The organism is Humiphilus diazotrophicus (assembly GCF_059726315.1).
In genome coordinates, this window is sequence record NZ_AP040870.1 from 6,152,642 (window position 1) to 6,210,312 (window position 57,671).

Genomic DNA, 57,671 nt, shown 5'->3' on the forward strand with positions numbered 1-57,671 from the left:
CAGAGTCCCGAAAGAAAGGACATCGGCAGATAGAGCATATTAACGATGGACGGAGCTGAATTGGGCTTTGCCAGATATCCGATGATCAAGCCCAGGCCGCAAAAAGGAATAGAGCCCAAGACTTGAGTCAGCATAAGCTGAACGGCTTCGGATGCGGTCAATTTGACGCCTCCGAAGATTGTGCCGAGTAGAAAAAGGGAAGTGAAGACGAGCAAGCTGAACAGCAGGCATGTTCCAATTCTTCCGATAAAGTGCGCAGCGGGCGGCATGGGTGTTGCACGCTTCACTTCCAGCCAACCTTGTCCCCGCTCCACTGCAATGCCGACTCCGAAGGCAAAGAGAGCCACGCCTAACACTCCGTAACAGCCCATGGTCGCCATCAGATAAGTTGCCGCAAAGGCACGGCCACTTGCATCTTTGTTCAGGATGAGGCCGAAGAGCGTATAGAACATTGCGGGAAAAAGGAGAACGGATAATGAGTAGATCGGCATTCTCCAGCGCTTAAGAAATTCGTACTTTGTCTCTTTCCAATAAATGATGAGGGTTTTGCTAAGGGGCAGACTCTGCTTCGGGGCAATAGATATTGTGTTCATATTTGCTCCTATTCGATTCTGAAATGTTCGGTAACTTATATGGCATTGAAGAGCGGCCAGCGGCTTACTCTGTCTCTGACCGGGTCAGCGCCAAAAAGGCTTCTTCAATTCCTGCATTACTTACTTCGAGACCGGTCAGGCCGTTATCGAGTGAGAGTAGTGTGCGCAGGGTGTCTTCTGCTGCGGAGGTCTGGAGCTCTACTCCAACGTCTACGTGATTGACAGCGAGTACACAGGGAAGGGATGAGAGCTTTTCGTCGGGCAGAGTGGTGATACACCGAATCCGTTTCCCTCCGGTTTTGGCCTTAATCTCACGAGGTGAGCCTTCAGCAACGATTTTGCCCTCGTGAATAACCGCAATGCGGTTGGCCAAAGCATCAGCCTCTTCAAGGTAATGAGTCGTGAGGAGGATCGTCTTCCCTTGAGCCACTAGTTTGCGAATCTGCTGCCATAGGCTGCGTCGTGATTCAATATCGAGGCCAACCGTTGGTTCATCCAGAAAGATCAGATCTGGATTTCCGCAGATAGCCAGTGCAAACAGGACTCGCTGTTTTTGTCCTCCGGATAGTTCTCCGAACTGTCGCTTTTGAAGTGCTTCCAAATCTGCTACTGCAAGGATCTCGTCGAGTGGAAGCGGGTTCGGATAGTAGGAAGAAAACAGATCGATATGCTCTCTTACTCGCATCGTTTCCGGCACACGTCCGGTCTGTAGCATGGCGCCAACGCGCATACGGCAGGATCTTTGTTGCGGATCTTCCCCGAAAAGATGGAGCGTGCCGCGGCTAGGCTTGGCGAGTCCAAGAAGCAAACGGATCAGGGTTGTTTTGCCTGCTCCGTTCGGGCCCAATAAGGCAAGAACCTCTCCTGCATGTAAATTGAGGTCTACGCCTTTCAATGCGTGTGTTGTCTTATAGTTTTTCTCTACTCCCTTGGCCTGAGCAATGATTGGTAGGAGTGGAGACGTTGGTTGCTTAGTTATCGGTGTGGATTGTGCTGTTGCCACGGATGTCCTCCAGGGGCTTTCCGTTCATCTGGAGTAAGCATCGCTCGGGAGGAGATTGGAAAAAAGTGCTAACTGTCAGATTAGGCAGATGACAAATGTCATTCGCATGAAAACAGGCGCCGGAACGGTGCGAAGCCGGAAACGTCTCGAGCCCGTATCTTGTACCGGATTAGGGGAGGAATCAGGAGAGAGATTTTGGTCCCAATATCGATAGCCGGACTGACATTGGCTCTTCTATTTGTCCGGCTACCGATATCGAGATTTCATTTCTTCTGCCTTAGCAAAGCAGGGATGTTCGGAGTCTTGTTTGTAACCTGTTATTGGATTTTTTATGGCCTCTATCTCCATCCATTTGCCATTCCATAAATACTTACCGTGCAGTTTGGACATGCCTGCTGGGGTTGGTTACGAGTGCTGGACGCTATCTGTTCTGCTACTCTTCTAGCTTCGACATCATGGTGTGCGTCGGTTAGACATAATTGATATTTCTTGCGAGATTCAATGAGCGTAGGACTGCTATCCGCCATGTTCTTTTGAAAGATATCAATCGCTTGGCGCATGAATTCTCCGCCTTTTTCCGGGTTACCCGATTTCCATAGAGAGAATCCCTGGGCGAATAAAACTTCACCTTTTAGAAATGAATCTGGCCGAGGTGAGGCATCAACAACTGCACGCGCTCGCTCGATATCCTCGAGCGCCTCCGGACATTTCTTTGTGTAGCATTTGGAGTAAGCCTTGGTGAGCAATGTGATAGCTACATCGCTGGTATCCGATCCACCTGAAGCTTGCATTTCTTCATAAGCTAACGTTGCATATTTCTCTGCATTCTTAAATTTAGATTTATTGAGATAGGTCAGGGCTCTCGCTTCGTAACTACGGGCAATGCCTAGTCTGTCTCCTAGATTTTTACGTATCTCTATTGCGGCATTGAGGCAATTTGTTGCTTCCTGTTCTCGTCCCATGAAGTAATAAAGCAGACCGAGATCGTCCAAAGCTATCGCGTAATTCTTATTGGTTCCTGATGAGTTTTTGATTAATTGCAGACCCTTAATATAAGCCTTTTCAGCCATATCCAGATTCATATCTGAGGCATAGTCGGAACCGAGCATAACCCAGAAGATACCGATTTGCTCCGACGGTAGGTTGGTTTGTTCTCCTTTATGGATGAGGTTGAGCATGTTCTGAATGTGTTTGTGAAGGTCGGTTGCTGGGGAAGAGGTTTGGGCGCGAAGCAATATAGCCGGGCTTAGAAGCAAAAGCACCAAGATAAGCCACAACGCTTTGTGCGCAGGAATCCGGTCTTTGCCGGAGCTGAAGGGTAGGGAAGAGACCATAGGGTCACCTCAGCGCAGGATGGAGAGCAGTACGTCTGGTGTTTGTCGTCCGTTCCCTGAATTATGTAAATTTTCTTGAAGTTTGCGATTTTTTATTCGGCGTCTCATTGTGAATCGGCATGGTTGTCCATTTGTGAACAATCGACAGGAACACCGCAGCGCTCTTCAATGGACCATTACTAAAACCTAAAATGCTCTGGAGCTGTTTGTGCTCAGCGTGATTCAATAGGTGCTATGTCTGACGTACAGAAGTTTTCACCTATTCGTTTTTCTGAACCCGCGGTGGCTAATCCTGAGCCGGGACTTTCCCGTCGGGTGCTTTCCTGGAGTCCGGAGTTGATGCTTGTCCACAATACGATGGAGGAGGGATGGGTAGGTGCTCGTCACAGCCATCCTCATCAACAAGCCATCTATATCTTGAAGGGCAAGATCCGTTTTACCGTCGAACAGACAACATTTGATCTAGGTGTTGGGGATAGCTTCCTCTGTCCTGGAGGGAATGAACACCAGGCTTCGGCATTGGAGCCATCAGAGGTCCTCGATGTCTTTACGCCCTATCGTGAAGACTACGCGTAAAAAGCTATCTCTTAGCTACCAGGCTCCCCAGGAGATCGGGAGGCTGTTTGGTTCGAGTTGCTGCGTTCGCCGAACCAACAAAAAGCTCGAGGCAAAGACCTGGTAGCTAAAGGTAGCCTTTCGTCAGGTATGCTTACTGCAAACACCTTGTAAGGAGCATCAATGACGACACGGCGGGAGTTTCTTTCGAAAAGCGCGCTCGCGGCGGCAACGCTAGGCGGAATTTCTCATGTAGCTGAGGCTGCAGAGAGTACTGCCGAAAGCGTGAAAAGGCTACAGCCTCCGAAGAAGCCTGTGATCGTTACCCGTGTGACGGGAGATCAGACGGTTGAAGCCGCCTATCAGATGTTGTTGGACGGAGCGGATACCCTGGACGCTTGCCACCACGTCTGCCTTGGGCGGGAGAACGATCCGACAGACCATAGCGTTGGGTATGGCGGTCTGCCAAATGAAGAAGGCGTCGTAGAATTGGACGCCAGCTGTATGCACGGACCAACACGGAGAGCCGGATCTGTGGGTGGTGTGCGAAATATACGCAATGTCTGTCTGGTATCACGAAAAGTGATGGAGCGGACCGGACAGCTAATGCTGGTCGGTGAAGGCGCAGAAAGATTTGCTGTTGCCGAGGGCTTCAAACGGGAAGACATGCTCACCGAAGATGCAAGAAAGATCTGGCTGCTTTGGAAAGAGAATCATTCCAGAGAAGACTGGTGGGGGCCGGGATTATCAAGCCCGGATTGGACTGAGCCGACTCCGGATCCAGCAAAGAAATCGTCACTGCTTCTTCCACGGCGACCCGGACCGGAGTGGATTCCTGAAATCCAGCGCCGAACCAAGACCCTGACAGAGATGGCTGCCGACCTGGGTATTGCTCCCGAACGGAGGCTCTTTGCGGCAGAGCAGGTTCTTTGGCCGACTACCGGAACCATCCATGTTTCCGCCGTAAATCCAAAGGGCGAAATTTCAGGAGCTACTACCACCTCAGGGTTGGCCTTCAAGATTCCTGGACGTTTAGGCGATTCTCCCGTTATTGGTGCCGGCTGCTATACCGATCAGGACGTAGGTTCGGCCGGTGCAACCGGATCAGGTGAAGAAAACATTAAGGTTGCCGGGGCGCATACGATTGTGGAATTGATGCGTCAGGGGAGAACTCCCAAGGAAGCCGGGGTGGAAGCTCTGCGCCGAATCGTTCGTAACTACAATAGCGACATTAGGAAGCTGCGTTATGTGGACATGATCTACTACATCGTCCGCAAGGACGGAGCCTATGCTGGGTGCTCCCTATGGGGATCCGGACCAACCGGAAAACCTCGTTACTTTGTTGTCCACGATGGCACAAAGAGAGTAGAACAGTGTGTCGCATTGCTGGAGGAAGGATCGAGTATCGTACCGCCTCTCTAGTCCGAGGCTGGTGCTTATACTCCAACAACTTTTACGGCAATTGTCCTAGCTCTCCAAAGTTTCTTTTTTCAAGACAGGGGAGACTGGGATAGAACAAAGATCGAGAACGATAGGTTGCAACATCCTTTGCTTTCCGGCGAAGGGTGTTCCTTCAGGACCTAACCAGAGAAGGGAAGAAGACAGGACCGTGATACTTCAGAAGACAGCTTGCCGATTCTTGCTTGGCGCTACCGCCTTGGCATGTTTGTGCTCCGGAACAGTTCAAATGAGTGCTCAAACCTTAAAGGACTCAACTCTAGCATTGATGCCCATACCTCGTTCCCTGGAACGGGGAAGTGGTCAGATCGTACTCAACACCTCTTTCAGTTTCGGATACGCCGGTTTCCATGACGATCGATTGGAGCGTGCCGTACGTCGCGCTCTCGACAGGCTGGAATTCGAATCTGGAATCCAGTTGAAGAAGCAGCCTCTTGCCAGTGCCGAGCAGGCAATCCTGGTTCTCGATGTGAAGGGAGCAGGCCAGGCTATTCAATCTGTAGATGAGGACGAGTCTTATACCTTAAAGGCTACTCCGCAACAGATTCGTATTCAGGCTGCAACAGTAGTCGGCGCTATGCGTGGACTGACAACGTTAACGCAACTGCTTGAGGTCAAAAATGGTGCGGCATCGATTCCGGTTATCGACATTAACGATGCTCCACGGTTTCGTTGGCGTGGCCTGATGATCGACAGCGGCCGTCATTTTGAGCCAATTCCTGTAATCCTCCGTACGTTGGATGGAATGGCTGCGGTTAAGTTGAACGTATTTCATTGGCATCTGACTGAAGATCAGGGCTTCCGCATCGAGAGCAAGAGATATCCAAAGCTGCAGGGCATGGGCTCGGATGGCCTCTACTATACGCAGGATGAGGTTAAGCAGGTTGTCGCTTATGCCCGTGATCGTGGCATTCGTGTAATTCCCGAGTTCGATATGCCCGGCCATGTGACCAGTTGGTTTGTGGGCTATCCGGAACTGTCCAGTGGCCCCGGGCCTTATCAGGTGCAGCGAGTTTTCGGTGTTCACGATCCCGCCATGGATCCTACTCGCGATAGCACTTATACCTTCTTGAATGGTTTTGTGGAAGAGATGGGAAAACTCTTTCCCGATCCCTACATGCATATTGGCGGGGACGAGAGCAACGGAAAGCAGTGGAAGTCAAACGATCACATCGTTGCCTTCATGAAAGAGAAGAACATCAAGGATACGGAGGCTCTGCAGACCTACTTCAATCAGAAGCTACTGAAGATTCTTACCAAGAATGGCAAGCACATGGTGGGTTGGGATGAGATCTTCCATCCGGATCTTCCCAAGGATGTTGTTGTGCAATCCTGGCGTGGAGAGGCTTCTCTAGCTCAGGGCGCAAAGCAGGGATATCAGGGGATTCTTTCTGCGCCGTATTATCTCGATGGCATGCGTTCTTCAGCTCAACACTATTTAGCCGATCCGGTTCCAGCAGATACTTCGCTTACTCCAGATCAGTCTGCCTTGATCCTTGGAGGCGAAGTCTGCATGTGGGGCGAGCAGATCAACGAACGGACAATCGACTCACGAATTTGGCCGAGGACTGCGGCGATTGCAGAACGTTTTTGGTCTCAGGCTGGTGTTCGCGATGTGGCCGATATGTATCGCCGTCTCGATGTGGAGGTATTGCGTCTGGAAGAAGCTGGATTGACGCATCTTACCGGGCCGGAGAGCATGATTCGTGACTTGGCCGGAGCGCAGAAGTCGGATTCCGAAAAGGCTCTTTCGGTTTTGGCTTCAGTCATTGAACCGGTTAGCTTCGGAGAGAGATACGATAACCAGAAGACCAATCAATTGACACCTCTTGATCGTCTTGTGGATGCAGTCGTTCCCGATCCTCCATCCCGGCACACACTGGGCACGCTAGTCGATCAATTCCTCGCAGATACTTCGCATCATGAAGCAGGTCGCGCACAGCTGGAAGCAGAATTCCATAGCTGGCAGGAGGCGGCTCCAGCATTGAGTGAACTGGTAGCACGTTCTCCACGGTTGAACGATGCTGGCCCAATAGTAGAGCGGCTTACCGCGATGAGCTCGATCGGACAACAGGCCTTAACCTATTTGGCTAATGGAACTCAGCCTCCAGTTGAATGGAAGGACAAGAGCCTGGAGATACTAAAGAATCCAGAAAAGCCGGTAGCTTTGGTTCGCTTTGCCGTGACCTCTTCGCTGCAGAAATTAGTCGAAGCCGCAGCAAAGTAAAACAGCAGTAGCTGGAGCATTTCTCGCATAAACAAAGGATTAGGTGCAATGTGCGGGAAATGCTCTGGCGGAACAGATGGGACATGATCGCCGGATCAAGTCCCTATAGATTTACTCTTCCACTCTTTACGCGATAATCACTTCGATATTCTTAGCACGCAAAGCCGCGAGTAGATCGGCGGAGATACCGTCGTCCGTAACTACCGTGTCAATCTTGGTAATCGGACAAATCAGCGCCGGGCTGATCATGCCTATCTTGCTGGAGTCTGCCACTACAATGACCTGCTTGGCATGTTCCGCCATAGTCCGAAAGATTAGCGACTCATCTGCTTCAATCACCGTAGCCCCGTGTGCTGCATCGATTCCGCACACACCCAGAAAAGCGCGATCGAAGAAGATTCGCTGCAAAGACTCAAGTGCCGTGGGGCCAACCATGGAAAAGGCTCCGGGCCATTGAACGGTTCCACCCGTCAAGGTGACCTTCAGGCTCTGTTGGCTGGACAATTCCATGCCGATATTTACGGCATTCGTTACGATGTGAAGATTCGATCTGTGGCGGATGCTGCGAGCCAACTGCGTCGTTGTAGTTCCTGCAGCTAGAGCAATAGTTTCCTTTTCCTGAATCAGCTCGGCTGCGGCAATTGCAATTCGCCTTTTCTCTTCGGCAAATCTGTCTTCACGGATTTGAAAGGAGGCGTCAAAGCGAAAGGGCTCATAGGTCATCTGCCCAGCCAAGGTGGCTCCACCATGCGTGCGGTGAACCAGTCCGCGATTCTCCAATCTGGTCAAGTCACGGCGAATGCTGGCGGCAGAGGTCTCTAGCTGGCTGACAAGCTCGTCAACCGAAGTGTTCCCATGCTGGAGCAGGATCTTGAGTATTTGTTTAGCCCGGTTATCTGTCTTAAGAGACATGTTTGCAAATCCAAAGAAACAAAGCAGTGTCCAGGCCAAAGCCTGGTGAATAATTTAGGCACAGCTTATGTATTTCGTTTTCATCGACTTCCATAAGCCAAGGAACTGTTCCCGTAATGCTCGCACATCCTCCTCAGGTATCACAATGCTGGATTGTATATACCGGTGAATTTCTATGGTAAATAGAGGCTTATGTACGAAACGGGGACAACCTCGAAAATGACAACGTTGGTACCCGATTTGTACCCCCTGTGGTTTGTTCTTCGAAGACATCAATTACAACTCCGAAATATTAAAACCAAAATGATCAAATGAGCAAAATATAAATTCATCACCAAAGTATCCAAAACTAAAAAGATTTTTGCTCCATCCGCCGGACGGGCAGCCATTGCGAGTGGAAATCTGTCCTCTGCTGAATGAAAGTATCCATGTAAATGGCGGACTACGCAGGATAAGCCGGTAGGCCTAGTCATATTCCGGAGGCAGAAACAGACGTAGCAGAGAAGGGATGACTCATATTTCTCCTGATTCCTTTTTACTTTATTTGTCAGATTGAATCATTTTTTATTGACAATTCTGATTGATTCGTCATAGTGTGACGAACATCACGAAGGGACCATGAAGCCTATCTCCCAGTTCACCTGGTTTACATCACAGCATTGATAACAAACCGAGGACAATCACTATGAAACGGCTGCTTCTGTGTTTGTTTAGTTTTCTGTTGGAGGCACTACTGTGCGCATCGCTAGCTCATGCTCAAACGGTGACAGGCTCTATAACCGGAATTGTTACCGATCCTTCCGGAGCTGTTGTTCCGGGGGCGCGAGTTGTGGCGCACAATCTGGATACGGGTGTTGATACAGCAGCAACAACCAATACTACTGGCCTTTATCGTATCGATTTCTTACCCATTGGCCATTATCAAATAACAATCGAGGCGAGTGGGTTTAGCCCAGCAACAGTTCCAGCCTTTACGCTGGAGATCCTTCAGACTGCTACTTTCCATGTGAAGTTGAGTGTCGGGAACACTGCGACAACTGTCAGTGTTTCGGCAGCAGCTCCAATTTTAAACACCGAAAATGCGACGTTAGGCACTACCTTTACTGCAAATACGATTTCGAATATTCCGTTAAACGGCCTCGATTTTTCAGCTGTAACTCTGTATGTGCCAGGTTCTGTTAGCACCGCCGGCACCGCGGGTGCAACGAATATCGAGAGAAATAATTACTACACCGATATTCCAAACATGAATGGTAATCGTGCTCAGTCGAACAACTATACGTTGGACGGCATTGACATGAACGAAACCTTCAACAACCTGATTGCCTACAGCCCTGCGCCGGAAGCCTTGCAGGAGATGAAGGTAATCACCTCGAATTCTCCGGCGGATTATGGAAACGTGAATGGTGGCGGAATTGTGAGTGTGCTTAAGAGCGGGACCAATCGTTTCCATGGTTCTGCTTATGGATATGTCCAGGATTACAAGATGAACGCCAATTCCTGGTTCAATAATCATCAAAACCCGAAGATCAAAAATAATCCGTACTCTCAGGCTCAGTTTGGCGGAACACTTGGTGGTCCGATCATGAGAGACAAGCTATTCTTTTTTGTCGATTACCTTGGCTCACGTTGGCATAAAGGCGGAACAAGTACTGCAAGCGTGTTTACCCAGGCCATGCGGAACGGAGATTTTTCTGCCATCCTTCCGGTTCAGCTCTATGACTCACAGAATGGATTTACTCCATATCCAAATAATCAGGGGCTTCCAATCTCAAATCCGGTAGCCAAGTATCTCTTTGCGCATCCGGAGCTATATCCATTACCGAACTCCACACCCAGCAACGGAATCGCGTCAAATAACTTCCAGGGCTCTTCCCGGAGTTACAAAGCGAACAACCAGGGAGACATCAAGCTTGAGTACCATCCGACTGGAAAGGATCTGGTCACCGGGTTCTACTCGATGTCGACTGCTTATGACGGTTCAACGTCTCCCCTCGTGATTACTTTCCCTGGCGTGAATCTCTTTCCGACAAAGATCGTAGGTGCAAATTGGGTACATACCTTTTCGCCAACTCTCGTTAATTCCGCGAGAGTCGGTTTTACGCGTGTTGTTTGGAACCAGGGCATACCAAGCGATCCGAGCGGTCTGTTCGGACTCACGGGGAATGCGAAAGTGGGTATTCCTTTTGGGTCACAACCGTATGTTGGCTTTTCCGATCAATCAATCGGCAATGGGATCGATGGTGTTGGCACTCCGGGATACAACTTCGGGCTCATCGACAACACGTATAGCTACATCGATAACCTTACCTGGCAACGCGGACTTCATATGTTGAGCATGGGAATTCAGGCAATCCGTTACCAGAATAACTACCCAACAAGTAATAATTATGGATTCCTTGGCATCTTGAGTTACAACGGGAAATTCACCAGTAATCCTGCAGTGAACGATGCTGTCGGATATCAGGGGGCAGATTTTGTACTGGATCGTGTGTCTTCAGCTCAGGCCACTTTGGGCAGTGTAAATGTCGGGCAGAGACAGTGGCGCATTGCCGGTTTTGTTCAGGATGATTTCAAGATGCTTCCTAACCTTACGCTGAATTTCGGCATTCGTTACGAAGTCGATCAGCCATGGCTTGAGGTGAACAACAAAACCGGAAACGTCGATATCGCCACGGGACAGGTGATCTATGCGGACCACATTCCTACAGGAGCTCCGGCGGGATCGGGGCTTTGCAAGAATCGAGGTTGCTACAACTGGAATTTTCATCAAATCATGCCGCGCGTTGGATTTGCCTATCAGGCAAACAATCGTCTAGTTGTTCGTGGCGGGTATGGTGCAACCAGCTTTTTCGAGGGAAACTCCTCAAACCAGCGTCTTACGTCGATCACGCCCTTTATTCAAGCAGTAAATATCAATGCTGTGGTTCCTAGCCTCAATACCAATAAGGACAATACCTGCCAGAATCCTCCTTGTCCTGTTGCTGGAAGCCCTCGCAAAGTAGAGCAGGGCTTTAGCTCTTCTGTTTCGAGTGTGACGTATGGTGGAAGCTTTAACATCTATCCCAAAAATATTCAGCCAGCCTATGTGCAGGAGTGGAGTCTTACCGCCGAGTATGCCATCACGCACACGCTATCGTTGCAGGTTGGCTATATCGGGGAGCAAGGACAGCACATCGAAGACTATGGCAATATCAACCAGTACAGAGTTGCAGGAGATCCCACATCAGCTCCCTACTACAACAACCAGTATCTCGGCATAAACAGTCCGCTTGGTATAGGAGGTGAGTCTCTACTCGTTACCGAGTCTCGAGCCATGATGAACTTCAATGCCATGGAAGCAACACTGCGTCAGCGTTTGAATCATGGGCTGGAGTTTACCCTGAACTACACCTATGGCAAGGCAATGACGAACAGTCTGGGTAACTATTCGCTGAATGTGAATGGCTACAGCGGCGCTTTCCAGAACTACTACGACAGTGCTGCCGACTATGGTCCGGCAGGGTACGATGTCCGGCACAATATCTCATGGACCGGCGTCTATGCACTGCCTGTGGGACAGGGGAAGGAATATTTCGCCAATGCTAATCGGTTGGTGGACGAAGCTCTCGGCGGTTGGAAGATTGCTGTGGCAGGTGTCAGCTACTCCGGATTTCCTCAATCCGTCTATGGTCTTGCTAATAACTTCAACAGCTACGGGAATATTCGTGCGAATCAATATCGCAAGCTGAAGACTACCCATCGCAGTCTCGATAATTGGTTCGGTACCGATGCTTCTGCAACACCTTGTACGGCGGCTGGAGTCGACAACGGCGTGTGTGCTTTTGGCGCACCTGTCTCTTCCGCCTTCGGTACGTCGAGAAATGGTGCGGTACGCGGTCCCGGATTTCTCAATGTGGATCTCTCTGCCTATAAGGACTTCCGTATCGTGGAATCGCACACCTTGGGCTTCCATTTCGACGCCTTCAACGCCTTCAACATTGCAAGCTACGGCAATCCGGATACGAACATGACGGACACGACCTTTGGCAATATAGCAAGCCAAAGTTCTCCTACACGTTCGACGGAACGTCACCTGCAATTCTCACTTCGATACACCTTCTAGAGAACGGGGCTGCCGTAAACCTTGCGGCAGCCCGTTCTTTGCACCTTCTGCGTTCCGCGGTAGGTGGAGTCTGTTCGACGAAGAAATAGAGTTTATGAAAATGGGACCCGGTAAACATGGAACTCGAAATATGCGTAGACTCCGTAGAGTCGGCAATTGCCGCTGAGGCTGGCGGTGCCCAAAGAATAGAGTTGTGCTCAAGTCTTGTTGATGGTGGGCTTACTCCCAGTGCTGGCCTTATTCGCGCAGTTCGCTCGAAGGTTTCTATCGGGCTCTGGGTGATGATCCGGCCTCGTGGAGGTGACTTCTCCTATAGCGATGAAGAAATTGAGACGATGCGCCGGGACATCGTAACCGCCGGTGAATACGGTGCGAATGGCATTGTTCTCGGTTTGCTCACTGTAGACGGGGAAGTAGATGTGCCCCGCACTCGCAGTCTGGTTCAATTAGCTACGCCGATGCAAGTGACCTTTCACCGCGCAATCGATAAATCGCGCAGTCCGAAAGAGTCCATCACTGCAGTCATTGATACCGGAGCAGATCGCATTCTCACCTCCGGAGGCATGCAAACAGCACAGCAGGGAATCGTGCAATTAGCCGAGATGGTGCAGTTTGCGGAAGAACGTGTACGCGTGATGATTTGTGGAGGAATTCGCCCGAGCAATGTTGGCGAAATTATGCGAAGGACACGAGCAACTGCAGTGCATTCCGGTTTGCGCACGCGAGTGGAGAGTCCTGTTCGTTTTCGCAAGAGTGCGCCTGTTCTTAGTTCTCTTCCTTCAGAGGAATATGCGCGTTACGTGATTCGCAAGGAGGATGTACAGGAACTCTACTGGGCCATGGAAGCAATAGCGAAGGAGCAACCAGTCTCGGAATAGCTAAGGAAAGTAGCCATAGCTATTCACGTAGATCAAGGGCGGAAATGCCGGTTTATCCAACCTCTACAAGCTGATCCAGCTGTTCACGCAGGGCTCGTACGTCTTCCTCAAGAACGACGATGCGGGAGTGCTCATGTTGCTGGATTTCATTCTGACTGGCACTCTTTCCAAGGAATACCGCTTCTTTTCGGAAGCGGACTGGGCTGGATACACGTGTTTTCAGCCCGGCATGAAATTCGCTTGCGCCTGTTCCGGAGGCTACCTCCAGGATGTTCTGAGCATTGACTGCTCCGCCCGGCATGATGATGACACGATCCTTCGCCCTGATACAGAGCTGCTTTAGTGCGTCGAGACTTTCGAGTGCACTTGCCCCTCCGCCGGAGGTAAGAATGCGATCGACGCCGCAAGCGATGCATTGCTCCAAAGCTTTGAATGGATCCGGCGTCATATCGAAGGCCCGGTGAAAAGTCACCTTCATGGGGCGTGCCAGTTCTACGAGTTTCGAAGTTCTCTTGATGTCGATACCACCGTCTGCATCGAGAATGCCGAGCGCGATGCTTTCTATTCCCACCTGCTTGGTGTGAAGAACATCCTGGCGCATGGTTTCGAATTCACTGTCGGTGTAGACAAAATCTCCGGCTCGCGGCCGGATGAGAACAGATATCGCGATGGGTGACTGCTGACGGATCGCCAGAATAAGGCCCGTGCTCGGGGTAACCCCTCCCAAAGAGAGGGCACTGCATAGTTCGAGGCGCTGAGCTCCACCCCGTACCGCAGCCATTGCGGATTCCATCGAATCCACGCAAATCTCAAGAAGCATTTTGTTTTCCCAAAAGAGTTCCCTGTTTTTATCGGATTTTGATCAGATCTCTTCACAATTTCCAGGGATTTTTGATTGAGAAATGTTTAAATAAACATTTCTCGGACGGAAAAGCAGACCCTCTGACCCTTTATTTCTCTATATTATTGAAAATAAAAGGTTAATTTTCTTCTTTATTCCTCGCCCTTGCCTGTCTTAAAAGAGGAAACCAGGACGTTCTACTCCCCCATAATGCACAAATTATATGCATAAATAATCAAAAATAGCCATATAATGTGATTAATTTTGATTGACAGAGCAACTCTCGGACAGCTATATCTGCTGCGAAGAGTTGTCGAGCTTTCAAATACCTCAGCTATCGAGTTCCAGCGGCGAGACCTCCCCACCTTTTCGCTGAATTCAGTTGGTTGCGGTGCAAATTTAAAGGAGTAGCCATTGATGAAACCCTTCTTTGCTCGCATTCATCCATTGCTGCGTCTGGGGCTGGCCGTGCTGATACTTATTGCGGCTCAGGCTGTAGTTCAGGCGCAGAATGCCACGGGCACGATTCTGGGACACATTGCGGATCCAACTGGCGCAATTGTTCCAGGGGCAGAAGTAACTGTTCGCAATGTCGACACAGGCATTACGCAAACTATGAAAACCAACGATGCCGGTGACTATGTGTTCGTCAACCTGCATCCTGGTCAGTACGAACTTTCAGTAACGGCGTCTGGCTTCAAGAACGCTCAGGCCCCGGGACTCAAGGTTGACGTTGATGCAACTCTGCGCCAGAACTTCAAGCTGGAAATTGGTTCTGCACAGGAGCAGATCACGGTTCAGGCAGATGCGCAGATGCTGCAGAGCGACAACGCCTCTCTCGGTACCGTCATTGAAAGCAAGTTGATCGATAGTCTTCCTGTCATCGGACGTGACTTCACTAACCTTCTGCGGCTTCAGGCAGGGGCTACTCAAGTTAAGGGCAGTTCGCAGTTGTATTGGGCTCAACATGGTGTGAACAGTGACTTCACTTCTGTCAGCATCAATGGAGCCCGCACCGAATCAGTTAGCTACCTGGTCGACGGTATTATGGACAACGACCAGTTCTTCTCGACAGCAAACAACATCCCTAACTCAGAAGCGATTGCAGAGTTCAAGGTTCAGAACGGTATGTACGGTGCCGAGTATGGACAGGGATCTGCTCAAGTCAACGTTGCACTAAAGGCCGGTGGTAATGCTTACCACGGCTCGGTCTACGATTATTTGCAGAACGACGTTTTCCAACCGCACAACCCCTACTATCAGTATCAACGCGACGTTCTTGGTGACACTTCTGTTTCTACAAAGAAGGAAGCGCTAAAGCTGAATCAGTACGGCTTTTCTTTGAGTGGACCTGTCTCGATTCCGAAGTACTACAGCGGTAAGAACAGAACCTTCTTTTTCTATTCCTATGAAGCGGCACGTAAGCGTCAAAACAAGCAGGGACAAGCTCGTGTTCCGAGTGAACAGGAGCGTACGGGTGATTTCTCCGATTGGAAAGATGCTTCTGGTAATCTAATTCCGATCTTTGATCCCAGCACTCAAACCGGTGATAATCCTGCAACTCGTACAGCTTTTGCCGGAAACAAGATCACCAATCTGAGCACCATTGCCAAGAACTTCCTGGCACTTTATCCGAAGCCAAACAGTCCTCGGGCCAATATGGCCTCTTGCGTAAGCTTGGGATGCTGGAACTATCTCACAACTTTGAGCCGTCCTACTGACACGGACAACAATACCTTCCGTGTCGATCACACTCTCACAGATAAAGATCACCTCTATTTCTCCTCTATTCTTGCAGAACAGACCTACAGAAACCCCAGTGCAATGCCCTTGACCGGTGAGATCAAGTGGCAGAAGAATCGCCTGTTTGCCTTTAACTGGGAGCGTGCGATTACCCCCAACATGTTCAACGAAATTCGTGTTGGTTATAACTGGCAGTATTGGCAGAATGGTCCTGATTCCGCCAACGTTGATTACGCAAAGCAGTTAGGATTTGCCAACACCCTTACCAATTCAAACTTATGGCAGGTTCCGGTGTTGAGTATGAGCGGTTTCAACACCCTCGGCAACGGCAACGCGAACTGGCATCAAAAAGAAAACATCTATCAGCTGGTTGAAAACCTGAAGTATATCCATGGCCGTCATACCATGACCTTCGGTTTCGATATCCGCCGCATGCTGCTCGATATGACCGCAGCTTATTCGGCAGAGGGCTCGTTGGACTTCAACGGTGCCTATACCAGCAGCGATCCAAACAACTCCAAGAATCCTGGAACCGTGGGTGCAGGTAGTGCGGTTGCCGATCTTTTGTTGGGTAACCCCATTGGCCTTGGAGCTCCAACTCCTGGAGGCTCGGACCTTTTCAATGTTCGCGCTACCTCCTGGAACTTCTTTGCTCAGGATGACTGGCGTATTACTCCTCGCCTGACCATTAATGCTGGAATTCGTTATGAGATTCCGCCAGCCTTCCATAGCGTCAATGGCAGCGGTGTGGCTCTCAACCTGGACAACGGTGGAAGCTTCTCTTGGGCAAATAAGAACACCGCAACTACATTGCGTGCTCTTGCTGGCGTTGATCCATATCTCATCGGATATACCTCAAATGACAAGCTGGTTCAGTCGAACAAGCTGAACTTTGCACCTCGCGTCGGTTTTGCATGGCGTCCGTTGACCACTGACCGCTTTGTTGTTCGTGGCGGTTACGGCATCTTCTACGATTTGCAGAACCAGTGGTACTCCTTAACTACCTTCGACGACATCAGCACCTACATCGGACAGGCAAGCTTCCCGACTTCCACCGGTTACACCCGTGTGGCTCCGACCAAGCTTGACGGTCTGTGGCCTTCCGTCGGAAACGACTACTCCTGGTTCCAAAATGCCTATTGGAAGATGGGACCACAGGTTATCTGGCCGAAGAACAAGTCGCCCTACAACCAGCAATGGACACTCGACACTCAGTTCGCCCTCTCTCCAACAGTCATGATGGATTTGGCGTATGTCGGTTCGCATGCTCTTCATCAGCCTGGTTACTGGTACTACAACGCTGGCCGCATGCCTGCAGTTGACGATTCTTGTAACCGCTTCCGTTCTCGGGAAGAGGCTTCTCAGTCACAGTCCTCTTGTTTGAACGATCCGAACTTCGTACCCGTGCTGGATCGTGCAAACTTCAGCCACATCCGGTCGAATGCGTACGCACTTGCCAACGTCTTCAGCGCCAACTACAACGCTCTGCAGGCTCGCTTAACACAGCGTTTATCTCAGGGCCTCAACTATCAGATGAATTACACCTACTCCCGGACGTTGGATGAAGTCAGCGCCATCAACAACATTGAAGGTTCCCAGCTGACCCTCCAAAACAACAATTGCACTGGCTGCGACAGAGGTCCGTCCAGCTCCGATCAGACCCACCGTTTCGTTACGAGCGGCTCCTATCAGTTGCCGGTTGGCAAGGGACGCAAATGGTCTGCCGGTAGAATTGGCGATTGGGTTGTCGGCGGCTGGAATGTAACTGGTGACTACACTATTGCATCCGGAAACCCGTTCACAATTACCAATACCGGAGACTCAACTCTCGGACAAGATGGTGTTCGTGGAGACCTTCGTCGTCCAAATCAGGTCGGTAATCCTCATGGTCAGGTCTATGGGGCTTTGGACTCTACAAAGTACAAGGTAGCTCAGTTTAAGAGCGATCTCTATCACTGGTTTAATCCTGCAGCGTATGCAGTAGGTGCAGGAAACACGTACGGTAATGTGACGCGCAATAGCTTGCGTGGACCTTACTATACACGCGGCGATATGACCTTCGAGAAGAACTTCCCGATCATTGAGAAGAACAACTTGATGTATCGCTTCGAAATCTTCAACCTTTTCTCAACGTGGCACTCTAGCAATCCGAATCCGAAGGGAACCCTCTCGGATGGATCCGTTTCGTCGTTGGTCGATCTCGATACCGACAAGAACGGTACCCCGTTGGCCGAAGCTCTGCAAGGTGGAACTCGTCACTTGTGGCAGCCTCGTATCATCCAAATGACGTTGAAATATACGTTCTAACCTAAACTGAAGTCTTTGTCCCAGCCCGGTTTTCATTCAACTACCGATCAGGTAGCTGAATGGAAGTCGGGCTTTTCCTTGTGCTCCTCTCCTCGTGGATTCTTGTTCAGCTTCCGGCAGGAGAACTTCTGCCCGTCGACCAGCCCTTTGTGGCAGAATTCTCAGCCGCCGAGACCGGACTGATGTGCTTAGAAACCCCATTCAATCCGCAGCCATGCCGTGAATGGGAGGCACGTATTGATGGCCGTCCGACGGCAGGGGCTCAGTTCAGCGAAGCCCGCCTGCGTGAGCGGCGCTGAGCCGTAATAATTCCAGAAGTCCCGAAGCAGAATCCTGGTAAGCAAAAATCTAATTGCAGAAGACAAGTTGTAGCTGTGTAAGATGTGTGGTGAAGCTGCGCTGATGGTAACTATGTTTTCTCGTCTCCGTATAATTGTGAGACAGGCCTTTCCTTTATTGGAGATGCTTCACGAGCCTCTCTTCCTGGCTAAACCGAGTCTTCAAGTTGGACAATGAAAAGCCCGATGAGAAGGATGCTCATCGGGCTTTTTGCGTTCGAGTGCAGCGGAGAAGTATGTCTAGTTTGTGATCACGACCGTAAGCTGTGGCGTTTGATTTGCCACGCCGCTCACGGTGCTGGAAACCGTAACGGTTACGGTGTTTGTTCCTGTAGGGGTGATTGTGGTTGTAGTACTTCCGCCACCACCAGTAGAAGATCCACCACCTGTTGAGGAGCCGCTTCCACCGCCGCCACAAGCTGTTAGACCCATGGTGCCAAATACCATTATGACTAGGACGAGAACCGTCCAGTATTTAGCAGCCGATTGCTTTCTCCGCAACAATACCAGGCATCCGAGCAGACCTCCCGGTACCCAGAACATCGCAGCAGCAAGAACCGGTGAGCTGCTTATTCCACGTCTGGTATCTTCCAGCGCGGAAGTGGTCGTTTTGTTGGTAGTGATGGTCAGGTTCCCAGTAAGCACCGTATTTTTCCCGTCAGCTGTCAAGGTTGAGGGAGAGAAGGTGCAGGTGCTATAGGAGGGAAGTCCTGTGCAGCTAAGAGCGAATGTTCCGGTGAAGCCTCCTACCGGCGTGATCGTTACAGTAGCTGTTCCGCTTGCTCCTTGCTTGATGGTGAGAGTTGTGGGTGCCACCGTTACCGAGTAACCTGCAGGTATCGCGTTGACGATAATTTGCAGCGCAGGAGAGCTTGCGGCTGCGAAGTTGGAGTCTCCACTGTATTGGGCCGTGATTGAGTGTGTGCCCACCGCAAGGTTGTTTGTGGTTAAGGTTGCAGTGCCAGAACTCAATGTGCCGCTGCCAAGATTCGTGGCTCCATCAAAGAAGGTGACCGTTCCAGAAGGAGTATCCCCTGATCCGGAGACAGCGGCGCTGATTGTGATAGATGTACCAGCAGTTATTACCGTGGTTGACGTACTGAGCGTTATGGTGCTCGCTGATTTTTCTACAGTCAAAGTGAGCTGTGCCGAGGTTGAACTTTCAGAGTTTCCATCACCAGCATATTGTGCCGTGATCGCATGAGATCCAATAACAAGATTGCTGGCAGTGAAGGTTGCCTTTCCCTGGGCGTCTAAACTGCTGGTTCCCAGTGTCGTCGCGCCGTCAAGGAAAATGAGGTTGCCCGAAGGTACTACTCCGGGAGACGAAATCACGGCCGTAATTGTTACGGAGGAACCTCTAGTTACTGTCGTTGTCGAACTGCTCAGGTTGAGAGTCGTCGGAGCTTTTTCCACGAAGATGGGAAGTGTTCCTGTCGCACCGCTGGAGCTGGTTGTTTTAAGTGTGTATGAACCTATGGACGGTAATGCTGGTAAGTTAAAGGTTCCAATCCCATTTGTCAGTGTAGTCGTGAGACTAGTGCTGGTTGGTCCCGTGATTTCTATTGTCAGCGATCCATTGAATCCCACGTCCGTAGCTTTTCCACTATCCAATGCTGTGATCGTGTAGGTGTTGGAGCTGGTGCTTACATATACATTCGCAGGACCGGTGATGCTGAAAGAGTCTTCAGCCGCTAGCCCCTTCCCTTTTAACGTTACCGTATGGGTGTTTGCCAGATTCAGTGAGTTATCGCTAATTGTGGCTGAATCCGTAAAATCTGCAACCGTTTGTGGGGTAAAAGATGCTTCATAGTTGCAGCTCGACCCTGGGCTTGCCAGATTGCTTGATAAGCAAGGATTATTTCCGCTGTTTCGAAGAGAGAAATTGGTGTTGCTACTATTCAGGGTAATTCCATTGAGCCTTAGCGATTGATTCCCAATATTCTCAACCGTGATGATTTTCGGACTATCGCTACTTGTCATCCCCTGATTGGTCTGTAGGAATGATAGCGTTGGTGGAGTTGCATAATCTATCTTGAGAATTCGGTCTTGTCCTGCGTCGGCGATGTATAGGTTCCCTGTGGAATCCAGGGAAACGCCTGTAGGAGCGGAAAGAGTGAAATCGTTCGCTCCTTGTAAAGCTAATTCTGAAGCTGTTCTTTGTTGAGCAATCTTGACAATTCGATTGTTGGTGCTATCTGCGATGTAGATTGAACCGGCTGGGTCGACAGCTATGCCTTGAGGATCTTTCAGCGTCAAGGAACCTGTGCTTACGGGAGTAATAGTGCCTGAAGAAGTGACTTCGATAACGCGGTTATTCTTCGTATCCGCGATATAGAGGTTGCCTGCAGAGTCGAGTGCCACATCGCTTGGCGTGTTCAAATCGCCGGTATTAATAATGGAGGCGATTCCTTCAGCTGTTATCTTAACGATGCGATTATTGGGAGCATCCGCGACATAGAGGTTTCCCTCTCCGTCCACTGTCAGTCCGGATGGTGTTAGCTGGCTGCTGATGGTTGCGTCACTGATGTTTACGATCGATGTATTGCCCTGTGGTGTGACTTCGACAATACGCTTGTTGCCTGTATCGGAGATAAAGAGGTTGCCGGCTCCGTCCACAACTACAGCCGCGGGTTGATTCAAACTGCTTCCCACGTTTACCTGTGTCGTTGTTCCGGAAGTAGATAGCTTGAGAATCTGATTGTGAAGTGTATCTGCAATGTAGAGATTTCCTGCTCCATCGGTTGCAATGCGTGCCGGGTGGCTCAGAACCTGAGTTCCTGTTGTCTGAAGCGAGGTGGCTCCAGGGCGAAAGACCAATTGTGGTCCTGCTCCTATGCCGTGAATGTATTGGCTAGCAAGCACCGTGTTTGAATTGTCGAGTAGAGTAACGGCGCCTGTGCGCAGGCCCGCCACTGAAGGTGTGAATGTTACTTCAATGGTGCAAGTCTGGTTGGCGGCATATGCGCTGAGGCTGCATGTACCGCCTGTCATCGCAAAATCCTTAGACGACGCGCCTTGAGTCAATACCTGGATACTGCCCAATGTGACGGAACTGCTGAAACTGTAGGTGAGTGTTGCTACAAGCGGAGTTTGAACATCAACGATACCGAGGTCCGGTGAATTGAATTGCAGACTTTCAATGCGACTCTTGCCAGTATCACTGATGTAGAGATTTTTCTGTGAATCAATAGCGAGATTGGCTGTGCTAGCCGAATTCAGGTCAAGACCCGTTGCTCCGAGATAGTAACTATTCCCCGATGAAGTTCTCTTTACAATGTGACTATTGCCGCTATTGTCGTAATCGGAGATATAGAGGTTTCCACTTCCGTCGAAGACTAGCCCGACGGGGTGGGTCACTAGACCTGCAGTATTCAGTATCTGGGCACTGCCACCTCCCGGTTGTACGTCAAGGACATCATTGGCCTCGGCCACGAAAAGATGACCATTTGCGTCTACCACCACGCTTACTGGGTTACTTGAGATAATCGCACCTGTTGTGTAGATCCGAGCGGTATCACTCGCGGGAACATTGTTCTTGGCCGGTACTTCAACGATGCGCCGGTTGTTTGTATCAGCAATGAAGAGATTACCCTCAGAATCGAAAGCTAGTCCGGACGGTCTGCTGAGGGAGGATACGCCACTTGTATCAAGTGTAGATACAGTCCCTCCTGCGCTGACCTTAATGATGCTCGAGGTGTCGGTGACATAGAGATTCTTCTGAGAGTCTATGGCCAAGCCCCTGGGGGAATTTAGTTCGGATATCCCCACGACAAAGACCTCCCCGCTTGGCGCCCGGCGAATGATCTGTTTGTTGCCAGTGTCGGCGATATATAGGGTTCCATCGGAGCTGAGGGCCAATCCTGAGGGAGCGCTCAAATGACCGCTCGACTGATCGCTCAGCGAATATCCTGCAAGCACTGTCGTTTGGACGCCGCTAAATGCGACCGCGGGTTGGGAGGCATTGGCATCTTGTTCTCCAACTGTAATGCCACCTATCAAGGCTAATCCGGCAACGAGAGTGTGCGTCAGAGAGGTGAAGCGACGTAAGGCAGACAAAACTTGCATAATTTTGACCTCAACGGCATAAACCGAATGAGTCCTAAGAATGCAAGTCTCATGCCATAATTTCATGTCACTGGAAGTCTCTAATCTAGAAGTGGATATCGGGAAATTGGCGAAGAAATGGGGAAACACTTGAGGCTGTCCATCATGAGGGTGTAAGTAGTTTCCCTAATTGTGCAAACAATTGCACATCGACTGAGTCTGGCTGTAGGTAATTGCTCAGTAAGAAGATGCAAGCGACTTCACCGATACCCAAATGCCTTCCGGGGTGAACTGGCGCAGAAACCAAGTGTTGGATTTGCTCTCAGGTAGCTTTCAGTTAACTCTGTGGAGGAGGTGCATCTCATCTGAGTAACGAGGTGCAGTGAATGCTTTTTCGCCCTCTTTCAATGCAGTTTGGTTCTCAGGAAGAGCTTCGGATGGAGCCCTGGACGGCACCGCAGGCCTTCTTGCACACCCAAAAGTATAGTGTCCCGCCAGTTGCCCTCATCTCCCAATCTGCTCATGCCCAACTCTCTGGAGACATTGCGGATTCGCTGTGTGCCGATCTCTTCGGAGAACTCTCGTTCGATGTGAGAGAAGCTATTCGTCAGCACGACAGCGGCTGGGTGAAGAGCGATGAACGCCAGCTGTCAATTCTAGGTTCTCGTGATCCGAAGCCGTTTCCCGAGATCGCGATTGAGGAAGCTATTCAGGCCTGGGAACAGTCCATCCGGAACGCAGAAGCGATCTCGCCACTCGCTATGGTTCTGATCGGCCGGCATTTTGAGTTGTTGGCCACGGACGATCTTTTACATAGGGAATTTACGGAGAGGGAATCGAAGCGAAGAAAAATTATTGAGACAAGCCTGAGTGTCTCTTCTGAAGATTTAATTCGTTGGACGGGCGCCTTAGGTTTTTGCGACCTTCTGTCTCTGTATCTATGCTGTGGATCCAGGGTTCCAGCGATCTTTCCTCTTTGCCATCCAGCGGATCCTGATGCCGATTCTGCAACCAAGGTAGTTGCGTCCTGGTGGCAAACGAAGGTTTGCTTTTCTTCGCCAGTGGTTAAGGCTGGTACCCATCTCTCTTTACAAGCGGTTCTTTATCGAGGGAGAGAGCGGGAAACGGAGCCTTTATTGCTGGAATGGACGCTATAGGCTGTCTTGTGCCGCGAGTATTCCTGTGCATTTTCCTTAGATACAGCGGTGTTGTTATTGCAATTGGATCTCTCGTTCCTCCAACTTATGAAGGCTAAGCTTATTCGGACATAAAGAGAATGGCCTAACATTAGTGATAAGCTTGGTAGCGTGTTGTAAGCAGGCACACGTACTCTTTCGCCTCATGGAGCGAGACAAATATCTCTAATTGTTTCAATGGACTAATCGCTGTGACTGCTGTCACAGCCTTAAGCCCGTTGTTGAATTGAGTCTAGGGTCCTCGCGGTAAGTGGAGGACTCTGATGAGTACTTTGCGCAAATGCTGTGCAGTGGGTATTACAGTCCTTGCAGTGCTGCTTCTTGCGGGCTGCTCGAAATCAGTTACCAATTCTTCTACTAGCAACCAGCCTGAAGAGGGCACTAAAGCCGCAGGTGTTCCTGTCACCGCCAGAACGGCCTTTTCTCAGATGTATCCGGCTGCGCGCAGTTGGACTACCGACATTGTCTTACTGAAGATCTCACAAAAAGATATTCCAGGTTTTAAGAACGAGGTTGGTAAGGCGGTAATGTGGGAAGGCTGGTTTGGTTCTCCTAGCCAGCATTCCTATAGGATCTACACATATTCGGCTGTTGCTGTTCCTCCGACTATTCACAAGGGTGTGAGTGCCGGACTTAAGATGTCCTGGGCGGGCGTTCGGCAGGACGATATGCCTATCGATCTTCCCATGTTCAATACCGATTCGGATGCTGCCTATCAGGCAGCTGTGGCTGATGCTTCGGCTTGGCTAAAGAAGAATTCCGGGAAGTCGGTAACAGCGTTCGAAATAGGAAAGACCTATAAATTCCAGGCTCCTGTTTGGATGGTGATGTGGGGAGATAAGAAATCTGGATTCGTATCACTCATTGATGCAAACTCCGGAAAAGTACTAAAGCACAAATAGCGGTTAATCGTAGGACACCGTCATAGATTCTTTCACGAGCTCTGACTTGGACACTCGGTCCGAGTCGGAGCTCTTTTCTTTGCTTCAGATCTGACGTCGAGATTCAAGACCCAGTACTTGACTATGGTTGTTGTCATTGTGAGTGGATCTAGAAGTGTGCTCTTACCCATGAAGCTAGTAGTCGGAAAAGTTCTGCGCACCCTGATGTGGGCAAATTCGTAGGATGAGGGTTATCGCTGAGTCTTTAAGAAATAATACTGCACGGTCGAGTTAAAACGTATTATTCGTCAAGAATTTGGTAGTGAGTCAGTCAATTGAGTCGGTTGCTTCCCATTCGGAAATTGCTTGAAGAATGGCTACTTTTTCCTGCTTTCTCATGGAACTAATTTCTCTCAGCTTTTCGTAAGAATTTGCATTGTTTTTTTCGGTACGGTGATGAATATGAAGATCATAAAGTTTATCTCCGGACACCCAACGTATTTCGAGTCCATATTGCGCGGAAGTCGCGATGATGTACCATCCCCATTCGTCGTCAGTATTCATCTGGCGGGAGCCAGTGATCTTGTAGCCATTGATATTTACGACGCGATTCAATGGCTCACTTGGTTGTTCGGGTTGACTTTCCATTACATACCTCCAGCCCTGAACATCGTACACCGACCTTGTCGGAATTTGGGCTTTATCCATCTCGGTTTTTGGGTTACCGATGCTGATTTCTGTCTAGCTTACGTGAATGACCGGTCTCCGCTGGGGCTCTTTGATTGCGCGGCGAAGGACCTCATGGGTAATTGGGGCGGCGTCTCCTTCTCCCAGAAGGAGAAAGCTAATCAAATTGGCGATGGGATTACCATCTGTCCAGTGGAAATAGGCATGCGGAGGATTGCCTGTCGATTGTTCCAGATAGATCAGTAATGCAGCAATAGCATTGGCTACCACCGGGCTTCGTGCCTGCAAGATCCTATGTTTTCCTGTCCTCTTGCCTCTGACTCGGAGTTTATCTTCAAATTCCGAAGCATCGCTGCGTTCGATCTGGCAGAAATAAAGGCACTCTTGTGGATCTAGCTTATAGATGCCACGGATCTTGGCATCTATCATGTTCAGATCCTGTTCATTATTTCGTTGGGGATGAATGGCTACTACATGAATGACCTGGTCCCGATCCTCAGCAAGCAGACGTTCAGCTTCCCGATCTAGCCGAACACTGGTGATACGCAGTTCGGTAGAACGTAGAGCCCGCGATGTTAGAGAGGTCAAGATCATTGTGACGATAAAGAATGAGGCGATCTTGATGCCCTCGGGACGTTCTCCCATGTTGAGTGTCGTTGTGTATACGAAAAGGCAGACTATTAAAAGATAGGGCCAGCGCAGCGGCTTCTTTCGAACGGCAATAAAGACAGCGAGGGCTGCAGAGGTAATCAGAACAAGCACTCCGGTGGCATAGGCCCCGCCTTGGGCATCAACATCTGCATGGAAAAGTAGCGTGACCGTGATCGCTACGGCTGCAAATACCAGGACAAGGGGACGCGAAGCGAGTGCCCATTCCGGGGCCATTCCGTATCTTGGAAGGTATCGCGGAATCAGATTCAGAAGCCCAGCCATTGCTGATGCTCCCGCGAAGGCGAGAATCAGGATTGTGCTTAAGTCGTAGACAGAACCGAAGATATTTCCCAGGTATTGATGCGCTAGATACGACATTGCGCGTCCATTTGCCGCACCTCCGGCCTGAAAGAGCTTCGGCGGAATCAGCAAGGTGGTGACCATGCTGGTCGCAAGCAAGAAGATACTCATAATAACGGCAGCAGTGGTCAGGAGCTTTTGGGTATTGAGAATCCTGGCATTCAGATCTTTTCCCTTGATCAGCGGCATCACCGCAACACCTGTTTCAAAACCGGAGAGGCCTAAGGCCAACTTTGGGAAAAGAATCAAGGCGAGTCCAAGGATTGCAAGCGGGTTGGGATGTTGTGTGATGAGGCTCTGTTTCCAATTCAGGAGCAAATGCGGTTGTTGAAGAACATGCCAGAGAGCGACAACGGTTACGACTCCATTCATCGCCAGATAGATGGCGACCAGGGCTACGGCAATTTGGATTGCCTCCTTGAAGCCTTTGAGAAAGATGACACACAGAATAGCTAAAAGTACCAGTGTTACGCCCATCTGATCTTTCATCCATGACGGAGTAAAGGGATTATGGGTCACGTGCGCAGCGGCATCGGCAGCTGAGAGTGTCATGGTGATGGTGAAGTCCGTCGTGGCAAAGCCGAGTAGAACGAGAACCAGTGTTTTCCCTCGCCATCCGGGAAGAAGTTTTTCCAGCATGGCAATGCTGCCTTGTCCATTGGGACTGGCGGCAGCGACACGCCGGTAAACAGGTAAAGCCGCAAAGAGTGTGACCGCAACTAAAACTAAAGTTGCGAAAGGAGAAAGGATGCCCGCTGCGAGATAAGCAATCCCCGGCTGATAACCGAGAGTGGAAAAGTAGTCTACTCCGGTCAAGCACATGACTCGCCACCAGGCATGCTGTGCTTCTTCCGAGGTATGCATGATCTTTGGAATGGGTAGATCTGAAAGTAGCCACCCGACGAAGCGTTTCTTTGCGGTGATTTTGGTCTTGACCGGGATTTCGACTTTGCTCATGGTTTCGAAGAGAAGCTCATCCTCAGCTTAGAGAGACGGAGTTCCTCGCCGAAAAGATGGCTGCCCAAAGGTTGCTTGTCCGTTAATAGAAAGGGCGTGACGAGAGAAGGGGGATGCCTTAGTCTGATTTGTCACCTCAACCGCAGTATTTTTGAATGGATACCCCCTGTTAAGGTTGATTGCCGTCTTTGCTCTAGTCTGCAGTAAACCTCCATTTGTGCATCTAGTGCAGACTCCGTGAAGAAGAGTTCCACCCTAAACCAGATGGTTAGCATCGCTGGGCTAATCTTGCTTATTTATGATCCGGCTTCTGCCTGGTATGAAAATCGCGCTATTCGGAGCCCTCCTTAGTCGGGCGATAGCTTAAGTCTGAGCGAGAACGGCCGGTTTCCGTGCGGAAGTGGTTAATCAGCGGGGACCCATTCGCAGCTTCTGTGATTGCTCCCATGAGGCGGGTCAGGAAGTGTGCCTGATTTTCTATATCGGATGGTTTTGCTGCAGGAAGCAAAAGTAGGCAGTCCAACGTTTCGCTGGCTGATTCAGGCGTTATAGAGGGAGAGCCCTTTGTTCGTTTAAGAGAGGTGGTTCCTCGACGGAGCCACTATGAGGTGAGAAGTCTTCCTTCTGTGACGGTAGCCTGCACTTATTGCGAGAATGAGGATGAGGTTGCCGAGCATGCTTATGAATCCATCCGTGGCTGGATGCAAATTAGGGGGTATCGGCTGGCCGGTCCTAAAAGGGAGATTTATCGTAAGCAGATTTTGTAGATACAGTTTCCCATCCACGCCGTATAAAAAAAGCCCCCACAAGACATGCCTGTGGGGGCTGCTGTTTCTGCTACTCGCGAGGAGTAGCTTGTTCAAGCCGATTCGATGTCGCTACCTTGCCGTACCATAGCCCAGAGTCTTTGATCGTGCGTTTCTGGTCGCGGAAGTCGACATAGGTCAGGCCGAAGCGTTGCGAGTAACCCTCAGCCCATTCAAAGTTGTCCAACAAGCTCCAGGCGTGATATCCGCGGACATCGGCTCCGTCCTTGATCGCTCGTGCCAGCTCTGCCAAATGATCACGATAATACGCAATGCGTTGTTTGTCGGGAACGTGACCGCCTGCACCGGCAAAGGGCGTATCTCCGTAGCTGCAGCCATTCTCGGTGATTTCGATAATCGGCTTGTTATATTCACGGGTGATCTGCGTGACAATGTCGTACATGCCCCAAGGCCAGATCTCCCAGCCGAAGTCGGTCAACTGACCATCGCTGCCACTCTTCGCATCGAGGTGTAAGGCCGCTTCCGTGACCTTACCGGACGAGGTGGCTGATGATGGTCCAGGATCGGAAACGATACGACGGAAGTAATAGTTAATTCCGATCCAATCGAGCGGCGCTTGCATGAGCTTTTCGTCTCCGGAGCGGAAGCCCATCACCTCAAGCGGAGTCTCTCCGTAGAAAGCTTTCGGATATGTGCCATGGATTGCGGTATGCAGGAACCAAACATTATTGAAGGCATGGAAGCGTGCAGCAGCAGCCTTATCTGCCTCATCGTTTTTAGCCGGAGTCGCGGGAGACATGCTGAATGCCGTACCCACTTTACTCTTAGGCGATACTGCTTTCATGGCACGGAAGGCCTCGCCTTGCGCGATGTTTACGGTGTGCGACGCCTTAAGGAATTGCTCAAAATCTGTTTTGCCGGGGGCATGGATTCCTGAAGCATAACCCAGGTAAGTAAAGACCCACGGTTCATTGAAAATGGCCCAAGTCCGGACTCGATCTCCCAGAGCCTTGGTGACAATCCCTGCATATTCTGCGAAGCGAGCCGCTAGATCCCGATTAGGCCATCCCCCTTGATCTTCCAGTGCCTGTGGCAGATCCCAGTGATAGAGCGTGCACAAGGGACGGATATCTGCTTCTAGCAGCGCATCTACCAAGCGGCTATAGTAATCAAGACCACCTTGGTTCACCGGTCCGGAACCAATCGGCTGGATGCGAGGCCAGGCTACGGAGAAGCGATAGCTCTTCTGATGGAGTTGCTTCATGAGTGCTATATCTTCTTTGTAGCGATGGAATTGATCGCAGGCCGTGTCGCCAGTAGCTGCTCCCTTTATTTTACTTGCTGTATGGGCGAAACGATCCCAGATAGACTCTCCCTTACCTTCAGCATTCCATGCTCCTTCCACCTGATATGCGGCAGTTGCTGTGCCCCAGAAGAAGTTATCCGGAAAGCGGGCACCTGCAACATCGATTTTGGGCATTAGTGAACCGGAAGGCGGCGCATAGAGTCCGTTCAAGGCGAAGCCACGCTGTGAGATCAAGGCACTGCCTGCAAGTGCGAAGGAGCTACTGACAAACTGGCGGCGATTCATATACACGATCCTTTCTTATGGAAGGAATCTTGATTAGCACTTCAGTCATAGCTGGCGGGAAGGATAGCGCGGTTTCAGATAGAGTGTGTAAGCCATGAAACTCCCATGTTTCCCCAAGCTAATCTTTTACTAATTACAACATTGACAGGTAGTTAGAGCATTTCCCGAAATACTGTGAACTTTCCAAGTAAGGTGAAGAGCGGCTTTCATTGCTTCGGTCTACATCTTTTCGGGAGATGCTCGAGTTGCCCCCGTAGCCATTCTTTGCAAAATAGCTACGGGGTTCTGTTAATTAGCTGTTACTGGTTCTGTATTGTGATCTTCTGCTTCACGCCCAGATCTTGCGACGATCCACCGACTGCGATCGTGTATTCGCCCGGAGCCAATAACCATTGATCCTTACTCTCATCAAAAATGGAAAGATATTGGGGATCAATTGAGATGCTTACTTCACGGCTTTCGCCGGGGTTGAGCTTGACTTTGGACCAGCCGATCAGACGCTTCGGTGGTTCTCCCGTATTGGTTGGCATGTAAGCATAGACCTGAGCGATTTCCGCCCCGGCACGCTTGCCCGTATTCTTGACCTGGAAGCTCACCGTAACATTGGGTGCGGAAGTTACTTTAAGTCCCGAATAAGCATAAGAGGTATAGGAGAGGCCATGGCCGAAGGGGAAGAGTACAGGCTTGTTCTCTGCGTCATACCACTTATATCCAACCTTCAGACCCTCATCGTAGCGGACCGTATAAGCCGATTCCGGATTTGCATGGGTGTTGACTGCGGCTCTACCCTCGTTCCGTTCTGCTTCCGAAGGCTGTGCAATCTGAGGACGTGGCAGATCGCTCTCGCTCTTCGGGAAAGTGAGCGGTAGCTTTGCAGAGGGATTCACCTCGCCGGTGAGAACATTGGCGACGGCCTCTGCTCCGCGGCTTCCTGCGTACCACGCTTCGAGGATGCTGGCGACTTTATTTGCCCAGGGCATCGTAACGGGACCACCGGTCTCAAGCACCACGATCGTATGTGGATTCGCCGCTGCAACCTGTTCAATCAGCTGATCCTGATTTAAAGGCAGTGCCAAGCTTGGCAGATCCATGCCTTCACTCTCCCACTGATAGGCGAAGACAATCGCTACATCGGAGGATTTGGCCAGCGCAGCAGCAGCGGCAGCATCTTCTCCGGAGTTGAATTCGACCTGGGCATTCGGCAGCTTTGCTTTAATCGTCTTGAGCGGAGATGTGGGGAACCAGACCTGATCCTGCCACTTTGTTTCTCCCTGTCCTGGAGGCATGATGGCATTTCCGCCCGGAGGGTCAACTTGTGCGGAGCCACCGCCGGAGATCATACCTACATCGGCATGGGGGCCGATCACGGCGACTTTTTTGAGCTTTGCAGCGTTCAGTGGCAGTTGGTCCTTCTCATTCTTTAGAAGGACGATGCTTTGTTCGGCGATTCGTTGGGCAACTTCGAATCCTCCCATCACGTCCACAACGCTCTTCTTGATTGGGTGATCTACAACACCAGCAGTAAATTCAGCCCAAAGGATGCGGCGTGCATGGTCGTCTATCTCGGCCATGGGGACTTTGCCTTCTTCTACTGCCTTCTTTAGCTCGTCGCCAAAAAAGTCAGCTAACGGCTCCTCGTGATCCAAGCCTGCTGCCGAGGCCTTTACTGTACTGTGAGTACCACCCCAATCCGATAAAACGAAGCCCTTAAACTTCCAATCTCTTTTCAGAACCTCGTTCAGCAGGTATTTGTTCTCGCAGGCATAATCGCTGTTTACGCGGTTATACGAGCACATGAAAGCTACGGCGTTCGAATCCTTCAGGCCGATTTCGAAGGCGAGAAGATCGCTCTCCCGCATCGCTCTCTTGGAGACGATGACATTCACAATGTTGCGTCCGGTCTCCTGATCGTTGAGAGCGTAATGCTTGATGTCTCCAATGACGTGCTGGGCCTGCAATCCCTTCATGACTTGTCCGACCAGTTTGCCGGACAGGATTGGATCTTCACCCATATATTCGAAGGTTCGTCCATTGCGAGGCTCTCTGGTGAGGTTCACTCCACCACCGAGAGACATGTTGTAACCTTGTGCTCGCAATTCACGGCCGATCAGAGCTCCGTATTCGTAGGCAGCCTCCAGATCCCAACTGGATGCTGCTCCGACATTTGAGGGTAAGGCGGTGGAGTACTTGCCGTTTTCGCCGCTGGATCGTACGCCATATGCAGCATCGGACATTTGAATGGGAGGAATTCCTAGGCGGGGGATACCAACCGCGTATCCGGCTCCTCCGTTTGATTGCCAGAGAAGAGGCATGCTCTTGGGCCAGTGCGGCATGCCATTTCCATGTAGCAGTGAAATCTTCTCATCCAAGGTCATCTGTTTCAGCACCAGTTCGGCTCGTTCCTCGGAAGAAAGAGAGGTATTCATCCAGGGGCGAGGTTCCGTAGGGGTGAAGTTTTGCGCGACGGACGGAATCGAGAGGAGCGCTCCCGCCATTAATGCGAGTCCCAGGAAATTTTTGTGAGTCTTCATTTGTCCTTTGCCAGCTATACTTCCGAAAAGATCCGACGGTACAGACGGATCTCATTTAATAAAACGTTTAACTATAATTCATCGCTACGAAAGATGTACATACGGAATTTCCGTAAAAGCAGTTTCCTCTGGTGATAGGGATTCGAGGCGTGTAAGTGGTCTGACATCATCACTTTGTTGCAGCCGGAACTCCTATTGTTCGATGACTCTCTGCCCGGATTCTGGAGCAGGGAACAGCGTAGGCAGGAAGCCCTCCGGGGTATGAAAAGACAGCAGAAGTTTTACCGGGGGACTTAGGTTATTGGACGCTCCGTCCCGGTATCTGACAAAAACTTGGACCTGTCCTGCACACCGCGCTGATCCTGCGGTTCCGGCCTCCTCCAGTTCTGTAATGTTTTTGTCATGGCGTTGTTTGCAGAGTCTAGGAGCGCGAAAATGTATGTAACTGAAATGTGCTCATTTGCAGGGCCGCGAGCTATCTGAGCTTATGTAATGTGCCTGCTATTGGAGGAAGCCAATGAATATTCTGCTCATCTATCCTCAATTTCCCGATACCTATTGGAGCTTCCGACATGCCCTTTCTTTTCAGGGAAAGCGAGCTGCTCAGCCTCCGTTGGGCCTGATGACCGTGGCCGCACTGCTTCCCAAGAGCTGGCAAAAACGATTGATCGATACCAATGTGGAGTCGCTTCGCGATAAGGATCTGGCGTGGGCCGATGTTGCCTTCTTGAGTGCTATGCACATTCAGCAGCCGCATTTGACCACAATTCTGGAGCGCTGTCGTGCCCGTGGTCTGAAAACGATTGTTGGCGGTCCGATTACCAGCAGTCTTGGCGATGTCTTACAGGCAGATAGCTTTGTTATTGGTGAGGCCGAAGATATCATGGCCGACCTGGCCAAAGATCTGGAGGCCGGAACTCTCAAGAGCCAATATCAAGCAGGAGAGCGGCCTTCCATGGAGCATAGCCCGCTGCCGGATCTTAGTCTGATCAAGATGCGTCGTTATAGTACTATGACGGTTCAGTATTCCCGTGGATGTCCCTTTAATTGCGAGTTCTGCGACATTATTGAAATTTACGGCAGACGTCCACGAACAAAGGCTATAAACCAGGTGCTTGCCGAACTTGACCAGTTGTACCGTGCCGGTTGGCGAGGGGCGGTCTTTGTTGTAGACGATAACTTCATCGGTAACAAGAGGCGCGCCAAGGAGTTATTACAGGCATTGGTGGAGTGGGGCGAGAGCCGTCATTACCCATTCCGTTTTATTACGGAAGCTTCCCTCAATCTGGCCGATGACCTGGAATTGCTTGAGTTGATGCAGGCTGCTAAGTTTACTTCCATTTTCTTGGGAATCGAGACTCCGGAAGAGTCCAGCTTGATCGCAAACAATAAGCTGCAGAATACGCGACGGGATCTTCTCGACAGCGTGCGTATTATTCAGGGCTTCGGGATTGAAGTCATGGGTGGTTTCATCCTGGGCTTCGATACCGATCGCGAAGATATCTTCGACCGGATGGTCGATTTCATTCAGAAAAGCGCCATTCCTATTGCCATGGTTGGTCTGCTTCAGGCTATGCCTGGCACGCAGCTCTTCCGTCGTTTGAAGGCGGAGGGCCGAATCGTGGATTCTGGCGAAGGGAATAATACCGATTGCAAGATGAACTTTCTGCCGCGAATGGATTCGGCAAGGTTGGTTGAAGGATATCGCTCTGTATTACAGAGAATTTACAACTGTGATGCTTACTATGAACGCGTAAAGTTATTCCTGGGGCGTTGTAGTGTGCCGAGTGGATCGAGCTATTCGCAATATCTGACTTATGACAACATGCGAGCCTTAGTGCTTTCCATCTTTCGTCAGGGAGTATTAGGACGGACGCGCCTGAGTTATTGGAAGTTTCTGCTAACTGTCGCGACGCGTTATCGCCACTCCTTTGGGGCGGCAATGACCCTCGCCGTGATGGGATATCACTTTCAGGTAATGACCGAGCGTTTGCTGGAGAACGAGTAGGGAAGAGCTAAAGCATTTCCCGCAAAGAAGACCACGACACAGAAGCAAACGCAGCTTATCGCCAAAGACCGGATCCAGATCCCCGGCAAATCTGTCGTTGGTTTGCTGGGAAGGAAAGAAAGCTGCTCTTCTCTATCGCGGGCAAGTCTATACCTAGGCAAGGAATGTTCTAGGCATCCCTCGGCAATTCAAGGCTAACGGGGCACCGAAACTGAAGTGTTCGCTGCCCCGTTGGTCGAAGCCAAAGTCTTGCTGGCTCTTGATGGGTGGAGTATTTCTAAAGCTAAATTGCTCTAGTAACGACTACGTCCGCCGCTGTGTCCACGGGAACCGCCGCGGTCACGATCACGATATCCGCCGCCACTCGATCCCTTTTGGGCCTGATAGCAATCTTTGCAAAATACCGGACGATCCCCCCTGGGCTCAAAAGGAACTGTGGTTTGCTGACCACACCCCGAGCAAATTACCGGCGTTCCCTGGGACTGCATGGAGCGATATCCGGAGCCGCCTCCCTGTCCTTGTTCGTTCTTTTTCGCTTGCCGACAGGGTTTGCAACGCTTTGGTGTTGAGTATCCGCGTTCTCTGAAGAATGCCTGATCCTCAGCTGAAAATGTAAATTCCTGTCCGCAGTCGCTACAGGTAAGTTGAATATTCTCCGACATTTCGCTCCTCGATTCCTAGTCCACTTCTAATAAATTGAGCCCGAATAATTCTGGGGTTGGTATTGCACCTGGGTTAATTGCGTCTAGACTAGGAGCAGGGAGGGTAGTAGTGCGATCTACTCTTGTCTACGCAGCTTCTTGCAAGTTGCCTAATCGTTTTCTCCTTTGCCAGACTACCGCAAAGGCGACCCGGAAGTTTCACGCTCCATTCACCGCACCCTCGGCGACCATAAACAGAGTTCTAGAGGACATCGCATCACGTAAAACTACCAGGATCTAGGTGGCCGCGTCCAAGGGTTGCGGTGGAGTATAACTCTTGGACGCATGATCTTGCTCGTTTTTTAGGAGATCGAGTCAGGCTGAAAGTTCTGATACACGATAATGCTTCATCGAAATTGACAGAGTTTTCTCCAGTTTACGCAGTTCTCGCTTCTCTGCCGGAATTGCAAAGGTTGAGGCTACCCCGTGGCTGGAGGCTCGTCCTGTCCGTCCTACGCGGTGCACAAAATCCTCTGCGACCTTTGGCATATCGTAGTTTACAACGTGCGCGATGTGCGCAACATCGATACCACGGGCAGCTACATCTGTCGCAACCAGAATACGGTGACGTCCTTCGGAGAAGCTACGCAGGGCGGCATTCCGTTGGGACTGCGACCGGTCTCCGTGGATCTGTGTAGCCTTCCATCCTGAGTGGTTTAGCTTTTTGGCAACCCGGTCTGCACCATGTTTTGTCCGGACAAAAACCAGGAAGCTACCCTTTTCAGCGTTTAGGAGGTGCTGCAATAACTCAAGCTTCTTCTCTTGTTGGACCTCAAACGACCGCAATTCGATATTTTCCGAGGGCTTCAGAACCGATCCGATCTCGATCCGTACCGGGTCCTTCAGGTACTCACGGACCACCTGTTTGATCTGTGTGTCCAATGTAGCTGAATAGCAGAGTGTCTGTCGCTCAGCCGGAATAGAGGATACGATTCGCCGGATGGCTGGCTTGAATCCCATGTCGAGCATGCGATCTACCTCGTCGAATACTAGAGTTTGAATCCGATCCAGTTTGACGAGTTTTCTGTTGAGGTAATCTTCCAGCCGCCCCGGAGTTGCCACGAGCAGGCTTGCTCCACGACGCACTGCTTGCAGTTGGGGGCCTTCTGCAACACCGCCGACGATCAGGGCTACTCCGATATTGGTTCCCGTGTTGAGCGTCCGAAAGGCTTTCTCGACCTGCATTGCAAGCTCGCGGGTGGGAAGAAGGATCAGCGCCGAAGCCTGCTTTATTTTCGGCTGGCTCTGGAGCTTTTCAATGATGGGAATCAAGAAGCTGAGGGTCTTCCCTGTACCGGTTTGTGCGGTGGCCAGAACATCACGACCGTCCAGAGCCGGGGGAATGGCTTCGGACTGTACCGGAGTGGGAGTAACAAAATTGATTGCTGCTAAGCGTTTCTTTAATGACGGGGAAAGATTGAAATCTGAAAATTGATTCACTTGTTCCTTGAACTATGTGCGGACATACGTGCGTATAGCACGTGCCGACACGACTTTATGCTCATCAGCGGAACGCACGATGCGTTCTGATGAGACTCAAAATTTAAATTTGCGTAGGGAAGTTTCGGAATGAATTAAATCCGTAGGTCAAAAGGAAAATCTCTCAACCAGCATCTGCCGCACGCTGCCTCTATGATGAAGCGCCTTGCTCCATCCATCCGTCTCTTTATCCTTTTCTGCCAGACGGATCACGCTGTAGGGCTTGGGTATTACGTGCTAGAGCATTTCGTCGCATCGTAAGGGTGCTATCCAAACGATAACTAAAAGCAGTTCTCCTTCGTGGAGAGCTACGCAGACTTTCTATGGCTTCAGTCTGCACCCATGCGAGAAAAACTGAGGCGGTCAAGCTTTTTGAAGGCGAGAACGGCTCACAACCAATCACTGAGCGTAGGTTTACTGTATCACAAGCTCATGCCCAAACGTGACAAAGAGGAAAAGCTGGAAATCGAATCGATGATTGCATCTGGTTTTAATCCGTACTTCCTGTTCTGAATTGGGACAGATATTTCTGAGCTGGCGAGGGAAGGTGCCCCATGAGGGGCACTCACTCGACCCAAAGACGATTACGCACTAAGACTCACAGATTCAGAGGCTTGCGGCAGAATTGGGAAGCCTATTCTTTCAAGATCTCTTCTTAGACCTTCGGTGGATTGAAAGCGAACAGCCTGGATTCCGACTGCCTGAGCTCCTTCTACATTCGCCTGTCTGTCATCGACAAACAATGTTTCCCCGGCTGGTGTTCCGAGACATTCCAGACAATGACGATAGATGTCTGGATGCGGCTTGATTACTTTGATATCGCAGGAGAAGACATGACAGCTGAAGTAATTCAGCCACTCAAAGTTTTCGAGCATGAAGAGCTTCATGGAATTTGTCATGTTGGAAAGGATTGCCGTTGGCACGCCTGCGTCATGTAAAGCTTTAAGCCACTCGATCATGACGGGATTGATCCGGCTCCACATTTGGATGTCCCAGAGTGGAAGCTTGGCGGCAAGATCCTCATCGAGGTCTACGCCTGTGCTCTTTGCAAATTCTCTCCAATAATCTTCGGTCGAGATGATTCCCTGATCGTAGGGATTACGGCTTCGAGCATAGATCTCCGGGAACTGCTCTCGGTCAAGCCGGAAAATACCAGCCAGACGATCGACGACTTCCGGTGCAGGGCGTTCGCACAGTACTTCACCGTAGTCCAGAATCACAGCGCGAATGGGTGAAGAATTCGTCATATGAAAGCCGTGCTTTTCTGCCATTGCTCCTCCTCAGGAATTGTCCTGAAGCGATAATCTCGAATTCGCTTTGTTTCGTCCAATGAATCTATTTTTGCTTTGTGATAACTTTCAGGCATGTATATGGAGCCGGACATCTTGCGGTCCTTCATCGTGCTGGCTGAAGAACTGCATTTCCGTAAGGCTTCCGAGCGGCTCTTCCTCTCCCAGCCCGCGCTTAGCAAGCAGATCCAGAGGCTTGAGGAGCAGATCGGAGGAGCATTGTTTGCCCGGACCCGGCGGAAGGTGGTCTTAACTGAAGCGGGAAAGGTGTTGCTGCCGATGGCCCGGCGGTTACTCCACGATGCAGAAGAGGCCATGGTGCGGACGCGAGACGCTGCCGTAGGTCGAGCCGGGACCTTGCGTGTGGGCTTCGGAATTGCTGCCGTCTCAGAGATCCTGCCGCGAGCTCTTCTACAATTCCGTTCCTCCTACGAGCATGTGGAGCTTCAGGTGAGTGACACTCCTACCCCGACCCAGATTGCAGCTCTTCTCGATGGGCGAATGGATATAGGAATTGTGCGTTTACCGGTTGCGCATCCTGAGCTCTACAGCTTTCCTCTTTTCCGGGAACGGTTAGTAGCCGTCACCCCGAAATCTGTTCCCTATAAACCTGCGGAGGGCTTGGCCAGTTTGCGGAATCGGCCATTCATCTTTCTTCAGCGGTCGATTTCAGAGACATTTCACGATCATGCATTAGCCGTTTGTCGACATGCCGGATTTGCTCCTCGTATCGTGCAGGAAGCAACGGAGTTATATACGATTCTCAATTTGGTTCGAGCCGGTCTTGGTGTTTCTCTTGTTGCTAGCGCGGTTGTTCGCATGCATGTTCCCGGGATTCGTTTCCACGAATTGAACATGCCGGAGGCAGAGTGGGAGATTGGCGTTACGTGGAATAAGTTGTCAGAGAAGCAGGAGCTTATCTCTAAGTTTGCTTCGGCACTGAAGGAAGCCGCTTCCAGTTAGGTTAGGGTGCAGGGATATCCGGTAGCAGTCCGTACCGTGGGTACTGCACGTGATAAACAGCATTTCCTTTCCACGGACTTATTTATTTACGTTCGATTTTTTTCGATAGCCACTGCTTTCGTTCCCTCGGGCTCAGTCGTTCAATTGCATATCTGAGCGTTGTTCTAGGCATGGAAGTGCAGTGCGTTTCCAGGAAGCAGAGCAGCTGGGACTTGTCTCGTTTGCCTACTTCGCGCAAAGCCCAACCAACTGCTTTATGAATCAAATCATGTGAATCGGAAAGCAACGTTTCTGCCATACAGAGAGTATCTTTTGTATCTCCCTCACGAAGGAAGGAGAAGGTCGCCAGAATGGCAATGCGTCTCTCCCACAGGCTGGATGAGGAAACGAGCGACTTCAGTACATCTCGTTTCCGGTGCAGCAAATGACGGCCGACAATATATGGTGCAGAGGTATCAACCAGATCCCAATTATTAATACATTGCGTATGAACGAGATAGAACTGGAAGATGTTTTCACGTTCTTCCTCGGAGCCGCTTTCGTATTGCGCTACTAGAATCTCAAGAGCCGTAAATCGGTATTCATGAATAGGGGAGAGTAGAAGTTTCTCAACATCTTTTAGTGGTAGTGTGCGGAAACTGTGGGCTACCTTTCTTTGGAGTGGGACCGTAATTCCTATGAAGCGATCACCCTCTCCGTACTGCCCTGTACCGGTTTTGAAATAACGGGCGAGAAGTTGTGCCCGATTTCCATCTGCCAGCGATTCGAGCTCTTTCTTTAGCTGCTGTAAGGAGGGTTTCGTCTCGGACTTTCTCTTTGACTCTTTCATTCGATTCGTTCCAATCCTCTTGCTCAACAGAAATTGTACTCAAGAAGATCTTGTATTCCTCTTCTCTTCAATAACTTGCCCAATCGGCCGAAATAGAAAATATTTTCTTTATCCTTCTCTTGGTAAATAACAACGGCCATCAAATTCCCAAAACAACCCTCCGGCACGGCCCCGGACGGGGAACCTTGTTCCTGGAGTGTATGGAATAGGAGAGAAGAACCGATATAGAGGGAAAGAAGGCGGAGAAATTCTGTCTTCACAGCTTTGGGGGGAAATGTCCAAATGTTTCAGGCTTTGAAAAAGTACGATCCCCTGCAAGACGATCCGAAAGTTCCTGTCAGTCTGCTGCATCATTGTGCCTCTCTACTTCTGTCCGGAGTAGCGCACAGCATGTATGGTTTCGACCGCACGGAAAAGGCGATGCTGAAAGGCCGTTTGGAGCGCCTGTCAGAAGAGCTTGCTTCGGAAATAGAAGAACAGGAACTGCTGGAAACCATCGAAAAGATCACCAGAGTTTTCGATATATATAACCAACATTGTGAGCAGCATGTTGCCTCCGCGGCGGCCGAAGCTCGCCACACCATTAAGTTATTGCTTGAAATTTTGTCGAAGAAGGAATTTGCAATAGAAACTGTTTCTGTCTTACAGGCATCGCGCGAACTACTCGATGAAGCTCGTACCTCCGAAGATATTCGTGTGATCCGAAAGAAGCTTGAGCGATATCTATGGCGGCAGGGAGACGTGAATGAGCCGGAGAGAAAGCCGGACGAACTCGATGCCGGGGTACCCAGGAGTCATCCCTATCTGGTTGAAAGCTCTACAGGGTTGCGGGGCAGAGCGGCGGCTATGGATTGTATCGCGGCAGCTATCCGGCAGCGTCGCTTAAGTTATGGGGTCATTATTCGTCTCGATTGCTTACCTGCGATTCAGAGCCGCTATGGAGACGATGCAGCTCAAGATTTTCTCAATGCCGTTTCGCACTCGCTGGTTCAGGCTCTACAAGGGACGGATGTCCTCTTTCATTGGGGAAAAAACTGCCTTTTCGCTGTATTGAACCGAAATCTATCCCCCGAATCCATGTCGCACGAAGTACATCGGCTGGCACAGATAAAGCGTGAACTACGGATTGAGGTCGACGGAAGGTCGGTTATGTTTGCCGTGCCGACTTCTACAGAATTTTTCCCAATTTCTTCTTCTTCGGATTTACAGTTTGCGGTCGAGAAGATCGATCGGTTTGCTGCCACAGAGTATTAGGACGGTTGTTTGGGAGGCATTATGTCAGCCAGAGATCAGGCATGGGCAGAAGCGCATCAGCAGGAAGCTGCAGAGCAATTTCGGCAGCTATTCGAAGATGCGCCGGTGGCCTATCACGAACTCAACATGCAAGGAGTGGTACAGCGAGTAAACAACGCAGAGTGCAAGATGCTTGAGTATTCTCCGGAGGAGATGCTGGGGAGGCATATCTGCGATTTCGCTGCACCGCAGGATGCGGAGAAATGCCGTAATGCCTTCGTGTTTAAGATTACGGGCAAGAAGCAAACTGGGGTGCCCTTTATTCGGGCTTATCGGACCAAGAGCAATCGCGAGATTATGCTCGAGATTCATGATCAGCTGATGCGTGATTCTGAAGGGAAGATCATCGGCATGCGGTCCGCTCTGATCGATGTTACCCAACGGCTTGAAGCGGAATCTTCTCTTCGTAGTGCTCATCGATGGCTAGACCGGATCTTTTATTCAATAGATAAAGCTGTTCTGGCTCTGGATAGAGAAGGACTGGTTAGGTTTTTGAATCCTCGGGCCGAGAAGCTTCTTGGTTGGGCACCGAAGGACATCGTAGGAATTTCTCTTGCAGAGCAATTTCCTGCGACCTTCTCCCCCGATCCTAAATATCCTCCATATTCGCTTCAGACGGTATTAGCGGACCCCTGGCAGGGAGGTATTACCTTCCTTACGGGGCTTGAAGCAAAACAGGAGGCGCGTGTCATTACGGCACCGATTCTCACCGAAGACAAAGAGTGCCTGGGTGTCGTGATGGTTTTAAGACCGTGGCACAGAATGCGGGCTCAGGGTGGACAAGAGGAGTAACTGCTATGTGGACTATTGAACAGGATGCTGTTGAGCAATATCGCCAATTGTTTGAAGAATCTCCCGTAGCCTACCATGAGCTGAATTTGGAAGGCATCGTGCAACGTGTAAGTAATGCTGAATGTGCGATGTTGGAATACTCGCGGGAGGAGATGATTGGCCGGCACATCTCCAAGTTTGTTGCTCCCTATGAGAAGCAAGCATGTTTGCAGACCTTCTCTCGTAAGATTCATGGAGAGTTGCCGCCCGGTCCGCACTATCGCCATTACAGAACCAAGAGCAATCAGGACATTGCTGTCGAAATTTACGATCATCTCCTGCGCAGTCCGGCAGGAAAGGTGCTCGGAATTCGATCGGCACTGATCGATGTGACTAAGCGTTTGGCAGATGAAAAGGCAATGAAAGAGCGTCAGCTATGGCTGGATAGGATCTTCCAATCGTTTCCGGATGCAATTGTTATTGTCGATACCCTGGGCTTGGTCAAACAGATGAATGCGCGAGCCGAGGAACTACTAGGCTGGAAGGCGTCGTCCTTGCTCGGAAAGCCTCTGTTGAGAGCCACCCATACAACCACCTCACCGTCGTCACTTGATGGACATGCTTATACTTCACGCCAAGGCATCGTTGAGCCGTGGGCGGGCATATCTACCTTTCTCACAGAAGAGAATGAGACGAAGAGTCTTTTCGTTGCGACCTCGCCTCTGCTTACCTCCGATGATGTTTGTATCGGAATTGTGCTGTCGTTCGATCCTTTGGACGAAGAATAGGATTTTCAGGGGTTGGTATGAATCTGGATCTTGGAAGCTGACTAAGTTGTTATTAGACCGGATAGTATCAAGCCCTGACTTCTGTCATGACGTTGAAGTTTTGCAATCGTGATGGAGACGGGAATCAGCTACGGGATTCGGGATTGAGAATGCCTGCAATAGCTGCGACCATGGTTTCCCATTTGGAGCGATCATGAGCAAGCTGCTTCTTGCCTAACGCTGTAATCTTGTAAAACTTTGCTCTCTGGTTCTGCTCCGTTTGCCCCCATTCGGATGTGATCCATCCTTGTCGCTCCATGCGGTGTAGTGCCGGATAAAGTGAGCCTGTTTCGACCTGCAGCACCTCACCCGATTGCGCACGAATGGCCTGGCTAAGCCCATATCCGTGCAGTGTGCCCCATTGGAGTTGCTGGAGAATGAGCATGTCGAGTGTTCCTTGCAAAAGCTCGATCCGGTTGCGATATGGTTCGTTGGAAGACTTCATTGGATGTAGACACTCTACAGGTATAAGACCTGCGGTGTCCATGGGAATCGAATTGTAAGGTTTTGTCAGAGCGGAAACTTTTGTTTGGCTTTGCTGTTCAATGCAGTTGTGTTCGTCTTCTTTCCTGTTGGTGAAAAGAGAAAGCGGGAGTGTCATGTCTCTCACACGACGTTCTTTCCAACTGTTGTTTACGGCAGCTTTGCTTGGTCTAACGGCGATTTCTTCCCAGGCCGCGGAGACCGTTCTGGTTCCTCGGGCAGATGGAGCACAAGTGCCATTGCGGGTATATGCTGCATCGTCCAAAGATTGTGCACCGCTCGCGCTTCTGTCACCTGGAGCCGGCGGAGATGAAAATGGGTTGGCTTATTTGGCGCAAGGCCTGCAAATACAAGGATGGACGGCAATTGTCCTTGGACATCGAGAAAGTGGTCCCAACATCCTGCGCAGAGATATTGCTCGAGCCGGTATCCGAGGCGGCCTTGAAGAGTTGACTACGGATACCGGTGCTTACAAAGCCCGTTTGATGGATATCGCCGCTGCTCTTGCGTGGTCCGATCGAAAGTGCCAGGCTCCGATACGTGTATTGCTTGGCCATTCCATGGGTGCTGCTACCGTCATGCTCGAAGCCGGTGCGAGAAATAATCTCGGTGTCCAAGGTAAAGACCGCTTTCAGGCTTACGTAGCTCTGTCACCTCAAGGGCCGGGCTCAATTTTCCCCGAGCAGGCCTGGAGTGGAATTCGCAAGCCCGTATTTGTTATTACCGGAACGAGAGATCGGGCTTTGGAAGGGAATTGGCAGACGCGAGAGATCCCCTTTTATCAAATGCCCGCAGGGTGCAAATGGCTTGGCGTTGTAGATGGGGCTTCGCATATGCAACTGGGTGGTGGGGATCCTTCCGGGCAGGTGCAGGGCTCGGTAATTAAAGTAGTTACAGCCTTTCTTTCAGGCATTCGGCACAATAGCTGCATTAGCCCGGCCGATAGCCCGATTCCTCTGCAGACCAAATAGCTCCAGGCGAAATTTCTTCAAGGGAAAAATTCTTCTTGCATTGTACTAGTAGACTAGTACAATAGCTGGCTAGATGAAACAGCCTGGACAATCCGTCGCTCCAAGTTTTGTCTTCCGCCTCGACTCTCGCAGTGGTGTGCCTGTCTTTCGGCAGATCATTGACCAGGTTTTGGCGGGCATTGCCTCCGGAGCTCTCTCTCCTGGGGACCGGCTACCAACTGTACGTCAGGTTGCCGTAGATCTTGCCATCAACCCCAACACTGTTTTGCGGGCCTATCGGGAGATGGAAATTCGTGGCATTACTGACTCTCAGCAGGGAACCGGGACCTTCATTTCTAACCAAAAGATCGAGCGGTCGCAGGTAGAGCATGAAAGAGTGCTAGCGCAGCTTGTGAGCGAGTTTGTCGCTCGGGCTGGAGCGGGCGGCTTCACCGTTCAGGATCTTATTACTGCTCTCCGCGAATTGTCCCCTGATGGGGACAGAAAGAAGAGGTAAGTATGGTCAAGCTTGCGAACTTCAATTCTGTTGCTGTTTGGACATTCCTCATATGTCTGTCAGCAGGAGCTATTCCCACTGCTTTGACCCACCATCCTGCCTATGTTATTGCAGGGACTTTGGTGGGTGCTTACTTCCTCTATGCGATCAATGTCGTGAATCAGTGGGAGCGCGTTGCTGTTCTGCGCTTCGGAAAATACCGCGGATTGCGTGGACCTGGGATATTTTTCATCATTCCGATAATCGAGACTCTCAGCCGCTATGTCGATCAACGAATACGATTGGCTAGCGTAAGTGCAGAGTCGACACTTACTCGCGATACCGTTCCAGTCAACGTGGATGCGATTGTCTTCTGGATGGTCTGGGACGCAGAAAAGGCCATTCTCGAGGTACAGGATTTTACCGAGGCGGTTACCCTAAGCTCGCATACAGCGCTTCGGGAATCCATTGGCCGTCATGAGCTGGCCCAGATGGTTACGGATCGTGAGGCGCTAGGTGCCGAGCTTCAAAAGATTCTTGACGCAAAGACTACCTCTTGGGGGATCACCGTCCAGTCTGTAGAAATACGGGATGTTCGAATTCCATCAGGACTGGAAAATGCCATGTCGCAGCAAGCGCAAGCAGAGCGTGAACGACAAGCGCGCGTGATTCTCGGTGAAGCCGAAGTGCAGGTATCGGATCAGTTCGCGCAAGCCTCCCGTGTTTATAACGACAATCCCGGAGCGCTGCATCTACGTGCAATGAATATGCTTTACGAAGCCATTCGCGAAAAGGGTTCCATGGTCATTGTTCCCTCGTCTGCCGTGGAGACAATGGGGTTAGGCGGAACGTTGTCTATGGCTTCAATAGCAAAGCAGCAGTAATAAAGGAGCTGCGTATGAAGAGGTTAGTCCTAAGTCTGGCCCTCTTCTCTGCATGCATATGTCTCGAATGGGTAATTTGCCGTTCAAGTTCTGTGCAGGCCGATGTTAAGTCGTCTGCATTCTCCCATGCTTCGTCTTGCAATGGACGGAAGGCGTGGTGGGTTGCGCTCTCCGATGTTCATACCATTCTGCGTGCCGAAGTGGATAAAAGACGAATCCTGCTGGAAGTGGAGGGGCGAGGAGAGTGCTATCGGTTACTTCGTCTTCAGATGTTGTTCATCAGAAACGGGGAGCCGGTCTAGAGCAGAATCAGGGTAGATGTATCCGTAAGCCACAGAGGATCGCGCAGCTTGTCCGTCAAGAAAAGCTGCTCTTAGCACTTGCCGGATCGGACACAGTAACCCTGATTCCGCTCTAGAGCCATTCTTGGCAGCTTTTTGCTCTGAAGCGATGTCTCTCTTGTAGCGGGGGAACTGGGCCGGAGAACTGCGTGGCCATTGTTGTCCGAAGAAAAAAATCCCGTCTTCATTCATACATCAGAGTGAAGACGGGATACATAGGTTTGTTACTGGATTGAGAGCTTACGGAAGAATGTAACGTGCTGAGGTGATAAAGACGGAATCCTGTCCTACAGGAGCTCCACCGATACCAGACCAAGTAGCACGATGCAGGTATTCGTATTGGAAGCCGTACTGAAGCGTTCCTCCGGCTCCTTTATAGGCGCGATACCAGAAGCCTCCTGTTGCATGCGCGATGTCTTTGTTCTGGGCTCCGCATGCTGCTCCACCGGTTGGGATGACCTCAACTCCGCAATAGGTGTTATTTACAAGCCTGGAACCATATCCGGCTGGCTTGTTCGCGTTTGTTGGATTTACATAGGCGGCACGGCCATAGTATTCGTCTCCGCCATAAGCGTAGAAGTCCAGTCTCGGCGTTGGATGAATCTCCAGCCCGAAGAGTGCGCGGTAGCTACGCAGAGGAATAATCTTTCCATCCGGACGTAGCGTGACGTCGGAACCATTTGCAGCTCCATAGCGTCCGATGCCGTTTCCGGCGAATCCCTCGGCGATCAGGTCGACCTTCTTGGCAACTACAGGCAGGATGGCTGCTGCACCTAAGCCGCCGCCGTAGCTGTAATTGTTATGACCATTGATACGATCGCGGAAGAAGCGGCCAAGTGACTTCAGCTCATAGTGTCCCCAGCCTGGCTCCCAAACAACTTTAGCGAGCAGATCCGGGGCAAGATTAGTAGAGAAACCATTCGTGCTTCCGGACAGGAAGTTTAAAGTGCTTCCGTTAGGAGAGGAAGCGTTGGAACTGTTGTTGAAGCCGAAGAGATTATCCGGGACATAGCTGGCGTTTGGCTGGTTGGTCTCCGGATTACCTGCTTCCACTCCCGTCCAGACCTTATTGTGGAAGTTCTTGACCACACGAAGGCTTGTTTGACGAACGTAGCTGTAGCCGGTTACGTAGCTACCTTCTATCGTTGTTGGAATGAACTCCCCACGAGTAGCAAAGCCCTTGCGGCTCGTTGTAATCAAGCTCCAGGACTGGCCCGCCGTGAGAGTCAGATTATTGGGGAAAGCGGATTGTATCCATAGCTGACGCTGTCTGGGGGTGAAGCTATTCGTTTGAACCTGATTGGCCGTCGGGGCTTGTCCGAGAAAGTCGATCTCGTAATAGCCACTCAGTTTCGTGTTGTTGTACATCGTCTCAGTGAGTAGCGTAAAGCGTGTTGCACGGCTGGTTCCGCGAATTTCACTGAGATTTGAGTTGGCAACACCGTCGAAAGGAACAGCTCCGAAGTTCGAAGTGATGTCGGCGTTCTCGTTCCGTGCACGGACGAGCATATCCGCTTCGACAAAGCCGCCGGGTGTTAATGTCAAACCCTTGAAACGGATGGACTGAGGCTCTTCAAGATTTTTCAAGACCTCCCGCGTGTGTTTCTGTTCCGTCTCGGTTGTGGTGACCGTGCTCTTGAGAGAGGCAACAGTGCCGTTCAGAAGATTGGTGGTCTTTTCAACGCCCGCCGCCTGATCGGCAGCTTGCTGAACCTCTTTACGCAGATCTACATCATTTTGTTGTTGCTGAGCATTATTCTGCTGGATCTGCTGTTCAAGCTTTTGAATACGGTCCTGCTGCTGATTGATCAGCGTCTGTTGCCGGGTGAGTTGGTCTTCAAGTTGCTGAAGATGCATTGTGATGGGGTTCTCCCGGCGAGGAGAAGCCTGTTTCGGCTTTGTCTTGGCTACATGGTCCGCTCCCCATGTAGCGGTGGGGAGCACCAGGCTAAGAAAGAAGCCTAAAAGGACAGAGTTCTTGCGAGAAAAACATTGCACAGTGTAATGCACCTTTATACGGGCGCAAGCTGGCTGTCGCATCTCTCATTTCGGGATACGACTGTAGCGTAAGCTGGCCTTCTGATTTTGATATAGAAGTTATCGGCATTTTATCTTTAGATCTATATAGCTTGAAACTTTCTTTTTGCCTCAACTCTCTCTGGCCTTGATATAGCGAAAAAGTACCACTTTATGGTTACAAATTCTCCTTAGGTGGTCTTGAGGATCCGTTTCTACTGTGTTTATCGCCTCTGCAACGAGAAAGATGTAGGGGTGGAACGAATGGTACTCGGGGTTCCATACCACCTTCGTGGGATGGAGAATTAAATTTTTTCCGAAGGTATACACGCCGTCTTTACCTTGAGACCTTTACGACTTCACCTGTGTTTCATGCGTCGTATCGGCAATTTCTTGTGTACTCGAATTAGAGAGAGTATTCTAGAAACATGGCTCGCAATGCCGCTTTTACAAAAAACGACTTCCTTCAGGCTGCGGCTTTGCTGATTTCTCAAGGCGGGCCTGGTGCGGCTACCACTTCGGCTATTGTTCATCACACACATGCGCCGGTTGGTTCGTTCTACCATCGGTTTGCATCTAGAGATGTTTTATTGGGAGAGCTATGGCTTGGCTTGGTAGAGCCATATCAGAAAGAATTCCTGAGCATTCTTCACTCCGGGGATGCGCTTCGCGCCGCACTTTTTACTCCCCGATGGGTCCGTCAACACCCTAAAGAAGCAAAGATTATGTTGCTGCACCGCCGCGGGGACTTTGTCGAAAAGGCTTGGCCTGACGAATTTGTGAAACGTGCCAGCAAATTAGGACCGGAGCTACAAACAGGACTCCGGAATTTTGCTGTAAGGATATTGGGCACACGGTCAGAGGATGCGATAAGACGTGTTCAATTCGCTCTTATTGATGTCCCATTGGCAGCAGTGCGACGTCATCTTTCGGCTGGGGAGGCCATTCCCCGGGTTGTAGACGAGTTGGTGGCAGAATGCTGCACAGCCTTGATTCCACAGTTGAACACGCCGCAAAAGGGGGAGTCTCGTGAGTAAACTTCGTGTCTATCGATGGTGGAGGGCAATTCTGAATATTCATGAACGGAGTATTCCTATGCCGTCAAAGAAAGCGGAAGAGATACTCGAATCACTCGCATCCGATCACGAGTTGCTATGGCCCGGGGAGAACTGGCCTCCCATGCAATTGGATAAAGGTTTAGTCGTGGGTTCTTCGGGTGGGCATTCGATGATTCGGTATAGGGTTTCAGAGCATGTGCCGGGTAAACGTGTTGAATTTGAATTTGAGCCGATGCCTCATCTACAGCGATTTCAAGGGCGTCATTATTTTGAGGTGGTAACGCGCGGTAGAGAGCTTGCTTTCAGACATGTTATCGATGTTTCTACGAATCTTAAGACGTGGATCTATTGGAAGATTTTCGTCGAGCATATACACGATGCCGTAATAGAAGATGCCTTTGACAAGATCGAACGCGTTGCCGGGCTTCCTCGACCGCATCGTTCTCGCTGGTCTCTCCATGTTCGAATCCTGCGCTGGTGGCGGAGGCGCGCCGTGCAGCATGCTTCTTCGCCTGCCGTATAGCATGTTGCTCAGCATTGAGTTGCGCTTCGCGAAATACTTCAGTGCCGATGAGGTTTTGCTTTACCTCTTCCCGTAGTGCGAGGTGCGAATTCGAGAGAGTGCGCTAATAGAAAAGCCCTGAATGCACCGGCATTACCAGTTGGGACCGGTCCGGTTGGATAGGCGATCGAGAACATTCGCGGTAACGTGAGTCCCCGGATTCTCGCAAGCTTGAGCGTTCCCAACGCGAGCTGATTCCGTACAGCCCAACGGGAAACGAAAGTTACCCCTAGACCTGCTTCGACAGCGCTTAGCAAGCCCTCGGTTGAGTCTAGTTCCATGCGTGTCTTGAGATCTTTTTTCTTGAGTCCAGCTCTAGACAAAGACTGTTCAACAACCCGACGAGATCCGGAGCCAAACTCTCTCATCAACAACGGAGCTTCTCTGAGTTCATCAATATCGAGCTCCTGGTCGGCCCATTCATGGCTTGCCGGTACAACCAGTACCATATGGTCTTCCATAAAGGGCTCTACATGGATGTCTTTCCGCAAGGCAGGCCCCTCGATCAAAGCCAGCTGTATTTTGTGGGCTGCGAGCTCGTCCAGAACCGCATCCGTATTGCCGCTGGAGGCTGTAATGGCGATTCGTGGCTTTTCGCGAAGGAATCCTGCAATCAGGTTGGGTAAAAGGTATTGTCCGATGGTTTGCGAGGCTCCGATTGCCAGGTTCCCGCCTCCATCTCCAGATACATTTGCCACTGCTGCATATGCTTCATCTGATAGAGCTTTGAGCTTTTCAGCGTAGGGTAAAAGAGCCTGCCCGGCAGGACTGAGTGTAATTCGTCCACCGCTACGATCAAAAAGCGGAACACCTAATTCATCTTCCAGCGTTTTGATTTGCTGCGTTACTGCAGGTTGCGTCAGAAACAACTCTTCGGCGGCGCGACTGAAGTTAAGATGGGCAGCTACACAGCGAAAGACTTTTAGTCGGAAGTTCTCCATCCTGTTCTCTTAATTGTCATCATATCCCTTTTGTTTCTTGGAAATAGCCGAGGTCAGCGCGGGAGCACTTCTTTTGATAGAGGTAAGCCGGATTACAGCTTTGGGGGTTGATTTTAAAAATCTACGAAGGTTTTCGTTGACAACTACGAAGCGATTCGTATATTTATTTCAACCATGAAGAAAGAAGAACGTGAGCTTCCGAAGCCGACCGAAGGAGAACTTGAATTATTACGAGTTCTTTGGCCGAAAGAGAGTGCCACGGTGCGTGAACTCTTCGAGGCCGTCAATGAACAACGTCCGGTGGTTTATACCTCGGTTTTGAAGCTGCTTCAGATCATGACTGAGAAGGGGCTTGTACAGCGGGACGAGGCAGGGAAGGCCCATATCTATCGAGCTAGCGTCTCGCAGGAAGCTACGCAAGACCGATTTTTGAAAGATTTGAGTGAAAGGCTCTTTGCCGGATCAGCGGCGCAGTTGGCACTGCATGCACTGGCAATGGAGTCTGCCAGTGAGGAAGAACTCCAGGAAATACGTGAACTGCTTGAAAAGAGGAAGGGAAAGAGATGAATCATTCGTTGGAATCTCTCGGCTGGACCCTCGTACATTTTTGCTGGCAGGCTGCTGCCATCACTGCTGTTTACGCAATTCTCGATCGGGCATTCGCCCGGAAGCGCAGTCAATTTCGTTATCTTCTGGCCTTAACGGCACTGCTGCTGATGCCGTTGACTGCCGTTGGTACCTTTGTCTATGAGCAGGTTCACGCTGTTTCGTCGTCGCCTTCCGGACCAGCACTGCTTGCAAATATGGATTTTCCCGAGGCGACCATACATATTACTGCCACCGCGCCGAGTATTACCGAAACTGGCGCTGGCCATACACTTTCTCTCTCAGCTGTCTTGTTATGGCTTGACTCCATTTGGGTTGTCGGGGTTCTGTTGCTTTCAATGCGTGCTGTAGGTGGCTGGTGGTTTCTCGAGAAACTGCGTAGCCGCACGAAGGTCGAAGTTCCGGAGAGTGTAACTACGAGTTTTCAGCATGTTTGTCGGCGCCTGGCTATCGTTCGTCCCGTAGCTCTGCGTTTGTCGGATGAAATCATCACGCCCCTGGCTATGGGCATATTCCGCGCTGTTGTGATCTTGCCGCTGTCAACTGTGACTACCTTGACGACAGAAGAGCTGGAAGTTGTATTAGCTCATGAGCTGGCGCATATTCGACGTGCAGACTATCTATGGAATCTGCTTCAGACCTTTCTTGAGACGATCTTCTTCTTCCATCCCTGCGTCTGGTGGGTAAGTCGTGCTATCCGTGAGCAACGGGAGCTTTGCTGCGATGATATCGCGGTGTCGACCTGCTCCGATCCCGTGACTTATGCAACGGCATTGCTTCGCCTGGAAGAACAACGTAAGAGAGGAATGCAATTCGCTATGGCTCTAGATGGTACAGGCTCTCGATTCAGTTTAGCTGTCCGCATCCGGCGCATTCTTGGAGAACCAATTCTTCGCCAACCGCGCAGTTTCGCCGCTCATTCCTTGATTGTCTTAGGCTTGACTTTTGCTGTTAGTCTGTTGCCTGCAACCAAGCTCTTTGCGAAGCTTGCTCCACCCCTAAAATCGCAAATCCAGGCTGCATCCTTACATATTCCGTCAGCCTCAAAGATCGAAGCTCCTTTTATAAAGGCTGCGGCTAAGCCTTCTCCTGTAGAAGCTGTGGCTTCTGCTGCGATTCCGCAGCCATCACCGGCGCCGTCGGCGGCTCCTCAACCTCAAGCTAAACCTTCATCCGAAAAAGCGAGTTCACCCTCTGGATCGGGAAACAAGACTGATTACATCGATGAGATGAAGGCAGCCGGGTATGATGTGGATCTCGATAAACTGATTGCCTTCAAGATTCACGGTATTACTCCGGATTATGTTCGTGGCATTACAAAATCGGGGTGGACCAAGCCCTCGGCGGATGACCTGATAGCTCTGAAGATTCAAGGCGTCACTCCTGAGTACGTGGCTAATCTGCAGAATAGTGGCATGGCTCCGGATAACTTGCATGACTTGATCACTTACAAGATGTTCAATGTTACTCCGGAATATCTGAATGGGATGAAGTCGGCAGGCTTCGGCAACGTTTCACCGAAAAAGCTAATTGAGTTAAAGATCCAAGGCGTTACTCCTGAGTTTGCCAAAAACACAAAACAGCAATTCCCGGAAGCTACCCTGGATGATCTTGTTCAGTTCAAGATCTTCAATATTGATTCAGCTTTTCTTGCTTCCGCCAAGCGGCACGGTTTTGATCGTCTGTCGGCAAAGAAGCTGGTTCAACTTCGCATCTCCGGGGTTCTCGACGACAACCAGTAGTAAGACTCTTTAGAAGGAGAGTTCTCGATGAAGAGTGTATTCGCACTCGCAGTGATGGCGCTCGCCCTAAATGCAGAGAGTTCCTTGCCACCTGTTGCTGGTAATTGCAGGATTTCTGCCGCGCAGCATTCAGGCGAGGTTCAACTCGAACTCAGTCACGGCGATTGTCACGATGGCAAACATTGTGACGAAAGCAATATCACCAAACCGGTCAGCAAATTCTCTGGTATATCGCTTGCTGATCTTACAAAGAACGGCGGTCATCTGAATGCTGTATTTAACGCAGAGGCGGGCAAGATTCGGTGTTCTGGTGAGGTGAAGGATTCGGCTCTACTTGGGGAGTTTTCCTTTACCCCGGATCCGGCCTTCGTGGAGCACATGCGCGAATTAGGTTTTACTGGCTTGACTTCAAAGAATCTTGAAGTCTACGCAATCTTTGAAGTCGAGACCTCATGGCTCCGATCCCTGCAAGCTGCCGGAGTGCATGGAATAACAGTGGATAACATCGTGGCTCTGCGCATTTTTCATGTCGATACGGATTATGTGCAGAGCCTTGGATCTTTGGGGTTTCGGAATAATTCGGCTGAAGATCTGATCGCAATGAAAGTCCATGGAGTCTCTCCTTCGGAAATCAAGGAGGTCCAGGCTCTCGGGCTTCATCCTACTGCGCAGGAACTGGTTCAGATGCGTATCTTTAAAGTCAATCCAGACTTTATCCGTCGCATGCAGTCTCGTGGTTTCTCAAATCTTTCTGTGAGTGAGCTAGTCAAGATCCGGATTTTCAAGCTGGATGAATAACCTGTTGAGTGTGACAAAAAAGCCGTGAGTTGATAGCGAACTTATAAATACTCATCCAAAATCGATTTGTGCCCTTCGTAGGATTAACCCTAGTCATATTCTTGGCTACTATGGGTACAGAGGATCGGCGGGAATGTAGCGTTATCGAAGCAGCGAGTGTAGCGTTTCGGGTAATCGTCATAACCGGCGATACTGCTGCGATCATCGAGGGCGTCCAGCAATGGAGGGTGTTCTGATTAGTGCTCCAGCCTGGATGTAGCGATATCTTCCAGTATCGTTTCTTCATAGGATATTCCGAGGTAGTGAAGTCGAACTCCGTGGGAGCCTGGCGCGTTTTGGAGTATTATAAAAAGGGAGCTGTCGGAAGATTCAACGACCACACCGCTCCATTGAACTTCCTGATAGGCATGTTGATGCTTCGTATCTAAACATTTCCATACAGTTCGGTCACAGGCTCAGAGAGTAAAACTCACGCAACAGACAGTACGAATTATGTGTCTGTTGTGTGAGTTTATTTAGCAAGGAAAGAGTAACTTAACACTGCCCAGAATCACCACCGACTGCGTCGAATGCTTCACAGTCGCTTCCCGACTCGCCATTCGATGCCTACCACCATGCCTCGTATTTCCAGCCAGAAAAGGGATAGTGATTTTGTTGCTCCGGAGGCATATTAGACCTTTTACTGAAGTGCACCATTAGGCGGCCATAGCCAGATCCATAATCGGATTCTGCGCCAGCGCTATTGACAACATATACGGTTACCCCTCCATTAATATGGATATCGCTTGACGGGCACGTTACATTAAGCGATGCACTAGACACAGCTGGTCCTGCATATGAGCTGTAAATAGGCCTGCATGTGACACCAGAGTTACCTGTGTCCGTTCTGATTAGTTGTGGTGAAAGGTTTGTGTGTTGCAATAGCGCTTTGGATATTTGGGGATTCTTTTTTGCTAACATTGCTGCATGATTTAAAACTCCTTCTGGCGAAAGCGCATGATACTCTACATGTCTTATCCCTGAGGTAACATAACTTCTCCTCAGTAAATCCTTTGCCACTAACTGCCAATTATTCCCAGATGTTTGGGCTAAAAGCATAGACGAAAGTAATGGAAGACTCGTTAGTAAAAAGGGCTCTGTACGAGAAAGTGAAAAGGGGGCCATATTATGCGGCTTTCTGAAAAACGGGACAAGCAGCTAGACTCAGCAATATGCGAGAGAGTGATTGGACGCGATTGCTGAATTGGCCTGGATACAAGGTGTACAGACAAGAGATCGATGAGAAGAATAAGAAGCTGAAATTGTGGGTAAGGCGCAAGCGTGGGTACCGGCAATTGACTTGTTCCGGATGTGGAAAGCCAGTCAGTAAGATTGTGGACATTTACGAGCGAGAAATACGGGATCTGCCGTGGTGCGAATATCGGACCACCGTGGTGGTGGAATTGTATCGAGTCAACTGTGCGAATTGTGGAGTGAAAACGGAAAAGGTGCCACAGTTGCCCAGTAATGCTCCCTTCAGCAAACGCTTTGAAGAAGCGGTCGGACAGGCCTGCGAGAACGCCTCGGCACGTCGGGTAGCCCAGCAGTTTGGTCTTGCCGTTAGTACAGTGCTGGCGATCGATCAACGCTACTTAGAACGCTGGGTGCAAAGCAGACGGAAACCGGCCCTGCGAAAAATGGGCGTCGATGAGATTTACCTGGGCAAGAAACAGAAGTTCATCACGGTGGCCAGTAACCTGGAAACCGGTGAGCCGGTATGGTTTGGAGAAGAGCGAAAGAAGGAGACTCTGGATGCGTTCTTCAGCAAAGAACTAAGCCCATTCCAGCGAAGTGCAGTGCAAGCAGCTTGTGTGGATATGTGGCTCCCCTTTCGGAAAAGCATTGAGCAGTGGCTTCCCCAGTGCCGGATTATCTATGACAAGTTTCATATTCTGCAGCATGCGGCTGCAGCGGTCGATGAAGTTTGCCGCGCTGAGTTTTTCCGCCAAGGAGGGTCGGCAAGAGCCCTGGTCAAAGGAAAACGCTGGTTGCTGCTATCGCGCTGGGAGCATTTGGACAAGCAAAAGAAGAGTCAATTGAACACCCTCTTTGCCGTCAATCGGCGTGTTATGAAGGCATATCTACTGAAAGAGAGCCTGGATCAACTCTGGAGCTATACCTAGGAGACAGCCATGTTGAATTACCTGAAGAACTGGATTGATCAACTTCGCTGGCAAAGACTCAAACCGATGGAGAAACTGGCTGACATGCTGCTCAAGCACTTGGACGGGATCTTGAATTACTGCCGGACCAAGGTTCCTCTTGGGGTTGTCGAAGCGATCAACGGAAACATCAAAGCTCTTTTACGTAGAGCCCGCGGTTACAAGAACCTGAACTATTTACTCCTGAAAGCTCAGCGCCTTGCCGCCACAAGAACCGAATTCGTCGTTTTTCAGAAAGCCGCATAATATGGCCCCCTTTTCACTTTCTCGTACAGAGCCGGAATATCAGTAAACGATGCACAGATATCTCCTAAGAAGATGATGAGCATAATTATTACTCTGAGATGTGTTGAGATTCAAGGTGTTATTTATTGTTGCTTAAGTCCCAAACCCGCGGTTGTGGAGGAAATGAGGGGAATGTAGAGTGGGAACGGGCTTACTAAAAAATAGAAGAAATCACCCAATGGGTGAAGTTCCAGATGTGGAGATTGCGGTCGATAATACAGAGTCAGGATGCACTACGCCGGATGTGGGCCGGAGGATCGAGGCGCAGAGTCGGGACTGGCGTCGGTCGCAGTTGCTGCTAGGTATGCAACTAGCGCTGGAGTAGCCATGGATGCTGAGCGTAATGACTAAAAGAACAGGATTAAATAGTTTAATTCGGATACGACGGTAGATTTTTAATCATGGATGACGGGAAAGTATGTTTTACTCCAGTTCCGCGGCTGGCTGCGATCAAAAGACGAACTTATCCCATAACCGGAGATATTCAGAAGTAAAGACAACAAAAGGGCTCCGAAGAGCCCCTTTGTGATTATGAGGTTTATCGTGTTAGAAGACGAACTTAGCCCAGAGTCGAACTTGACGTCCTTGTGCCAAGCTTCCGTTATTGATGTTTGAGCGCTTAACCGAGGTGTTCATAAATGAAGACTGGCCAACACTTAGCAAATTGATGTTAAGGGGCTCCACATTATTGTGGTTGCCCACATCCTGAGCTTCCATCCTGAATTGGAATTTAGCTCCTTCGAGATGAGTGAAGCTTGCCGGAATTTCCTTTTCGACTGCCATATTCCAGTATTGAACACCGGGCTGCCGGAAGCTGTTACGGCGAACATTTCCAGACTGAGTCGGAATCAAAAAGTGGACTGCTGAGGTGCTGACTGGGACCAACGTTTCGAGGGTGTTGTTGGTGGCCAGATCATAATAGACGCCAGGGATAGCAGCTGCTCCCGTATTGGCATCTTTCCCGAGATATGCTCCGTCGATTCCAACTGCATCATACGGACTCTTCTTGTTTGCTAGAACCGGACGATCGTTGGCGGAATTGCCATCTCCATTGGTATCTAAACCACTAAGACTCCAGGTTGAAGGAGGTCCAGACTGAAAGGTTGTATCTCCTGAAACTGTCCAGTTCTTTGTGATGAGGGAAAGCACACGCTGACGAGCATAGCCCGGGATGTTATAGACGTATTGAACCGAGAAATAATGAGTATGATCGTAGGCCGATGCAGACCATTCTCCGGCCCGTCCACCGGGTGCTAGGTTAGCAGCATAAGAAGTTGCCTGATTGAAGGTCGTAAAGACCTCGGATGCATTATCCAGTACCTTGCTATAAGTGTATGCACCACGGACGAAAAGCCCATGACTAAAGTCGTGAGAGACTTCAGTCTGGAGACCGTTGTAAATAGAGTCGCCAAAGTTTCCGCGAGCAATTATAGCTCCACGATCTGGATGTAGGCGATCGCCTGTGTTCGGATCAAAGTAATTGTATTGTTGATTTGCTAAAAGTTTTTCTCCGCGACTACCCACATAATTGATCGTCCACTTTAGATTAGCGGGTAATTGCCGCTCAATTCCCAAGTTCCATTGATAGGTTTGAGGATTGACCAGATTCTTTACCACGCTTGTGACGTCGTTCGAGGGCAGAATGACTGGAGAGAGAGAGGGGATGATGCTCGTAGCGTTTGCTGCTCCACGATCTTCAGTAGAGGTTACTCGAGGTGCTGCAATATTTGGGGCCGATGATTGGCTATTATCGACGATATTGGTGAAAATCGAGTCATAGAATGCACCAAAGCCGGCATGGTAAACGGTCTTGCCACCACCGAGCCAGCCACCATTCTGCGGGGAGTAAGCTAAGCCTATTCTCGGAGCGATGTTATTGCGATCTTCATTAACCTTGATTTTTGTCGTAATAGGCAAAAACGGGTTGTTGGGGTCGATTGCTGGATAGCCAACAGAGTTTTCCGGATTAGCTCTATATTCGTAACGAACTCCGACGTTAAGCGTAAATTCTGAGCTTAGCTTTACGTCGTCCTGAGCGAAGTATGCCTGATTATAGCTATGTGGATCGGCACGATGACTACCAATATTGATCGTGGCAGAGCCGGACGGCCCAAGGTAGTTATCTAAGAAGTTGCCTAGATCTGAATATCCGGAACCACCTTCAAAGGTGAGGCGTCCATAGTAGT

42 protein-coding genes and 1 pseudogene (2 of these 43 running past the window's edge) are annotated in these 57,671 nt (G+C 50.3%); 25 read left to right on the forward strand and 18 right to left on the reverse strand.

The window, feature by feature from the left end; all coding sequences use genetic code 11:
- The 3 genes from AC6I7T_RS25110 to AC6I7T_RS25120 form a co-directional block, all read right to left on the reverse strand.
- On the reverse strand, positions 1 to 593 hold the 5' portion of the coding sequence (locus AC6I7T_RS25110; protein ID WP_497790509.1) for an ABC transporter permease. Its footprint begins 211 nt before the window's first position; the window shows 593 of its 804 coding nt (coding positions 1-593); the start codon lies at positions 591 to 593; its stop codon lies beyond the left edge, outside the window.
- A 64-nt stretch (positions 594 to 657) separates the two neighbouring features.
- Complete coding sequence (locus AC6I7T_RS25115) at positions 658 to 1,596, reverse strand: ABC transporter ATP-binding protein (RefSeq protein ID WP_497790510.1); 939 nt, start codon at positions 1,594 to 1,596, stop codon at positions 658 to 660.
- Positions 1,597 to 1,934: 338 nt separating this feature from the next.
- A complete protein-coding gene (locus AC6I7T_RS25120) occupies positions 1,935 to 2,930 on the reverse strand; it encodes a tetratricopeptide repeat protein (protein WP_497790511.1) in 996 nt (331 codons plus the stop codon).
- Between the two features lie 234 nt (positions 2,931 to 3,164).
- On the opposite strand from AC6I7T_RS25120, the gene AC6I7T_RS25125 reads away from it, so the two are divergent.
- From AC6I7T_RS25125 to AC6I7T_RS25135, 3 genes are all read left to right on the forward strand, one after another.
- Positions 3,165 to 3,506, forward strand: a complete 342-nt coding sequence (locus tag AC6I7T_RS25125; RefSeq protein WP_497790512.1) for a cupin domain-containing protein — start codon at positions 3,165 to 3,167, stop codon at positions 3,504 to 3,506.
- Positions 3,507 to 3,668: 162 nt separating this feature from the next.
- Positions 3,669 to 4,907 carry a glycosylasparaginase gene (locus tag AC6I7T_RS25130; RefSeq protein WP_497790513.1) on the forward strand — a complete coding sequence of 413 codons (1,239 nt, stop codon included), beginning with the start codon at positions 3,669 to 3,671 and terminating at the stop codon, positions 4,905 to 4,907.
- A 265-nt stretch (positions 4,908 to 5,172) separates the two neighbouring features.
- On the forward strand, positions 5,173 to 7,170 hold the full coding sequence (locus AC6I7T_RS25135) for a beta-N-acetylhexosaminidase (protein ID WP_497790514.1): 1,998 nt from the start codon (positions 5,173 to 5,175) through the stop codon (positions 7,168 to 7,170).
- Positions 7,171 to 7,296: 126 nt separating this feature from the next.
- Here AC6I7T_RS25135 and AC6I7T_RS25140 read toward each other — a convergent pair whose 3' ends face one another.
- A complete protein-coding gene (locus tag AC6I7T_RS25140) occupies positions 7,297 to 8,082 on the reverse strand; it encodes a DeoR/GlpR family DNA-binding transcription regulator (RefSeq protein WP_497790515.1) in 786 nt (261 codons plus the stop codon).
- A 685-nt stretch (positions 8,083 to 8,767) separates the two neighbouring features.
- Between AC6I7T_RS25140 and AC6I7T_RS25145 the strand changes: the two genes are divergently transcribed.
- Both AC6I7T_RS25145 and AC6I7T_RS25150 read left to right on the forward strand, forming a co-directional pair.
- Positions 8,768 to 12,187, forward strand: coding sequence for a carboxypeptidase-like regulatory domain-containing protein (locus tag AC6I7T_RS25145; protein ID WP_497790516.1), 3,420 nt, complete (start codon positions 8,768 to 8,770; stop codon positions 12,185 to 12,187).
- 116 nt (positions 12,188 to 12,303) lie between these two features.
- Positions 12,304 to 13,065 carry a copper homeostasis protein CutC gene (locus tag AC6I7T_RS25150; protein WP_497790517.1) on the forward strand — a complete coding sequence of 254 codons (762 nt, stop codon included), beginning with the start codon at positions 12,304 to 12,306 and terminating at the stop codon, positions 13,063 to 13,065.
- A gap of 52 nt (positions 13,066 to 13,117) precedes the next feature.
- On the opposite strand, the gene AC6I7T_RS25155 is transcribed toward AC6I7T_RS25150, so the two are convergent.
- Complete coding sequence (locus AC6I7T_RS25155; protein ID WP_497790518.1) at positions 13,118 to 13,885, reverse strand: copper homeostasis protein CutC; 768 nt, start codon at positions 13,883 to 13,885, stop codon at positions 13,118 to 13,120.
- Positions 13,886 to 14,323: 438 nt separating this feature from the next.
- Between AC6I7T_RS25155 and AC6I7T_RS25160 the strand changes: the two genes are divergently transcribed.
- Positions 14,324 to 17,956, forward strand: a complete 3,633-nt coding sequence (locus AC6I7T_RS25160) for an outer membrane beta-barrel protein (protein WP_497790519.1) — start codon at positions 14,324 to 14,326, stop codon at positions 17,954 to 17,956.
- Between the two features lie 59 nt (positions 17,957 to 18,015).
- Positions 18,016 to 18,255 (forward strand): hypothetical protein, encoded by a 240-nt coding sequence (locus tag AC6I7T_RS25165; RefSeq protein ID WP_497790520.1) that lies wholly within the window; start codon positions 18,016 to 18,018, stop codon positions 18,253 to 18,255.
- A gap of 279 nt (positions 18,256 to 18,534) precedes the next feature.
- On the opposite strand, the gene AC6I7T_RS25170 is transcribed toward AC6I7T_RS25165, so the two are convergent.
- Positions 18,535 to 22,362, reverse strand: coding sequence for an Ig-like domain repeat protein (locus tag AC6I7T_RS25170; protein WP_497790521.1), 3,828 nt, complete (start codon positions 22,360 to 22,362; stop codon positions 18,535 to 18,537).
- A gap of 365 nt (positions 22,363 to 22,727) precedes the next feature.
- On the opposite strand from AC6I7T_RS25170, the gene AC6I7T_RS25175 reads away from it, so the two are divergent.
- Both AC6I7T_RS25175 and AC6I7T_RS25180 read left to right on the forward strand, forming a co-directional pair.
- On the forward strand, positions 22,728 to 23,498 hold the full coding sequence (locus AC6I7T_RS25175) for a DUF3891 family protein (protein ID WP_497790522.1): 771 nt from the start codon (positions 22,728 to 22,730) through the stop codon (positions 23,496 to 23,498).
- Between the two features lie 302 nt (positions 23,499 to 23,800).
- A complete protein-coding gene (locus tag AC6I7T_RS25180) occupies positions 23,801 to 24,439 on the forward strand; it encodes a hypothetical protein (RefSeq protein WP_497790523.1) in 639 nt (212 codons plus the stop codon).
- 306 nt (positions 24,440 to 24,745) lie between these two features.
- Here the strand turns inward: AC6I7T_RS25180 and AC6I7T_RS25185 are convergent, their stop codons facing one another.
- From AC6I7T_RS25185 to AC6I7T_RS25200, 4 genes are all read right to left on the reverse strand, one after another.
- Complete coding sequence (locus AC6I7T_RS25185) at positions 24,746 to 25,066, reverse strand: hypothetical protein (protein ID WP_497790524.1); 321 nt, start codon at positions 25,064 to 25,066, stop codon at positions 24,746 to 24,748.
- 93 nt (positions 25,067 to 25,159) lie between these two features.
- A complete protein-coding gene (locus AC6I7T_RS25190) occupies positions 25,160 to 27,073 on the reverse strand; it encodes an APC family permease (RefSeq protein WP_497790525.1) in 1,914 nt (637 codons plus the stop codon).
- An 837-nt stretch (positions 27,074 to 27,910) separates the two neighbouring features.
- The gene (locus AC6I7T_RS25195; RefSeq protein WP_497790526.1) at positions 27,911 to 29,431 is read right to left on the reverse strand and encodes a GH1 family beta-glucosidase; all 1,521 of its coding nucleotides are present in this window, start codon (positions 29,429 to 29,431) and stop codon (positions 27,911 to 27,913) included.
- A gap of 299 nt (positions 29,432 to 29,730) precedes the next feature.
- Complete coding sequence (locus tag AC6I7T_RS25200; protein ID WP_497790527.1) at positions 29,731 to 31,962, reverse strand: beta-glucosidase; 2,232 nt, start codon at positions 31,960 to 31,962, stop codon at positions 29,731 to 29,733.
- 517 nt (positions 31,963 to 32,479) lie between these two features.
- Between AC6I7T_RS25200 and AC6I7T_RS25205 the strand changes: the two genes are divergently transcribed.
- The gene (locus AC6I7T_RS25205; RefSeq protein ID WP_497790528.1) at positions 32,480 to 33,970 is read left to right on the forward strand and encodes a B12-binding domain-containing radical SAM protein; all 1,491 of its coding nucleotides are present in this window, start codon (positions 32,480 to 32,482) and stop codon (positions 33,968 to 33,970) included.
- A gap of 293 nt (positions 33,971 to 34,263) precedes the next feature.
- Here AC6I7T_RS25205 and AC6I7T_RS25210 read toward each other — a convergent pair whose 3' ends face one another.
- The 3 genes from AC6I7T_RS25210 to AC6I7T_RS25220 form a co-directional block, all read right to left on the reverse strand.
- Positions 34,264 to 34,632: a CxxC-x17-CxxC domain-containing protein gene (locus AC6I7T_RS25210; protein ID WP_497790529.1), complete on the reverse strand. Its 369-nt coding sequence runs from the start codon at positions 34,630 to 34,632 to the stop codon at positions 34,264 to 34,266.
- Between the two features lie 354 nt (positions 34,633 to 34,986).
- Positions 34,987 to 36,111 (reverse strand): DEAD/DEAH box helicase, encoded by a 1,125-nt coding sequence (locus AC6I7T_RS25215; protein WP_497790530.1) that lies wholly within the window; start codon positions 36,109 to 36,111, stop codon positions 34,987 to 34,989.
- A 623-nt stretch (positions 36,112 to 36,734) separates the two neighbouring features.
- Entirely contained in the window at positions 36,735 to 37,421 is a 687-nt protein-coding gene (locus AC6I7T_RS25220) for an HAD family hydrolase (protein WP_497790531.1), read from the reverse strand.
- A 114-nt stretch (positions 37,422 to 37,535) separates the two neighbouring features.
- On the opposite strand from AC6I7T_RS25220, the gene AC6I7T_RS25225 reads away from it, so the two are divergent.
- Positions 37,536 to 38,402: a LysR substrate-binding domain-containing protein gene (locus AC6I7T_RS25225; RefSeq protein WP_497790532.1), complete on the forward strand. Its 867-nt coding sequence runs from the start codon at positions 37,536 to 37,538 to the stop codon at positions 38,400 to 38,402.
- An 82-nt stretch (positions 38,403 to 38,484) separates the two neighbouring features.
- Here AC6I7T_RS25225 and AC6I7T_RS25230 read toward each other — a convergent pair whose 3' ends face one another.
- Positions 38,485 to 39,231 carry a DNA alkylation repair protein gene (locus tag AC6I7T_RS25230; protein ID WP_497790533.1) on the reverse strand — a complete coding sequence of 249 codons (747 nt, stop codon included), beginning with the start codon at positions 39,229 to 39,231 and terminating at the stop codon, positions 38,485 to 38,487.
- A gap of 282 nt (positions 39,232 to 39,513) precedes the next feature.
- Between AC6I7T_RS25230 and AC6I7T_RS25235 the strand changes: the two genes are divergently transcribed.
- From AC6I7T_RS25235 to AC6I7T_RS25245, 3 genes are read left to right on the forward strand one after another with little or no spacing between them, the layout of a single operon-like run.
- Positions 39,514 to 40,485: a diguanylate cyclase domain-containing protein gene (locus tag AC6I7T_RS25235; protein ID WP_497790534.1), complete on the forward strand. Its 972-nt coding sequence runs from the start codon at positions 39,514 to 39,516 to the stop codon at positions 40,483 to 40,485.
- Positions 40,486 to 40,506: 21 nt separating this feature from the next.
- Complete coding sequence (locus AC6I7T_RS25240; RefSeq protein WP_497790535.1) at positions 40,507 to 41,316, forward strand: PAS domain-containing protein; 810 nt, start codon at positions 40,507 to 40,509, stop codon at positions 41,314 to 41,316.
- A gap of 5 nt (positions 41,317 to 41,321) precedes the next feature.
- The gene (locus tag AC6I7T_RS25245) at positions 41,322 to 42,083 is read left to right on the forward strand and encodes a PAS domain-containing protein (RefSeq protein ID WP_497790536.1); all 762 of its coding nucleotides are present in this window, start codon (positions 41,322 to 41,324) and stop codon (positions 42,081 to 42,083) included.
- 124 nt (positions 42,084 to 42,207) lie between these two features.
- Here AC6I7T_RS25245 and AC6I7T_RS25250 read toward each other — a convergent pair whose 3' ends face one another.
- The gene (locus AC6I7T_RS25250; RefSeq protein WP_497790537.1) at positions 42,208 to 42,567 is read right to left on the reverse strand and encodes a PadR family transcriptional regulator; all 360 of its coding nucleotides are present in this window, start codon (positions 42,565 to 42,567) and stop codon (positions 42,208 to 42,210) included.
- A gap of 154 nt (positions 42,568 to 42,721) precedes the next feature.
- Here AC6I7T_RS25250 and AC6I7T_RS25255 point away from each other — a divergent pair, with 154 nt between their 5' ends.
- The 4 genes from AC6I7T_RS25255 (at position 42,722) to AC6I7T_RS25270 (ending at position 45,237) form a co-directional block, all read left to right on the forward strand.
- The gene (locus AC6I7T_RS25255) at positions 42,722 to 43,576 is read left to right on the forward strand and encodes an alpha/beta hydrolase family protein (protein ID WP_497790538.1); all 855 of its coding nucleotides are present in this window, start codon (positions 42,722 to 42,724) and stop codon (positions 43,574 to 43,576) included.
- Between the two features lie 73 nt (positions 43,577 to 43,649).
- Positions 43,650 to 44,072 carry a GntR family transcriptional regulator gene (locus tag AC6I7T_RS25260; protein WP_497790539.1) on the forward strand — a complete coding sequence of 141 codons (423 nt, stop codon included), beginning with the start codon at positions 43,650 to 43,652 and terminating at the stop codon, positions 44,070 to 44,072.
- Positions 44,073 to 44,074: 2 nt separating this feature from the next.
- Entirely contained in the window at positions 44,075 to 44,935 is an 861-nt protein-coding gene (locus AC6I7T_RS25265) for a slipin family protein (protein WP_497790540.1), read from the forward strand.
- Positions 44,936 to 44,949: 14 nt separating this feature from the next.
- Positions 44,950 to 45,237, forward strand: a complete 288-nt coding sequence (locus tag AC6I7T_RS25270; protein ID WP_497790541.1) for a hypothetical protein — start codon at positions 44,950 to 44,952, stop codon at positions 45,235 to 45,237.
- A gap of 279 nt (positions 45,238 to 45,516) precedes the next feature.
- On the opposite strand, the gene AC6I7T_RS25275 is transcribed toward AC6I7T_RS25270, so the two are convergent.
- The gene (locus AC6I7T_RS25275; protein ID WP_497790542.1) at positions 45,517 to 47,133 is read right to left on the reverse strand and encodes a hypothetical protein; all 1,617 of its coding nucleotides are present in this window, start codon (positions 47,131 to 47,133) and stop codon (positions 45,517 to 45,519) included.
- 587 nt (positions 47,134 to 47,720) lie between these two features.
- Between AC6I7T_RS25275 and AC6I7T_RS25280 the strand changes: the two genes are divergently transcribed.
- Entirely contained in the window at positions 47,721 to 48,329 is a 609-nt protein-coding gene (locus AC6I7T_RS25280) for a TetR/AcrR family transcriptional regulator (protein ID WP_497790543.1), read from the forward strand.
- Positions 48,322 to 48,873, forward strand: a complete 552-nt coding sequence (locus AC6I7T_RS25285) for a hypothetical protein (RefSeq protein ID WP_497790544.1) — start codon at positions 48,322 to 48,324, stop codon at positions 48,871 to 48,873. Before AC6I7T_RS25280 ends, AC6I7T_RS25285 begins: the two co-directional genes overlap by 8 nt.
- A 38-nt stretch (positions 48,874 to 48,911) precedes the next feature.
- Here AC6I7T_RS25285 and AC6I7T_RS25290 read toward each other — a convergent pair whose 3' ends face one another.
- Positions 48,912 to 49,853 carry a LysR substrate-binding domain-containing protein gene (locus AC6I7T_RS25290; protein ID WP_497790545.1) on the reverse strand — a complete coding sequence of 314 codons (942 nt, stop codon included), beginning with the start codon at positions 49,851 to 49,853 and terminating at the stop codon, positions 48,912 to 48,914.
- Between the two features lie 174 nt (positions 49,854 to 50,027).
- Between AC6I7T_RS25290 and AC6I7T_RS25295 the strand changes: the two genes are divergently transcribed.
- The 5 genes and pseudogenes from AC6I7T_RS25295 to AC6I7T_RS25315 all read left to right on the forward strand — a co-directional run bounded on the left by AC6I7T_RS25295 (position 50,028) and on the right by AC6I7T_RS25315 (position 55,810).
- A complete protein-coding gene (locus AC6I7T_RS25295; protein ID WP_497790546.1) occupies positions 50,028 to 50,420 on the forward strand; it encodes a BlaI/MecI/CopY family transcriptional regulator in 393 nt (130 codons plus the stop codon).
- Positions 50,417 to 52,201: a M56 family metallopeptidase gene (locus AC6I7T_RS25300; protein ID WP_497790547.1), complete on the forward strand. Its 1,785-nt coding sequence runs from the start codon at positions 50,417 to 50,419 to the stop codon at positions 52,199 to 52,201. The genes AC6I7T_RS25295 and AC6I7T_RS25300 overlap by 4 nt, the downstream gene beginning before the upstream one ends.
- Before the next feature lie 27 nt (positions 52,202 to 52,228).
- Positions 52,229 to 52,999 carry a hypothetical protein gene (locus AC6I7T_RS25305; protein WP_497790548.1) on the forward strand — a complete coding sequence of 257 codons (771 nt, stop codon included), beginning with the start codon at positions 52,229 to 52,231 and terminating at the stop codon, positions 52,997 to 52,999.
- Positions 53,000 to 54,258: 1,259 nt separating this feature from the next.
- Positions 54,259 to 55,446 (forward strand): annotated as a pseudogene (locus AC6I7T_RS25310) (ISL3 family transposase).
- A 217-nt stretch (positions 55,447 to 55,663) separates the two neighbouring features.
- The gene (locus tag AC6I7T_RS25315; RefSeq protein WP_497790549.1) at positions 55,664 to 55,810 is read left to right on the forward strand and encodes a hypothetical protein; all 147 of its coding nucleotides are present in this window, start codon (positions 55,664 to 55,666) and stop codon (positions 55,808 to 55,810) included.
- A 221-nt stretch (positions 55,811 to 56,031) separates the two neighbouring features.
- Here AC6I7T_RS25315 and AC6I7T_RS25320 read toward each other — a convergent pair whose 3' ends face one another.
- A protein-coding gene (locus AC6I7T_RS25320) for a TonB-dependent receptor (RefSeq protein WP_497790550.1) crosses the window boundary here: on the reverse strand, positions 56,032 to 57,671 show its end. The gene runs 1,663 nt beyond the window's last position; only the last 1,640 of its 3,303 coding nucleotides appear in the window; its start codon lies off the right edge, out of view; it ends in the stop codon at positions 56,032 to 56,034.

Excerpts from the sequence above, each read along its gene's own strand:
- AC6I7T_RS25175 (WP_497790522.1), top strand. The coding sequence starts at position 22,728 with ATGCTTTTTCGCCCTCTTTCAATGCAGTTTGGTTCTCAGGAAGAGCTT.
- AC6I7T_RS25265 (WP_497790540.1), top strand. The coding sequence starts at position 44,075 with ATGGTCAAGCTTGCGAACTTCAATTCTGTTGCTGTTTGGACATTCCTC.
- AC6I7T_RS25230 (WP_497790533.1), bottom strand. The coding sequence starts at position 39,231 with ATGAAAGAGTCAAAGAGAAAGTCCGAGACGAAACCCTCCTTACAGCAG.
- AC6I7T_RS25130 (WP_497790513.1), top strand. The coding sequence starts at position 3,669 with ATGACGACACGGCGGGAGTTTCTTTCGAAAAGCGCGCTCGCGGCGGCA.
- AC6I7T_RS25200 (WP_497790527.1), bottom strand. The coding sequence starts at position 31,962 with ATGAAGACTCACAAAAATTTCCTGGGACTCGCATTAATGGCGGGAGCG.
- AC6I7T_RS25250 (WP_497790537.1), bottom strand. The coding sequence starts at position 42,567 with ATGAAGTCTTCCAACGAACCATATCGCAACCGGATCGAGCTTTTGCAA.
- AC6I7T_RS25140 (WP_497790515.1), bottom strand. The coding sequence starts at position 8,082 with ATGTCTCTTAAGACAGATAACCGGGCTAAACAAATACTCAAGATCCTG.
- AC6I7T_RS25245 (WP_497790536.1), top strand. The coding sequence starts at position 41,322 with ATGTGGACTATTGAACAGGATGCTGTTGAGCAATATCGCCAATTGTTT.
- AC6I7T_RS25195 (WP_497790526.1), bottom strand. The coding sequence starts at position 29,431 with ATGAATCGCCGCCAGTTTGTCAGTAGCTCCTTCGCACTTGCAGGCAGT.
- AC6I7T_RS25210 (WP_497790529.1), bottom strand. The coding sequence starts at position 34,632 with ATGTCGGAGAATATTCAACTTACCTGTAGCGACTGCGGACAGGAATTT.
- AC6I7T_RS25280 (WP_497790543.1), top strand. The coding sequence starts at position 47,721 with ATGGCTCGCAATGCCGCTTTTACAAAAAACGACTTCCTTCAGGCTGCG.
- AC6I7T_RS25155 (WP_497790518.1), bottom strand. The coding sequence starts at position 13,885 with ATGCTTCTTGAGATTTGCGTGGATTCGATGGAATCCGCAATGGCTGCG.
- AC6I7T_RS25170 (WP_497790521.1), bottom strand. The coding sequence starts at position 22,362 with ATGCAAGTTTTGTCTGCCTTACGTCGCTTCACCTCTCTGACGCACACT.
- AC6I7T_RS25180 (WP_497790523.1), top strand. The coding sequence starts at position 23,801 with ATGAGTACTTTGCGCAAATGCTGTGCAGTGGGTATTACAGTCCTTGCA.
- AC6I7T_RS25290 (WP_497790545.1), bottom strand. The coding sequence starts at position 49,853 with ATGGAGAACTTCCGACTAAAAGTCTTTCGCTGTGTAGCTGCCCATCTT.
- AC6I7T_RS25135 (WP_497790514.1), top strand. The coding sequence starts at position 5,173 with ATGAGTGCTCAAACCTTAAAGGACTCAACTCTAGCATTGATGCCCATA.
- AC6I7T_RS25120 (WP_497790511.1), bottom strand. The coding sequence starts at position 2,930 with ATGGTCTCTTCCCTACCCTTCAGCTCCGGCAAAGACCGGATTCCTGCG.
- AC6I7T_RS25150 (WP_497790517.1), top strand. The coding sequence starts at position 12,304 with ATGGAACTCGAAATATGCGTAGACTCCGTAGAGTCGGCAATTGCCGCT.
- AC6I7T_RS25275 (WP_497790542.1), bottom strand. The coding sequence starts at position 47,133 with ATGCATCTTCAGCAACTTGAAGACCAACTCACCCGGCAACAGACGCTG.
- AC6I7T_RS25305 (WP_497790548.1), top strand. The coding sequence starts at position 52,229 with ATGAAGAGTGTATTCGCACTCGCAGTGATGGCGCTCGCCCTAAATGCA.
- AC6I7T_RS25315 (WP_497790549.1), top strand. The coding sequence starts at position 55,664 with ATGGGTGAAGTTCCAGATGTGGAGATTGCGGTCGATAATACAGAGTCA.
- AC6I7T_RS25255 (WP_497790538.1), top strand. The coding sequence starts at position 42,722 with ATGTCTCTCACACGACGTTCTTTCCAACTGTTGTTTACGGCAGCTTTG.
- AC6I7T_RS25270 (WP_497790541.1), top strand. The coding sequence starts at position 44,950 with ATGAAGAGGTTAGTCCTAAGTCTGGCCCTCTTCTCTGCATGCATATGT.
- AC6I7T_RS25220 (WP_497790531.1), bottom strand. The coding sequence starts at position 37,421 with ATGGCAGAAAAGCACGGCTTTCATATGACGAATTCTTCACCCATTCGC.
- AC6I7T_RS25165 (WP_497790520.1), top strand. The coding sequence starts at position 18,016 with ATGGAAGTCGGGCTTTTCCTTGTGCTCCTCTCCTCGTGGATTCTTGTT.
- AC6I7T_RS25300 (WP_497790547.1), top strand. The coding sequence starts at position 50,417 with ATGAATCATTCGTTGGAATCTCTCGGCTGGACCCTCGTACATTTTTGC.
- AC6I7T_RS25125 (WP_497790512.1), top strand. The coding sequence starts at position 3,165 with ATGTCTGACGTACAGAAGTTTTCACCTATTCGTTTTTCTGAACCCGCG.
- AC6I7T_RS25185 (WP_497790524.1), bottom strand. The coding sequence starts at position 25,066 with ATGGAAAGTCAACCCGAACAACCAAGTGAGCCATTGAATCGCGTCGTA.
- AC6I7T_RS25295 (WP_497790546.1), top strand. The coding sequence starts at position 50,028 with ATGAAGAAAGAAGAACGTGAGCTTCCGAAGCCGACCGAAGGAGAACTT.
- AC6I7T_RS25205 (WP_497790528.1), top strand. The coding sequence starts at position 32,480 with ATGAATATTCTGCTCATCTATCCTCAATTTCCCGATACCTATTGGAGC.
- AC6I7T_RS25240 (WP_497790535.1), top strand. The coding sequence starts at position 40,507 with ATGTCAGCCAGAGATCAGGCATGGGCAGAAGCGCATCAGCAGGAAGCT.
- AC6I7T_RS25145 (WP_497790516.1), top strand. The coding sequence starts at position 8,768 with ATGAAACGGCTGCTTCTGTGTTTGTTTAGTTTTCTGTTGGAGGCACTA.
- AC6I7T_RS25190 (WP_497790525.1), bottom strand. The coding sequence starts at position 27,073 with ATGAGCAAAGTCGAAATCCCGGTCAAGACCAAAATCACCGCAAAGAAA.
- AC6I7T_RS25160 (WP_497790519.1), top strand. The coding sequence starts at position 14,324 with ATGAAACCCTTCTTTGCTCGCATTCATCCATTGCTGCGTCTGGGGCTG.
- AC6I7T_RS25260 (WP_497790539.1), top strand. The coding sequence starts at position 43,650 with ATGAAACAGCCTGGACAATCCGTCGCTCCAAGTTTTGTCTTCCGCCTC.
- AC6I7T_RS25235 (WP_497790534.1), top strand. The coding sequence starts at position 39,514 with ATGTTTCAGGCTTTGAAAAAGTACGATCCCCTGCAAGACGATCCGAAA.